Raw genomic sequence first — 48,899 nt, forward strand, 5'->3', positions numbered from 1 at the left:
CCGTGCCGGGGTGCTCGAAACCCGGTTCCGGCGGTACGACGCCCTCGTCCACGACGCGCTGAAGCTGCGTGACCGGATGGTGCTCACGCACGGCGAGCCCCATCCGGGGAACACGATGCGCACCCGCGACGGCCGGCGGCTCATCGACTGGGACACCGCCCTGATCAGCCACCCCGAGCGCGACCTGTGGCCGCTCGACCTCTATCGGCTGCGCTGGCGGCTCAACGACGTCGCGGAGGAGGCGCGCAGGTTCTCGCTGCCCCACATGGGCGACGACGACGCGTTCGGCTGGACGATCCTGTGCGACACCGTGAATGATCTCTGAGATGGAACGAACCTTCGACCTCGACGAGGCCGACGCCCTGATGCCCGAGGTGCTGGCCCGCGCCATCGTTCTCGTGGACCTGCGGGCCGACCTGGCCGAGCTGACCCTCGACCTGCGCGCCTCCGGTCACTCCCGGCTGGGCGGGCTGGCCGAGTCGAAGGCGTTCGAGGCGCGGCTGGCCGAGACGATCGGCTGGTTCACCGAGACCGGCATCGAGGTGAAGGGCCTCGCGCCCTTCCTCATCGACTTCCCGTCGGTCCTCGACGGCGAGTCGGTCCGGCTGTGCTGGCTGGAGGGCGAGTCGTCGTTGTCGTGGTATCACCTGACGGCGCTGGGTTTCGCCGGCCGCCGCCGCCTGCCCTAGCCTCCTTGCGTCCAGATGGTCTTCCACTTCGAGCACTTGTTCACGGGCTTCTTGGCGGTGCCGCGGCAGGCCTGGGCGCGGATCTGGAGCACGCCGCCCAGGTTCTTCCTGAACGTGCCGGTGCCGGTGACGCAGTTGTAGATCCCGTGCGTCCGCCATCTGCCGTTGGTGGCGCTCATGGACTTGACGAGCAGCCAGGAGCAGGTCTTTCCGTAGGAGTCGTCGAGGTTCCCGGAGACGTAGAGGCCCGACTGGCCGACGGTGACCTTGCCCCAGGCGGTCGCCCAGCCGTCGGTGGAGTGGATGCGGCCCCACTTCCAGGTGGTCGGGGCGGCGTGGGCCGGGGTGGCGGTCAGGGTCAGCGCGGCGGCCGCGACGGCCGTGAGGATGCGTCGTTTCACGCCCCCATTGGTAGCCGGGCCGACTTGTGACCGGCTTGCGGGCTAGTGGGGGTCGTCTTCGACGAACTCCTCGTCGTAGTCGGGGTCGAGGCTGCCCCAGACGGTGCCGTAGCGCAGGGTCACCAGGCGGCCGACCGCCTCGTGGGCGCCCAGCGGGGCGGCGCAGTTGAAGTTCTCCGTGAGAGCGCTCACCCGGTCGGCGTCGGCTTCCGGGCCGATGATGAACGGGGCCAGGGCGATGCGGGAGGCGCCGATGTTGCGCAGCCGCTCGGCCGCGTCGGCCACCGTCGGGCGGCCGTCGAAGGCGGCCGGGACGACCGGCAGGGCCAGGCGGGCGGCCAGCAGGACCGCCGTCGCGTCGGCGCCGCGGGCCGACTCGTCGCCGCCGACCGTGGCCACGATGATGCCGTCGACCGGCGAGGTCACGTTGAACAGCCGGATGCGGTCGGCGCGGGCCAGGCCGCGCTCGGCGAGGCGGACGTGCAGCGCCTCGGCCAGCAGCGGGTGGGGGCCCAGCGGGTCGGTGACGACCACGTCGGCCTCGCTCTCGCGGGCGGCCTCGCGGACGGAGCGCATGACGCGCGGGTGGGGCCCGGTGACGAGGGGTACCGTGATGGCGGCGTGGCCGTCGGAGGTGCGGGCGTTGCCGATGGCGGCGAACTCCTTGGCGAGGTCGGCCCCGCCGTCGCTGAGCGAGATCAGGCGCAGGTCCAGGGTCGGGTTGTCGACCCTGATCGTGGTCGCCAGTTCCGTCACGACGTCGTCGACCGCGCCCGGGACCGCGAGCACCAGAACCGGCGCGTCGGCGGGCAGCGTGACGGGCAGCGGGCGCCGGTGGCGGCCGCCTCCACCCGGGCGGGACGAGCGTTCCCGGGTGGGAAGCTTCGCCGGAACGTCATGACCTTCGTTCACACCGGCGGATTCTAGGGCGAATCAGCCGAATTAGTGGAGTCGACGGGCCGAGTCGTTCGCGGAGAGGACGATGGAATCCATGATCACTGTGTTCGGCAGCGCCAATATGGATCTTGTGGCGTACGTGGAAAGGGCCCCTGAGCTGGGCGAGACCGTTTCCGGCCGGGAATTCCGGACGATCTGTGGCGGAAAAGGGGCGAACCAAGCAATTGCCTCGGCACGCGCGGGCGGAGAGGTCCGGTTCGTCGGCGCGGTGGGCTCCGACGGGTTCGGCGCCGAGCTCCGGGAGGCGCTCGACCGGTCAGGTGTGGACACCCGCGCGCTCCGGACCGTCGAGGGGCCGTCGGGCATCGCGCACATCGTCGTCGAGGACGGCGGGGCCAACTCGATCATCGTGGTGCCCGGCGCCAACGGGAAGGTGACGGCCGAGGACGCCGAGCGTCTCGACGGCGACGCGCTGCTGCTGCAGCTCGAACTGCCCCTGCCCGCCGTCGTCGCCGCCGCCCGCGCCTTCCCGGGCCTGGTGGTGCTGACGCCCGCGCCGGTGGTCCCGCTGCCCCGGGAGCTTCTGGACGCGGTGGGGCTTCTGCTGCCCAATGAGCACGAAGCCGCCGCCATCACCGGTCTCACGGCGCCTGAGGAGGCGCTGGAAGCCCTTCTGGCGCTGGTTCCCGAGGCGGTGGTCACTCTTGGTGCCGACGGGGCGATCTACGGCTCACGGGACGGCTCACGCCTCCGGGTGCCCGGCCGCCCCGTCGAGGCCGTCGACACGACCGCCGCCGGCGACACCTTCGCGGGGGCGTTCACGGTCGCGCGGACGGAGGGCCGTACCGCCCAGGAGGCTCTCGAGTTCGCCACCGCGGCCGCCGCGCTCTCGGTCCAGCGGCCCGGCGCGTCGACCTCGATGCCGACCAGAGACGAGATCGACGCCGAAGTAGGGTGAGAACCATGCCCGGCGCGGAGATCGTGGAGGCCGGCGGGCGCGAGGTGAAGATCACCAATCCCGATCGGGTGGTCTTCCCGCGCACCGGCCACACCAAGCTCGACCTGGTCCGTTACTACCTGTCGGTCGGCGGGGGAGCCCTGCGCGGGGTCGCCGACCGGCCGACCGTGCTCAAACGCTTCGTGCACGGCGTCGACGAGGAGCCGTTCTTCCAGAAGCGGGCGCCCGCCAAGCGGCCCGGCTGGATCGACGTCGCCGAGTTCCGCTACCCGAGCGGGCGCAGCGCCGAAGAGGTCGTCGGGCGCGACCTGGCGACCGTGGTGTGGTGCGTCAACCTCGGCTGCGTCGACCTCAACCCGCATTCGGTGCGGTTCCCCGACCTCGACCACCCCGACGAACTGCGCGTCGACCTCGACCCGGTCCCGGGCGTGCCGTGGCCCGACATCATCGAGGTCGCGCTGACCGCCCGCGACGTCCTGGTGGAGCACGACCTGACGCCGTTCCCGAAGACGTCGGGCTCACGCGGCTTCCACGTCTACGCGCCGATCACGCCCGACTGGACCTACCCGCAGGTGCGCAGGGCCGCCGAGGCGGTGGCCCGCGAGGTCGAGCGCCGCGCCCCCGAGATCGCCACCTCCCACTGGTGGAAGGAGGAGCGGCAGGGCGTCTTCGTCGACTTCAACCAGAACGCCCGCGACCGCACCACCGTCAGCGCCTACTCCGTCCGCCCCACGGGCTGGGTGTCGACCCCGCTGACCTGGGATGAAGTGCCGTCATGTGACCCCACGGAGTTCACGATGGAGGCGGTCGCCGCCCGCTTCGAGGAACGCGGCGACCCGTGGGCCGAGATGGACGGCGTGGAGGGCTCGCTCGACTCGCTGCTGGCGCTGGCCAAGGCGCAGGGGCCGCGGCCGAAGAACCCGGAGAAGTTCCCGGTCATCGAGATCGCCCGGTCGGAGAAGAAGGAGCCGGCGCTCCGGGCGTTGGAGAACTGGAAGCGGCGTCACCCGGAAGCGGCCGCGCGGCTCGAACCCGCCGACGTCCTCGTCGACTCCATGCGCGGCCGCTCGTCCACCTGGACCCGCGTCCGGGTCAACCTCCAGCACGTGCCGGAAGACGAGAGGCCCCCGCAGGAGCCCCTCGAAATCGACTTCGACCCGTGGGCCGCCTACCGCCCCGGGCCGTAGATGTCCCAGAGCTCGCCCAGGAAGAAGGTGCCGAACCGGGCCAGCGCCGCCAGCCCGTTCGGCCCCGTCGTCGTGAACGTCGTCAGCATGCGCGCCAGGTCGGACGGCGAGATGTGCATCGTGCCCGAACCGAGCGGCTTCGCCGGGTCGTCTTCCTGCACGTGGCCTTCGAGCAGCCGCGTGTGCAGCGTCGACGTGTCGAGCCAGAGCCGCGTGGGCGGCCCGTGCTCGACGTTCTTGACCCCCGCCAGGGTGCGGGGCCGGCCCTCGCCGTCGCGGAAGTGCAGCAGGTAGCGCATCTCCCGGCGATCGGGCGCCTCTCCGGGTGCGAAGAGGTTGAACCAGCCCCGCTCGATGGGACGCCGGCCCCCGCAGACAGCGGCGTCTATCCATCCCTCGGCCCGCGCCGTGTGGTCGGGCTCGGCGAGGAAGCGGTCGACGTCGTCGGCCGTGATGGTGATCCGGAAGCTGACCGGATCGCTGCCGTCGAGCGAGCCGCGCATCTCCTCGGTGAAGGAGAGCGAGGTGACCGTGCGGATACCCATCAGACGTGCCTTCTTCGTCGTGGTCATTCGGTCGGCCAGCCGGGTGGCCAGCCGGTCGGCCATGGCCGCGATGGTCAGGGCCGGATTGGCCCCGACCGGGCCGGGCATGGCCGCGCCGTCGGCGACGTACAGGCCCTCGTGCCCGAAGACCTGGCCGTCGGCGTCGACGACGCCCTCGCCGACGTGGCGGCCCATCGGCGCGCCGCCGAGCGGGTGGACGGTGACCACCCGCTTCAGCGGCGCGTCGGAGTAGTCGGCGCCCAGCACGTCGCCGATCCGGCGGATCGTGCCGCGCACCCGGTCGAAATATGCGTCGCTGGTCTCGGCCGTCCAGTCGAGAACCAGCCGGTCGCCCGAGAGACGCAGGATGCCGTCGGGCACGTCACGGCCCATGGCCAGCATCGGCAGCGACCGGTCCGAGAGCTCGCCTCTCCCCATGAGGCGGGCGAACTCGGCCGACAGGTTGTGGTCGCGGGTGATCAGTCCCCGTACGCGCTCCAGCGCGAACCTGACCGCCCGCTTGAACTCGTCGCCGACGTCGGCGGCCTCCGCGATCCAGTCGACGAAGGCGGGGAACCCGCCCTCCTGGATGTACGCCGACCCCGGCAACCTGACCACACTCGTGATGACCGGTCCCTTCGACGCCGCGACGGGCCGGTCCTTGGCCCGCAGCAGGAACGCGATCAGATCGCCGTTGCCGGAGAACCGGGTGCCCAGCATGTGGCTCAGGCCGGGCAGCGCGTGCCGGTTCGACAACAGCAGCTTCACCGTGCCGTACGTCCCCGCGGCCAGCACCAGCGCGTCGCAGCTGATCGTGTGGGGGCCGGTCAGGGGGTCGTGCTGGACGTAGCCGATGTCGTAGCCGCCGCCGGTGCGCGGGGTGATCGACTTCACCTCGTGCAGGGTCCGGATGTCGGCGCCCATGTGGCGCGCGGCGGCCAGGTAGTTGTGGTCGAGGCTGTTCTTGGCGCCCTCGTTGCAGCCGATGTTGCACTCGCCGCAGAGCCGGCAGGTCCGGCGCCCGGTGGCGTGCAGGCTGCCGTATCCGGGCTCGACGATCGGCAGGCCCAGGCCCGGCTCGGCGCCCGGCTTGGGGGCGAAGGTGACCGCCAGCGGCGGCAGCGAGAAGTCGAGGCCCAGTTCGGCCGCGGCGTCCTGGACGACCCGCGTCTTCAGCGTGTCGCGGTAGGCCGGGCGGTCGATCGGGTAGGTGGTGGCGCCGAGCATGCGCTCGACCTCGTCGTAGTGGGGGTCGAGGTCGGCCCGGCCGACCGGCCAGTTCTCGTAGCCGCCGCCGGGCAGCGGCGACTCGGTGACGAACGCCTCCTCGTCCTTGCGCAGCAGCACGTTGGCGTAGATGAGCGAGCCGCCGCCGAGGCCGCTGGAGACGATCGAGTCGCACGAGCCGAAGCTCCACACGTCGTACATGCCGTGGAGGCCCTCGGACGGGTCCCAGAACGCGCGGCCCATCTGGGCGGGGCTGCGCGGGAAGCTGCCGGGCGGGTAGGGGCGGCCGCGTTCGAGCACCACGACCGACAGGCCCGCCTCGGCCAGCCGGTAGGCCGCCACGGCCCCGCCGAAGCCGGAGCCGACGACCACCGCGTCAACGTGCTCCACTGCCGCTCCTCTTGATGAAGTCGAGGATGTGCGGGAAGACGTCGATGTGGGCGTTCTTGCCGATGATCGGGTCGACGTGGCCGTAGCCGGGGAGGACCTGGAGTTCGTGCAGGCCCGGGTTGTGCCGCGACATGATCTCGTGGCAGACGATGTTGGAGTCGGTGAAGACGTGGTTGCGGTCGCCGGTGAGGAACAACACCGGCACGTCGAGGTCGGCGGCCGCCTCCAGGTAGTCGGCGGGCAGCTCGCGGAACCGGTCGTCGTGGCGGACGGCGTGCCCGGCGCGGACCATCTTCCGCATGTGCCGGTAGTAGTGGACGCCGTTCGCGCCGAACAGGTCGGCCACCCGCCGATGGGTCTCCTCGGCCAGGTTCTCGTGGCTCCACAGGCCGGGGTTCCCGGCGCCCCACATGAAGCTGATCATGTGGCACGACCGCACGTCGCACTCGCGGTGGAACAGCGACACCATCCGCGAGATCATCCAGCCGCGCGTCATGACCGGCGCGTCGCCGAACCTCGGGTCGAGGAACGGCACCCCGGCGACGTAGTCGAAGAAGCCCGGCCCGAACGCCAGCTTGAGCTTCGACCAGGCCGGCACGTGGGTGACCAGGGCGACGCTGTTGGAGGTGACGCTGGCGATCCCGTCGACCAGGCCGGCGGCCAGGCTCATCATGAACGACACCGACCCGAGGCACTGCGCGATCACGTGGACGCGCTTGTGCGGCCCGATGTGCCGGCGCAGCTCGGCCAGACCGGCCGGGTGGTCGAACAACGCGATGTCGTCGAGGGTGAAGCGGTGGGTCTCGGTGTCGTACGGGTGGCGGCAGCTCATCCGGAAGTCGAGCGACCAGACGTCGGTCAGCCCGTTGTTGAGCAGGAAGGTCACCAGGTTGACGTGTTCCGGCATGATGAACATGTCGGTGGAGGCGGGCAGACCGTGCAGCAGCAGCACGACGTCGTCGGAGTCGGCCCGGAAGAACCTCGTCAGTTCCAGGCCCAGGCCGTCGTCGGTCGGGAACGGGTGCATGGTGATCTCGGCGTCGCTGACGCCGTCGTTGGTGAACCGGGCGATGCGCATGGGTCCGCCTCCTCTCGGGTCCCACAATGCCAAGGCACGGCACACCCCTGCATCGTGGAAAACTCGTACATTCAGCCGAGCTGGCCGAGCGCGGCCGTCATGCCGCCGCGAGAGGTCACCCCGAGCTTCTCGAACGCCCTGGTCAGGTGGGTCTCGACGGTGCGCACCGAGATGTGCAGCCGGGCCGCGATCTGCTGGTTGCTGCACCCCTCGGCGACCAGCCGGGCGATCTCCAGCTCACGCCCGGTCAGCCCGTGGGCCCCGGTGGCCCGCGCCGCCGCCACCCGCTTGCCGGCCCGCCGCTGCTCCCGCACCGCGGCGGCGGCCAGGCCGCGCGCGCCGCAGGCGGTGAAGATCTCGTGGGCCGCCTCCAGGTGCGGCAGCGCGGCCCGTTTGCGGCCCCCGTCGACGCACGCCACGCCCGCCCGCAGCAGCGCGCGGCCGGCGTCGAGCCGGTGGCCGGCCTTGGTGAGGATCTCGGCGGCCGTCAGGGCCAGCTCCTCGGCCTCCGCGCCGATGGTCGCGTGGGCGCGCGCCAGGCGGGCCAGCCCGTCGGTGAGCTCCAGCTCCGGACGGACCATCGTGGCGGCCCGCTCGGCCCAGGCGGCCGACTCCTTCGGCTCGTTCCTGGCGGCGTGCGCGCACGCCATGGTCTCGCAGAAGGCGAGCATGCTGAACTCCTCCAGCCGGTCGCCCGCGAAGTCCTCCTCGACGGCCGCGACGGCCTCGTCGTCGATGCGGCCGGAGTTGGCCAGGGCGGTGGCGTAGGCGAAGCGGGCCTGCGCGCCCGGCCACTCGTTCACGCTGACGCCGGAGGTGGCGGCCTCGTGGCCCAGGCGGATGGCGTCCTCGTCGTCGCCGGCCGCGCCGGCCAGCAGGCTCTGCTGGGCCATGGCGACCACGCGGGCGTAACCGGAGTTGAGCAGCAGGGCGATCTCGGCCGACTCCTCGGCGGCGATCTGGCCCTCCGGGATGCGCCCGAGCACGCCGTTGAGGCGGGCCAGCCCCGCCAGCATGTTGGTCAGGATGAAGGTCTGCCCGGTCGCCTTCACCGCCGCGATGGCCCGTTCGAACCGGGCCAGCGCCGGGCGGTGCCGGCCGAGCCAGATCTCCGACCAGCACATCCAGGCGACCGTGTCCATCCAGGCGAGCTGGTGGATCTCCGGGATGGCGTCGGCCAGCGCCTGCGCGGCGGCGAGGTGGCGCAGCGCCTCCTCGACGCGGTGCCCGGCGTAGGCGGTCATCGGGCGCAGCATCGCGATGGCCAGCCGCAGGCCCGGGTCGTCGCCGTCGTCGGGCATGAAGTCGAGCACCGCCTGGGCGGCGCGGTGGTCGCCGCGCATCAGGCTCTCGGCGACCAGGCGCAATCGCATCGGCAGCGCCGCCGGGAGGCGCGGCTCGGGGATCTCCCGCAGCTCGGACACCAGGACGGCCCGCCCCTCGCCCGGCCGGTCGAGCAGCCGCTCGACGAGGGCGCAGAAGCGGGCGGCCTGCGCCCGGCGGGCGTAGTCGTCGCGGGGAAGCAGCCGCAGCACCTCGTAGGCGGTGTTCCTGGCCTCGATGAGGCGTCCGCTGACGGTCTGGTTGCGGGCCAGCTCCAGCAGCAGGTCGAGCCGGTCGGTGGTGTCGGGCAGCAGCCCGAGCGCGGCCTGCAGCCAGTGGGCCGAGGTCGCCGGGGCGGTGGTGGACACCTGGCGGGCGGCGGCGACCAGGACGTCGACGGCGTCACGGTCGCCGAAGGCCGCCGAACGTTCCACGTGGACCGCGCGCAGCGGGGCCGGCGCGTCGACCTCGGCCAGCCGTTCGGCGATCCGGCGGTGGGCCGACAACCGCCACCCGGCCTTGGCCGACTCGTAGGCCGCCTGGCGCACCAGCGGGTGGCGGAACCGGAACCGGCCCCCGGCGCCGGGCCGCACCAGGTCGCGGTCGACCAGTTCGTCGAGCGCGTCGAGGGCGGTGGACAGCGGCACCTTGGCGGCCACGGCGGCCAGGCCGGCCTCGAACTCGTCGGCGGCCACCGCCGCGCCCTGGGCGACGATCAGCGCGTCGCCCGACAGGTCGCGCAGTTCCAGGGCGAGCGCGTCGTTCTTGGAGCCGGGCAGGTCGCCCGCCTCGATCCGCGCCAGGGCCTGTAAGTAGAAGGGGTAGCCCTCGCTGGCGTCGTACAGGGCCTTCTTGCGGCTCCTGGTCACGTTCGGCCCGAGCAGCTCCCCGGCCTCCTCCTCCGAGAGCGGCCCGATCGCGACCCGCGCCCCGCCGAGCGCCAGCCTCGGCGGCGCCTGCTTCGGCCGGTAGGCCACCACGACCATCAGCGGCGCCTTGGGGGAGTGGCGGCTGACGTGGTCGAGGAACTCGACCGTGGCCTCGTCGGCCCAGTGGACGTCGTCGAGCACCAGCACCAGCCCGTTGGGCCGGGCGATCCGGGCGAGGAGTTGCGCCACGGCGCGGTAGAGGCGGTAGCGGGCCAGCGCCGAGACGTCGTCGGAGGGTTCGGCGGTGGCGCCGAGGGCGGGGAAGACGGAGGCCAGCAACTGCGCGTCGTGGTCGCCCCGGCGAGCGAGGTCGTGGTCGTGGCGGGTGTCGTCGAGGTGGCCGTCGAGGGCGTCGACCAGCGCGGAGAAGGGCATGACCTGCTCGAACTCGGCGGCCCTGCCCCACAGGGTGAGGCAGCCGCGTTCTCCGGCGAGTCGTTCGAGCTCGGCCAGCAGCCGGGTCTTCCCGGCTCCGGGCTCACCGACGAGCGCGAGCAGCCGGAACTCTCCGCTCACGATCGCGTCCAGCGACCCCCGAAGATCATTCAGCACGTCCCGCCGGCCGACCAGGGGGGCAGAATGATCATTCATCGGGGCACCATGATCACTTGCCTGGTATCTCACAGCGACTTTACAGCGACGGCGAAAACGATGCCCGTCTTTAACCCGCATCACCGGTGCATTCCACGCATAGTCATGCAAATCGTGACGGCCGTCTGCCTGATTCTTGCGTGGCGCCGTCACCGTGGGGCGGACCGGCGGTGAGAGAGCTGTCCGTTTCCCGGGTTGGGGATCGCCGAAACGGGCGCGGCCCCTCCGCGCTGATTCGCGCGAAGGGGCCGAGGTCGCGGCTTGGGTCAGACGAGACCCTTGGTCTCCAGGACCGAGCAGCAGGTGTTCACCAGCAGGCGGGTGACCACGTAGGGGTCGGCGTTGGCGTTGGGGCGACGGTCTTCGATGTAGCCCTTCTTGTCGACCTCGACCTGCCACGGGATGCGGACCGAGGCGCCGCGGTTGGAGACGCCGTAGCTGTAGACGTTGTAGGGCGCGGTCTCGTGGTGGCCGGTGAGGCGCTGCTCGATGCCGAAGCCGTAGCCCGCGATGTGCTCCTCGACCTTGCCCTCGCCGCCGAGCGCCTCGCAGGCCGCGATGATCGGGTCGTAGCCCTCGCGCATGGCCTTGGTGGAGAAGTTGGTGTGGGCGCCGGCGCCGTTCCAGTCGCCCTTGGCGGGCTTGGCGTCGAGCGTGGCGGACACGCCATAGTCTTCGGCGATCCGGTAGAGCAGGTAGCGGGCCATCCACATGTGGTCGGAGACCTCGACGGGACCGGCCGGGCCGATCTGGAACTCCCACTGGCCGGGCATGACCTCGGCGTTGATTCCGGAGATCGCCAGGCCCGCCTCGATGCAGGCGTCCAGGTGGGCCTCGACGATGTCACGGCCGACGACCTCGTCGGCGCCGATGCCGCAGTAGTAGGGGCCCTGCGGGCCGGGGAAGCCGCCGACCGGGAAGCCGTAGGGGCGGCCGTCCTTGAAGAAGGTGTACTCCTGCTCGATGCCGAACCACGACTCCTGGCCGGCGTAACGCTCGGCGATCGGGGTCAGCAGCGCGCGGGTGTTGGTCGGGTGGATCGAGCCGTCGACGTTGTAGACCTCGCACAGCACGAGCAGGTTGTCGCCGCCCCGGATGGGGTCGGGACACGAGAAGACCGGCTTGAGCACGCAGTCGGAGGCGTGGCCCTCGGCCTGGTTCGTGCTCGAACCGTCGAAGCCCCAGGTGGGGAGCTCGGCGCCGTCCGCCAGCACCTTGGTCTTGGACCGGAGCTTCGGGGTCGGCTCAGTGCCGTCAATCCAGATGTACTCGGCCTTGAACGCCAACGTCTTTCCCTTCCTCGGAGGCGGACCGCGCTATTTGGCCGCCACGCCGAGATTGCCAAGAAGCCATTTCGGGTCCATTGCCCGTTTGTGAACACGATGTGAAACGGGAGGTCCCCGTGTTAAATCGTCTGGTTCAGCCGCTGGTGATCACGGCGAAGCGGGCGCCGAACTGGTCGGCCAGGACGGCGAACCGGCCCACGGTGTCGACCGAGACGGGCGGGTCGAGGATGGTGCCGCCCTCGGTGACGGTCGCCTCGACCGCCGCGTCGACGTCTCTGACCTCGAAATAGGGCAGCCAGAACGGCTTGGTGCCCGGGTTGAGGGTGATCACACCGCCGATCGTCGGGCGGTCGCCGCCCGGCAGCCGGATCGTGGTGTAACCGACCCCGGCGACGGTGGCCTCGATCGACTGGTGGTCGAGGGTCGCCTCGTAGAAGGGCGCGACGGCGGGCGGGCTGGCGACGTAGAGCTCCGTCCAGCCCAGGCTGCCCGGCTCGGTCACGGTGTCGAGGCCCTTGCGGCCCCGGCCCTGCCAGATCGCGAAGTCGGCGCCGGCCGGGTCGGTCAGCGCGGCGGTGCGGCCCTGGTCGAACACGTCGTAGGGGGCGACCCTGATCGTGCCGCCGGCCTTCTCGGCGCGGGCCACGGCCTCGTCGGCGTCGGGGGTGGCGAAGTAGATCGTCCAGGCCGAGCTGGTGCTCTCTTCGGACAGCGGGCCGATCGCGGCGACGATCTTGCGGTCGTGGAGGAAGAAGCCGTAGCCGTCGGCGTCGGGCCCGGCCGACTGGAAGTCCCAGTCGAGCACGGCGGCGTAGAACGTGGTCGAGGCGTCGGTGTCGGGCGAGCTTAGGTCGATCCAGCAGGGGGCGCCCGGCAGGTAGTCGGTCGTGAGCATGCGAGCTCCTTCGAACAGGTTTTCGGATGACGACACTCTGTCACGTCCTGCCGACAGTTTTTCCAAGATCGCTCCAGAAGCCCCCTGGAAAGGGGAGTGTTTCCGGCGAAATGGGGCGCCCGTGACTCCACTCGATAGGGTCCGCTCATGACGACCCAGATCATCCGCTACCGCGTCGCCGACCAGGAGAAGGCCGAGGAGAACGTGCGCCTCGTCCGGGAGATCTTCGCCGAACTGGCCCGGGAGCGGCCCGGCGGGATCACCTACCAGTCCTACCGGCTCGACGACGGACTGACCTTCGTCCACGTCGTCACGACCGACGACCTCCAGATCATGATGCGCTTCGAGGCCTTCCTCGCCTTCACCCAGACCCTGGGAGGGCGGCTCGACGGCGTCCCGCACCGCGAAGAGGCCACCCCCATCGGGTTCTTCGACGGCCACCTGCGATCATGAGAAATCTCCCCCTCCACAGATGAGGGGGGTGGCCGTGGCCCTGCGGGGGTGGCTCCTGAGCGGGCTCACGGCCGACCGGAGCCACCTGGAGCAGGGCCCGGCGGAGAAGCACGCCTGGTGGCGGGTCATGTGCCTGACCGGCGTCGACTACTTCTCCACCCTGGGCTACCAGCCGGGCATCGCCGCCCTCGCGGCGGGCGCGCTGTCGCCGGTCGCGACGTTGTTCCTGGTCGCGCTGACCCTGCTCGGGGCGCTGCCCGTCTATCGCCACGTCGCGGGGGAGAGCCCGCACGGCGCCGGCTCCATCGCGATGCTGGAGCGGCTCGTCCCGGCGTGGCAGGGCAAGCTCTTCGTGCTCTGCCTGCTCGGCTTCGCCGCCACCGACTTCGTCATCACCATGACCCTGTCGGCGGCCGACGCGACCGCGCACATCCTGGAGAACCCCTTCGCCCCCCACTGGCTCGACGGCCAGCGGATCCCGGTCACGCTCGCGCTGCTGGCCGCCCTCGGGGCGATCTTCCTGGCCGGGTTCACCGAGGCCGTCGGCGTGGCGACGGTGCTCGTGGCGGTCTACCTCGCCCTCAACGCCGTGGTCGTGGCCGTGGCCGTCGAGCACGTCGCGGCGAACCCGGCCGTGCTGGGCCAGTGGGAGCGGCTGCTGGAGGCCCGGCACGCCTCCCCGCTGGCCATGATCGGGCTGGCGCTGCTGGTCATGCCCCGGCTGGCGCTGGGGCTGTCGGGGTTCGAGACCGGGGTCGCGGTGATGCCCGTGATCCGGGGCGACATCCCGCGGCGCATCAGGTCGGCCCGCACGATGCTCACCACGGCCGCCCTGATCATGAGCGTGTTCCTGCTCCTCAGCAGCTTCGTGACGACGCTGCTGATCCCGGCGCGGGAGTTCCAGCCCGGCGGCCGGGCCAACGGCCGGGCGCTCGCCTACCTCGCGCACGCCTACCTGGGCGAGTGGTTCGGCACCCTGTACGACGTCAGCACCATCGCCATCCTCTGGTTCGCCGGAGCCTCGGCCATGGCCGGGCTGATCAACCTGGTGCCCCGGTTCCTGCCGCGCTACGGCATGGCCCCCGAATGGGCCTCGGCGGTCCGGCCGCTGGTGCTGCTCCTCACCCTCATCGCGTTCGTGATCACCTTCATCTTCGACGCCGACGTCGACCAGCAGGCGGGCGCGTACGCCACCGGCGTGCTGGTGCTGATGTTGTCGGCGGCCGTCGCGAGCTGCCTGTCGACCCTGGCGAAGGGACGGCGCGGGGCCGCGCGCGCCTTCGGGGTCATCAGCGCGGTGCTGACGTACACGCTGGTCGACAACGTGATCGAACGGCCCGACGGCGTCAAGATCGCCGGGTTCTTCATCGTGGCCATCGTCGTCACGTCGCTGATCTCGCGGGCGACCCGGTCGACCGAGCTGCGGGTGACGCGGGTGCGGCTCGACCCGCTGGCCGAGCAGTTCGTCAACGAGTGCTGCGCCGGCGAGCTGCACCTCATCGCCAACGAACCGCAACGCCGCGACCAGGCCGAATACCACGACAAGTTGCGCGAGAACTGGTTCATGCACCGGCTGCGCGCCTCGGAGCAGGCGATGTTCGTCGAGGTCACCGTCAGCGACGCCTCGGAGTTCGAGACCGAGCTCTACGTCCGGGGCGAGGAGCGGTTCGGGCACAAGGTGCTGAACGTCGAGAGCTCCACCGTGGCCAACGCGCTGGCCGCGCTGCTGCTCTACCTGCGCGACCGCACCGGCCGGGTACCCGACATCTACTTCCACTGGACCGAGGGCAACCCGATCAACGCGATGCTCCGCTACCTGATCTTCGGCGGCGGCGACGTGCCGCTGCTGACCCGTGAGGTGCTACGGCTCGCCGAGCCCGATCCACTGAGGAGGCCGCACGTCCATGTGGGGTGACCTGATCCTCGTCGTGCTGACGATCGTGTTCTTCGCGCTGTTCGCGCTGCTGGTGAAGGCGGTCGAGCGGCGGTGAGCGCCGTCAACCTCGTCGGGCTCGTCGGCGCGGTCGCGCTGACGGCCTTCCTCGTCGTGGCGCTGCTGTTCCCGGAGCGGTTCTGATGACCGCGCTCACCCTGGTCGCCGTGCTCGCGCTGCTCTACCGGCCGCTGGGCGACCACATGTACCGGGTCTATTCGGGCGATCGGGACACCTGGGCCGAACGCCTGACCTACCGCGCCCTCGGGGTCGCGCCGCGCCAGGAACAGCGGTGGCCGGGCTACGCGCGGTCGGTGCTGGCGTTCTCGCTGGTCTCGATCCTCTTCCTGTACGCCTTCCAGCGCGTCCAGAACCATCTGGTGTTGTCCCTGGGGTTTCCGCCGGTCGTCGACCACGTCGCGTGGAACACCGCCGTCAGCTTCGTGACCAACACCAACTGGCAGTCCTACGCCGGCGAGAACACCATGGGGCACCTCGTCCAGATGAGCGGCCTGGCGGTGCAGAACTTCGCCTCGGCCGCCGTGGGCCTGGCCGTCGCGATGGCCCTGGTGCGCGGGTTCGCCCGCGGTGACAGCGACACGATCGGCAACTTCTGGGCCGACCTGGTCCGGGGGGCGTACCGGATCCTGCTGCCCCTGGCCTTCGCGGGCGCGGTCCTGCTGGTCGCGGGCGGCGTGGTGCAGAACCTCGCCGGCCCCCACGAGGTGCCCGCCGTCCTCGGCGGGACGACCACGCTGACCGGCGGCCCGGTCGCGAGCCAGGAGGCGGTCAAGCAGCTCGGCTCCAACGGCGGCGGCTTCTACGCCGCCAACTCCGCCCACCCGTGGGAGAACCCCAACGGCTGGACCAACTGGCTCCAGAACCTGTTGATGTTGCTCATCCCGGTCGCGCTGCCGCGCACCTTCGGCCGGATGGTGGGCCAGAACCGCCAGGGGTACGCCCTGGCCGCCGTCGTCGCCGTCATCGCGATCGCCTCGATCTGGCTGACGAACGTCTTCGAGGCGGGGGGCGCCGCCACCGTCCCGCAGGCGGCGGGCCTGGCGATGGAGGGCAAGGAGGTCAGGTTCGGCCTGTCCGAGAGCGCCACCTTCGCCGCGTCCACGACCCTGACCTCGACCGGCGCGGTCAACGCGGCGCACGACTCGTTCACCCCGCTGGGCGGCATGATGGCCATGGTCGGCATGATGCTCGGCGAGGTCGCCCCCGGCGGCGTCGGCTCGGGCCTCTACGGCCTGCTGATCCTCGCCGTGATCACCGTCTTCGTGGCCGGTCTCATGGTCGGCCGCACCCCCGAATACCTCGGCAAGAAGATCGCCGCCCGGGAGATCAAGCTCGCCTCGCTCTACTTCCTGGTCACCCCGGTGCTGGTGCTGACCGGCACCGCGCTGGCCCTGGCCAACCGGGCGGGCCTGGCCGGGACGCTCAACACGGGCCCCCACGGCCTGTCCGAGATCCTGTACGCGTTCACCAGCGCCGCCAACAACAACGGTTCCGCGTTCGCCGGGCTGACCGCGAACACCCCGTGGTGGGACGTCGCCCTCGGCGTCGCCATGCTCCTCGGCCGGTTCGCGCCGATGGTGTTCGTGCTGGCGCTGGCCGGATCGCTGGCCCGGCAGACGCCCGTGCCGTCGTCGGCGGGCACGCTGCCCACCCACCGGCCGCAGTTCGTCGGCCTGGTCATCGGCGTGACGGTCGTCGTGGTGGCGCTGACCTACCTGCCCGCGCTGGCCCTCGGGCCGCTGGCCGAGGGGACCGGCGGATGAACGTTCTCCTCGGGGCCCTGGCCAAACTCAGCCCCCTGAGCCTGTGGCGCAACCCGGTGATGTTCGTCGTCGAGGTCGGCGCGCTCGCCGCCACCGTCCTCGCGGTCGTGACGCCGGGCTTCTTCGCGTGGGCGGTCGTCGGCTGGCTCTGGCTGACCGTGCTGTTCGCCAACCTGGCCGAATCGGTCGCGGAGGGCCGGGGCAAGGCGCAGGCCGCGACGTTGCGGGCGGCCCGGCGCGACACCACGGCGAGGCTGGCCGACGGGTCGGTCACGCCCTCGGCCGCGCTGAAGAAGGGCGACCTCGTCGTGGTCGAGGCGGGAGAGGTCATCCCGGGCGACGGCGACGTCGTCGAGGGCATCGCCAGCGTGGACGAGTCGGCGATCACCGGCGAGTCGGCCCCGGTCATCCGCGAGTCGGGCGGCGACCGGAGCGCCGTCACCGGCGGCACCAAGGTGTTGTCCGACCGGATCGTCGTGCGGATCACGCAGCGGCCGGGGGAGAGCTTCGTCGACCGGATGATCTCCCTCGTCGAGGGCGCGAACCGGCAGAAGACCCCGAACGAGATCGCGCTGAACATCCTGCTCGCCGCGCTGACCGTGGTCTTCCTGGTCGCCACGGCCACCATGCAGCCGATGGCGATCTACTCGAAGGCGGTGAATCCCGGCGTACCGGATTCCGCCGCGCTGACCGCCGACGGGGTCACCGGGGTGACGCTCGTGGCGCTGCTGGTCTGCCTGATCCCGACGACCATCGGGGCGCTGCTGTCGGCGATCGGCATCGCCGGGATCGACCGGCTGGTGCGGCGCAACGTGCTGGCCATGAGCGGCCGGGCGGTCGAGGCGGCCGGCGACGTCTCGACCCTGCTGCTCGACAAGACCGGCACCATCACGCTCGGCAACCGGCAGGCCGCCGCGTTCCAGGCCGCCGAGGGCGTCGACCTGCGCGATCTGGCCGAGGCCGCCCAGCTCTCCAGCCTGGCCGACGACACACCCGAGGGCCGCTCGATCGTCGTCTACGCCAAGGAGCACTTCGGCCTGCGCGAACGCCCGGTCGCCGGAGCCCACTGGGTGCCGTTCTCGGCGCGCACCCGGATGAGCGGGGTCGACGTCGGCGACCGGCAGATCCGCAAGGGCGCCGCGACCGCCGTCATGAAGTGGGTGCGCGACGCCGGCGGACGCCCCACCGCCGAGATCGGCCACCTGGTCGACGGCATCGCGGCCAGCGGTGGCACCCCCCTCGTCGTGGCCGAACGGGGCCGGGTGCTCGGCGTGATCCACCTCAAGGACGTCGTCAAACAGGGCATGCGCGAACGCTTCGACGAGATGCGCCGCATGGGCATCCGGACCGTCATGATCACCGGCGACAACCCGCTGACGGCCAGGGCCATCGCCGACGAGGCGGGCGTGGACGACTTCCTCGCCGAGGCCACCCCCGAGGACAAGCTCGGCCTCATCCGCCGCGAGCAGTTCGGCGGCCGGCTGGTCGCGATGACCGGCGACGGCACCAACGACGCCCCCGCCCTGGCCCAGGCCGACGTCGGCGTGGCCATGAACACCGGCACCTCGGCGGCCAAGGAGGCCGGGAACATGGTCGACCTCGACTCCAACCCGACCAAGCTCATCGAGATCGTCGAGATCGGCAAGCAACTGCTGATCACCCGGGGCGCGCTGACGACCTTCTCCATCGCCAACGACATCGCGAAGTACTTCGCGATCATCCCGGCCGTCTTCGCCGCCGTCTATCCGGGCCTGGACGCGCTCAACGTGATGCGCCTCGCCACCCCGCAGTCGGCGATCCTGTCGGCGGTCGTCTTCAACGCCCTGGTCATCGTCGCGCTGATCCCGCTCGCGCTGCGCGGCGTCGCCTACCGCCCGGCGAACGCCTCGGCGATGCTCAGCCGCAACCTCGCCGTCTACGGCCTGGGCGGGGTGGTGGCCCCGTTCGCCGGGATCAAGCTCGTCGACCTCGTGATCCAGCACCTGCCGGGGTTGTCGTGACCCGGCGTCTCGGCGCGGCGATCCGCGCGCTGGTCGTGCTGACCGTGGTCACCGGCGGCCTGTACCCGCTGCTCGTCCTCGGCGTCGCCCAGGTGTTCCTCCGCCACAAGGCCGACGGCTCGCCCGTCGCCAGGGGGAGCCGGCTGATCGCGCAGGACTTCGCCGGGAACCGCCGCTACTTCCAGAGCCGCCCCTCGGCCACCGGCTACGACATGCTCCGCACCGGGGCGAGCAACCTCGGGCCGGAGAGCGTGGTCGACGTACCGGGAAGACCCAGCCTGCTCACCCAGGTCTGCGCCCGCTCCATGCGGGTCGGGGAGCTGGAGGGGGTGAGCGGCGCCCGGCCGTTCTGCACCGCGTCGGGGGTCGGCGCGGTGCTCAAGGTGTTCCCGGGCCGGGTGGTCAGCGTGAACGAGCCGTGCCCGGCGGTGCCCTTCATGACCGAATATCAGGGAGTGAACGTCGAATGCGCCGAAATGGGACAGAGCTATGCGGCGGGCCGGACCGTCCCCATCAGGGGCGGCGCCCGCTGGTCGATCCCGCCGGACGCGGTGACGGCGAGCGGGTCGGGCCTCGATCCGCACATCTCGGTCAGGTACGCCGACCTCCAGGCCGTCCGCGTCGCGAGGGAACGCGGCCGCCCGGTCGAGGAGGTCCGCGCCCTCATCCGCCGCCATACCGACGTCCCCGCTCTCGGCTTCATGGGTGAGCCCGGCGTCAACGTCCTGGCCCTCAACCTGGCCCTCGACCGATGACGGTCCGGGGCCGCCTGCGCGTCTACCTGGGCGCCGCCCCGGGTGTCGGCAAGACCTTCGCCATGCTCGGCGAGGGCCGCCGCGCCGCGGAACGGGGCCGCGACGTCGTGGTCGGCCTGGTCGAGACGTACGGCCGCCCCAAGACGGCCGCGCTGCTGGCCGGCCTGGAGGAGGTGCCGCGCCGGGAGCTGGCGTACCGGGGGACGCGCTTCACCGAGATGGACGTCGACGCCGTGCTCGCCCGCCGCCCCAAGGTCGCCCTGGTCGACGAGCTCGCGCACACCAACGTGCCGGGGTCGCGCAACGCCAAACGCTGGCAGGACGTCGAGGAGCTGCTCGACGCGGGGATCGACGTCATCACCACGGTGAACGTGCAGCATCTGGAGTCGCTCAACGACGTCGTCGAGGAGATCACCGGCGTCCCGCAGCGGGAGACGGTGCCCGACGAGGTGGTCCGCCGGGCCGACCAGATCGAGCTGGTCGACATGTCGCCCGAGGCGCTGCGCCGCCGCATGGCCCACGGCAACGTCTACGCCCCCGAGAAGGTCGACGCGGCGCTGTCGAACTACTTCCGGGTCGGCAACCTGACCGCGCTGCGCGAACTGGCGCTGCTCTGGGTGGCCGGGCGGGTCGACGACCAGCTCGACCGCTACCGCGCCGAACACGGCATCGCCACCACGTGGGAGGCGCGCGAACGCGTCGTCGTGGCGCTGACCGGCGGCCCCGAGGGCGACACCCTGATCCGCCGCGCGGCCCGGGTGACCACGCGGACCAAGGGCGCCGACCTGCTGGCCGTCCACGTCACCCGGGGCGACGGCCTGGTCGCGGGAGACCCCGCCCACCTGGCCCGGCAGCGGGCCCTGGTCGAGGCGCTCGGCGGGACCTACCACCAGGTCGTCGGCGACGACGTGCCCCGGGCGCTGCTCGACTTCGCGCGCGGGGTGAACGCCACCCAGCTCGTTCTGGGCGCGTCGCGGCGGGGGCGGCTGGCCCAGATCCTCTTCCGCGGGGTCGGGGCCGAGACGATCGCGCGGTCGGGCTCGATCGACGTCCACATGATCACCCATCAGCAGGCCCGCCGGGGCCTGCCCCGGCCCGGCTCCCGGGCCGCGCTGACCCGCACCCGCCGCCTCGCCGGATGGGCGGCCGCGCTGGTCGGCATGCCCGCGCTGACCGCCGTGGTCTACCCGCTGCGCGACCTGCTCGCGCTGCCCAGCGAGATCCTGCTGTTCCTGCTGCTGGTCGTGATGGTCGCCCTGGTCGGCGGCATGTCCCCGGCCATCACGGCCGCCGTCGTCGGCTTCCTGCTGCTCAACTACTTCTTCACCCCGCCGGTCGACAAGCTCACCGTCGCCGACCCGCAGAACCTGCTCGCGCTCTTCGTGTACGTCCTGGTCGCCGTCATGGTCAGCCTGGTCGTCGACCTGGCGGCCCGCCGGACCCGCGAGGCCGCCATGGCGGGCGCCGACGCCGAGGTGCTGTCGACCCTGGCGGGCCACGTGCTGCGCGGCGAGGCGGCGCTGCCCTCGCTGCTGGCCCGCCTCCGCGAGACCTACGGCCTGACCTCGGTGACCCTGCTCGAACGCGCCGCCGCCCCGGCCCCCGACGACCGCGCCGACCCCGAGGCGTGGCGCATCGTCGCCACCTCCGGAGGGCTGCCGTGCACGAGCCCCGGCGCCGCCGACACCGACGTGGTGATCGACGACAACCTGGTGCTGGCGGTCAGAGGCCGCCTGCTCGGCGCCTCCGACCGCCGCGTGCTGGAGGCCTTCGCCGCCGAGACCGCCGTCGCGCTGCGCCAGCGGCGGCTGGAGGAGGAGGCCGAACAGGCCAAACCCCTGGCCGAGGCCGACCGCATGCGCACCGCCCTGCTCGCCGCCGTCAGCCACGACCTGCGCACCCCGCTCGCCTCGGCGAAGGCGGCGGTCGAAGGACTGCGCAGCACCGACGTGGCCTGGTCGGCCGCCGACCAGGCCGAACTGCTCGCCACCGCCGACGAGTCACTGGTGACGCTGACCCGGCTGGTGGAGAACCTCCTCGACATGAGCCGGTTGCAGGCCGGAGTGCTCGGGGTGGCCCTCCAGCCGGTCGCGCTGGCGGAGGTGCTGCCCCGGGCCGTCGAGGATGTGCGGGTGCGGATCGACGTGCCCGACGACCTGCCCGAGGTGACGGCCGACCCGGCGCTGCTGGAACGGGTGCTGGCCAACCTGGTGTCGAACGCGCTCCGCTACAGCCCCGGATATGTGCTGGTGACGGCCAGCTCCCACGACAACAAGGTGGAGATCCGGGTGGTCGACCGGGGCCCCGGCATCCCGCCGGAGGCCCACGACCAGGTCTTCCAGCCGTTCCAGCGCCTCGGCGACCGCGACAACCACTCGGGGGTCGGGCTCGGGCTCGCGTTGTCGCGCGGGCTGGCGGAGGCGATGGGCGGCGCGCTCACCCCGGACGAGACGCCGGGCGGCGGGCTGACCATGACGGTCACCCTTCGGTCAGCCGATCCCGGGCCTCCATCAGGGCGAAGCCGAGCAGGTTGAGCCCCTGCCACGTGGCGGGAGAGGCGGCCCGCTCGTCGGCCGCGGTCAGGCCGATGCCCCACACGCGGTCGTGGGGGCTGGCCTCCACGAGCACCCGGTCGCGGGTGCCGAGCAGGTATTCGCGCAGGTCGGGGTGGGCGGCGAACTTGGCGGTGCTGCCCCGGACGACGACGGCGTAGCGGTGTTCGGCCCAGACGGCCTCGTCGAAGCCGCGGACCTCGCGGCCCAGCTTCTTCGCCTCGCCCGGATGGGCCGCCGCGAGGATGCCGGCGGCCGTCTCGGCGTCGCCGAACAACCAGGCCTTGTGGGCCATCATGTAGTGCTCGGCCGAGCGGAACACGTGGCCGTCTTCGGTGAAGTCGGCCTCCCACCACTGGCTCAGGCAGCCCGCGCCCACCCCGCCGTCGCGAGGTGGGCGGTGGCCCCAGAAGAAGAGGTAACGCGGCACCCGGCCGGAGGCCTCGGCGTGGACGGCTTCTTCGACGGAGCGCGGTAACGTCACCGGCTCAATCTAACGGGCCCCGCCGACGTTCTCCGGCTTCGGCGGGGCTGGTCGTCGCGGGGCAGTGGTCGGGCGCGTGGAACACCGGGTCCCGCGATGGATCGGCAAAAGCGATAGCACGGTCGAACGGGAAAAGTCGAGCCCGGTTTCCCGTTCTTGGTCGCCGGTCCGGCCCGTGATTACCCTGGGCCGCATCCACCCGATAATCGAAAAGAAGGGGCGGGTGATGAAAGGAATTGTTCTCGCCGGCGGCAGCGGCACGCGTATGCATCCCCTGACTCTGGCGACGTCCAAGCAACTGCTCGCCATCTATGACAAGCCGATGGTCTATTACCCGCTTTCGGTGCTCATGCTGGCCGGGCTGCGCGAGATCCTGGTCATCTCCACGCCCGACAACCTTCCGCTGCTGCGCCGGCTGCTGCGCGACGGGTCGCATCTCGGGCTGGAGATCACCTATGCCGAGCAGCCGGAGCCGCGCGGCATCGCGGAGGCGTTCGTCATCGGGGCCGACCACGTCGGCGACGACGAGGTGGCGCTCATCCTGGGCGACAACTTCTTCCACGGGGCCGGCTTCCCGCGCATCCTGCGGGCCAGCCGCAGCAGGCTGAACGGCTGCACCATGTTCGGCTACCCGGTGTCCGACCCCGAGCGATACGGGATCGGCGAGGTCGACGCCGAGGGCGTGCTGGTCTCCATCGAGGAGAAGCCGCTCCGCCCGCGCTCCAACGACGCCATCACCGGCCTCTACCTCTACGACAACGACGTCCTGGAGATCGTCCGCGACCTGGTGCCCTCCGACCGCGGGGAACTGGAGATCACCGATGTCAACAAGGCGTACCTGAAGCAGGGGCGGGCCCACCTGGTCCGGCTGGGGCGCGGTTTCACCTGGCTCGACGCCGGCACCCACGATTCGATCCTGGCCGCCGGTCAATATGTGCAGACCATCGAAAAGCGCCAGGGCGTGCGGGTCGCCTGCCTTGAGGAGATCGCCCTGCGCATGGGATACATCGACACCGACGCGTGTCACCGGCTCGGCGCCGAAATGAAGAACTCGGAATACGGCCGCTATTTGATGGAGATCGCGGAGTCGTTCGGTTGAGCCGGGTTCTGTCCCGCTGGCGGGACGGGAATTCATCGGTGAGGAGGGCGTCATGGATTATGCCGAGTTGAGCCCGCGTGAATTGTTGTCCCTCGAATTCGCCGCGCCGGCCGTGACGGAGCGGGCCTGGCACGTGGGATGGGACGCCGGCGACGGCGTGCCCGAGCGGCTCGCGGCGGAACTGCTGCCTCCCGTGATCGACTTCCGCACCTCCGGCAGCACCGGGGAGAGCCGCCTGTGGCGCCGGCTGCGGGAGAACGTCTGGCGGGAGGCGGGCATGCTCGCCGACATGGTCGCGCCGGAGAAGCCGGAGGCCGTCGTCTCCTGCGTCCCGCCCGCGCATCTGTTCGGCGCGCTGGCCAGTGTGCTCGTGCCGGCCCATCTGCGGGTGCCGGTCTGGCACAAGCCCACGTTCTACGGGGCCATGCCGCCGATCGAGCAGCGCAGGGTCGTCGTGGTGGCCACACCGTGGATCTTCACGCTGCTGCTCCAGCACCTGGCGTGGGTGCGGGAGATGGAGCACGTCACGGTGCTCTACGGCGGCGCGATGATCCCCGAGACGGCCGGGGAGTTCCTGGCCGAGGCCGGGCCCGACCGCGCGCTGATCGTCGAGATGCTCGGCTCCACCGAGGCCGGGGGCATCGCGACCCGGCGCTGGCGGGAGGGCGAGCCGCCGCCGTGGACGCTCTTCCCCGACGTGTCCTTCGCCGCCTCCGGCGAGCCCGACGACGACGGCGAGGTGCCCCTGGTGATCAACAGCCCCCGCCTGGCCTTCGCCCCGGGTGAACGGGCGCCCTCGGTCTGGGAGGCCGACGACCGCGTGCGCCCCCTGGACGAGCGGAGGTTCCACTTCGCCGGGCGCCGCTCCCGCCTGGTCAAGGTGAACGGCCGCCGGATCAACCTGGACGAGGTCGAGAACGCCCTGCGCGGCGTGCTCGACTGCGCCGACCTGGCCGTGCTCCCGGTCGCCGACCGGATGATCGGCGAGCACGTCGACCTGCTGGTCGTGCTGAAACCGGGCGGCGCCCTGGCCGACCTCGACCTGGCCGCGGCCTTCGAGCGCATGGGCGTGCGGCCCCGGCGCGTGCACACGGTCCCCCGGATCGAGCGGTCCGCGCTCGGCAAGGTACGGCACCTTTCGACCCCACCCACGAGCGAAGCAGAGGAAGCACAGTGACACTGATCGCCGACACGCCGAGCACCGCGACCGGCGCCGCGAACCTGGCGGACCTCGCCGGGAGCGCCACCTGGGACAGCCGGATCGAGCCGTGTGACGACGCCGCCGTCGCCCGGATGGAGGCCAGCGCGGCGACGATCGCCAAGCACCTGGCCTCCGAGCGTCCCATCTACGGCCTCACCCAGGGGTTCGGCCCGCTCGTCCTCTACTCCGCCGAGTCGGAGATGGAGCAGGGCAGCTCGCTCATCTCCCACCTGGGCACCGGGCAGGGCCGGCCGCTGAGCCCCGAGGTCAGCAGGCTGATCCTCTTCCTGCGCCTCAACAGCATGCGGCGCGGCTACTCCGCCGTCTCGCCGGAGTTCTGGCAGGTCCTGGCCGACCTGTGGAACGCGGGCTTCACGCCGGTCATCCCGCGCGACGGCACGGTCAGCGCCAGCGGCGACCTCCAGCCGCTCGCGCACGCCGCGCTGACGTTCACCGGGACGGGCGAGGCCTGGATGCGCGGGGCCGACGGCGGCTGGACGATCCGGCCCGCCCGGGAGGCACTGGCCGCGCTCGGCGTCGAGCCGTTCGAGTGGCCGGTCAGGGAGGCGCTCGCCTTCGTCAACGGCACCGGCGCGAGCCTGGCGGTGTCGATCCTCAACCACCAGTCGGCGCTGCGGCTGGTGCGGGCCGCCGCGATGCTCGCCGGACGGCTGGCCACCCTGCTGCGCGCCAACCCCGAGCACTACGACGACGGCCACGCCGTCGCCCGGGGTCAGCTCGGCCAGCACACGGTCGCCCGCTGGATCAGGCAGGAGCTGCCGCCCGGCCTGGTCAGGGACGAGCGGCGGCCGCTCCAGGAGCCCTACAGCCTGCGGTGCGCGCCGCAGGTGCTCGGCGCGGTGCTCGACCAGCTCACCATGGCGGGCGACGTGCTGGACCGCGAGGCCAACGGCTGCCAGGACAACCCGATCACCTACGACGACCAGGTCCTGCACGGCGGCAACTTCCACGCCATGCCGGTGGGCCTGGCCTCCGACCAGATCGGGTTGTCCCTGCACATGGCCGCCTACCTGGCCGAACGGCAACTCGGGCTGCTGCTCAACCCGGCCACCAACGGCGACCTGCCGATGATGCTCACCCCCCGGGCCGGACGCGGCTGCGGGCTGGCCGGGGTGCACATCAGCGCCACCTCGTTCGTGTCCAAGATCAGGCAGACGGTCACGCCGGCCTCCCTGACCACGCTGCCCACCAACGGCTGGAACCAGGACCACGTGCCGATGGCGCTCAACGGCGCCAACGCCGTGGCCGACGGCCTCGACCTCGGCTGGCTGACCATCGGCTCGCTGGCGCTGGGGGTGGCCCAGCTCGCCGTCATGGTCGGCGACCGGCCGACCGGGGTGTGGGCGGAACTGGCGGAGATCTCGCCGCCGCTGGACGCCGACCGGCCGATGGCGGCCGAGGTGCGGGCGGCCCGCGACCTGCTCGACCGCCAGGCCGCCGCGGAACTGGCCGCGGAACGGGGTGCCGGCCGGTGAGCGTGGAGCAGTTGCGCCGCAGCGCGCGCTCGTTCGCGACCGGCACCCGGGACTCCCGCCAGGGTCCCACCGCCGACCAGGTCGCCGACTTCTACGACCGGAACGCCCGCGCGCTCGACGAGATCTACGGCGGCCAGATCCACGTGGGCTACTGGACCGGTCCGGACGACGACGCCTCGTTCAGGGAGGCCGCCGCCCGGCTGACGTCCCTCATGACGACGGCGCTCCGGGTCGGGCCCGGCGGCCACGTCCTGGACCTCGGCTGCGGGCCGGGGGCCACGGCGCTCCAGGTGGCGCGCGCGACCGGCGCGCGGGTGACCGGCGTCGCGATCAGCCGGGCCGAGGTCGAGCTGGCCTCGGCGCTGGCCGAGGCGGAGTCCATGACCGACCTGGTGGCGTTCCGGCACGCCGACGCGCTGGACCTGCCCTTCGAGGCGGGCACCTTCGACGCCGTCCTGGCGGCCGAGACGATCCCGCACTTCCCCGACCGGACGGCCGCGCTGCGCGAGTGCGCCCGGGTGCTGCGTCCCGGCGGCCGTCTGGTGCTCACCGACAACATCAGGCGCGGCCCGCTGGAGCTCGACCCGGCGGAGGAGGAGGCGTTCCTCAAGGCGACGGCGGCCTGGCGGATGGCGCCCATGGCCCGGCTGGAGGACTATCCCGGCCTCGTCGAGCGGGCCGGGTTCGAGGTCGACGAGGTCGCCGACCTCACCGAGCACACCAAGCAGTCGTTCCGGTGGTTGTACGTGGCCACCCGCGAGTACGCCGCCAGGCACGGCGACCTGCCCGCCGACCTGCTCGGCATCTTCTGCGTCGGCGACGACGTCGACTGGCTGGAGTACGAGGACGACGAGGAGGAGCACGACGGCGTCGTGCTCGTCGTGGCCCGCAAACCGGAGACGGACGGCGATGAGTGACCGCGAGACCGCGCCGGCCACGCACAGGTACGGCCAGAGCCCGCAGTGGGCGCGCATCAACCGCACGAGCCTGGCGCTGGACGCGCTCGACCTGGCCACCTTCAAGTCCAGCAAGGTCAACTACAAGATCTCGTTGTGGAACCCGGAGGCCAACGGCCTCCGCTATCTCAAGACCCTGACCTACAACCTGGCCGCCGACCTGTCGCCGGAGAACAGGGCCCGCCTGGCCCGCATCCGCAACCGCGACGTCGGCGCCCCGATCACGGTCACCGTGGACGGCGACCGGGTCTGCCTCGACTACCTCCAGGCGGTGCACGAGCTGGAGTTCGTGAGCCGCTCGGTGAAGCTGGACGGGGCCCGGGTGCTGGAGATCGGCGCCGGCTACGGCCGCTCCTGCCACGCCGTGTTGTCCAACCACGACGTCGCCGAGTACGTCATCGTGGACCTGGAGAACTGCCTGACCCTCACGCGCGACTACCTGCGCGCGGTGCTCACGCCCGCGCAGTTCGGCCGGGTCCGCTTCCTCGGCATCGACGAGGTGGACGACCTGGTCGGCGGCCCCGGTTTCGACCTGTGCCTGAACATCGACTCCTTCGCCGAGATGAACGAGGAGACGGCGCGCAACTACCTCACGGTCATCGACACGGTCGCCACGGCGTTCTACACCAAGAACCCCGTCGGGAAGTACCTGGACTACAGCCTCGACCGGCAGTACGACGGGGAGGAGGCGGTGCGGCTGGCGCTCGGGTCCGGGCTGCTGCGCGACATCGTCGACGTCCACGACGCCTCGGCCGTACGCGAGCACGCGGCCCGTTTCGTCTCGGTCTACCGTCCGGGACCCGGGTGGACGCTGGTGGAGGACGGGTGGGCTCGCCCGTGGACGTTCTACTGGCAGGCGCTCTACACCAGAACCGCGTCCTGACAGCGTCCTGACGAGGGAAGAGGGGGCGGGCCCGGCGCGGGCCCGCCCTCTCTCGTGTCCGCGCTCAGCGGGCGCGGTGCCGTTCGGTGAGCGCCTCCAGTTCCGGCACCAGGTCGTTCGGCGTCGGAAGCCGGCGCATCTCGGCGCGCAGCCGCTCGGCTCCCGCCCGCAGGCCCGGGTCGTTCAGCAGGCGCAGCACGCCGGCCCGGATCGCCGGCCCGGTGGCCTCGGCGGGACGCAGCGCCAACGCGCCGCCCTGCGCGGCCAGCTTGCGCGCCATGATCGGCTCGTTGAAGTGGTGGCCGACGGCCAGTTGCGGCACGCCGTACAGGGCGGTCGTGAGCACGGTACCGTCGCCGCCGTGGTCGATGACGGCCGCGCAGGTGGGCACGAGCGCGTCCAGCGGCACGAACGGCACCAGCCGGGCGTTCGCCGGCACCCGGCGGAGCCGCGCCCGCTGCTCGTCGGGGATGGTGGCGACCACCTCGACGTCCAGGTCGGCCAGGTGGTCGAGCACCTCCTCCACGCCGATCGCGAAGCCCCCCGAGAAGCCGTCGGCGGCGAAGCCGAGGGTCAGGGCCACCCGCGGGCGCGCGGGCGGGGTGCGCAACCAGCCGGGCACCGTGGCGGCGCCGACGTGCGGGACGTAGCGCATCCGCACGTAGCGCAGCCCCTCGGCCTGGTCGCTGAGCGAGGCGGGGAGCTGGTGGATGGTGAAGTGCCCGGTGGCCAGTTCCTCTCCGTAGGGGAAGCCGTACTTGCGGGCGTAGCCGCCGAGCCATTCGGCCAGCGGGTCGGCCCGCTCCTGCGGCGGACGCCGGGCCTTGAGCCGCAGGAAGTGCTCGCGGGCGATGCCGAAGACGTCCAGGCACCACAACTGGCGGGCGTGCGCGGCGCCGACGGCCCTGGCCGCGATGGCGCCCGCGTAGCTGAACGGCTCCCAGATCACCAGGTCGGGAAGCCAGCGCCGGGCGAACTCGACCAGGCCGGCGATCATCGGCAGGTTCTCGGCGCGGTAGCCGTCGACGGCGTCGGCGTAACCGCCGAGCATGCCGTCCCAGGTCGCGTGCGCGGGGTCGTCCGCGACGTCGAACGGCGGAGACAGACCGGCCCTCGCCTTCTCCAGTTGCTCGTCGGTCACGCCGTAGCCGCGCAGGAGCCGGACCATGTCGAGGTCGCGGCCCACCGGCACCGCGGTCAGCCCGGCTCGGGTGATCGCGCCGGCGAAGCCGGGCTGGCTGGCCACCCTGACCTCGTGGCCCGCCGTGCGCAGCGCCCACGCCAGCGGCACCAACGGCAGGAACGTGCTCGTCCCCGGCGTGATGGCGAACAGGACCCGCATCAGCGGCTCGCGGTGCGGTACTTGGCGGTGAGCTCCTCCAGTTGCGGGACGAGCTGGTTGGGCGTGGGCATCGCGTGGATCTCGTCGCGCAGGTCCCGGGCGCGCTGGGCGAAGGAGGGCTCGTCGAGCAGCCGCCGCACCTGCGTGCGGATCTCCTCTTCGGACGCCAGGTCGCCGCGGATCGTCAGGCCGGCGCCCTGCGCGCTGTGCAGGCGGGACAACTCGGGCTCGTCGATGTCCCAGGGCAGGGTGAGCTGCGGGATGCCGTAGCCCGCGGTGGTGATCAGGGTGCCGGCGCCCGCGTGGTTGATGACGACGCTGCAGGTGGGGGCCAGCGCGTGCAGCGGAACGAAGGGGACGATCCGCGCGTTGTCCGGCACCCGCAGCTCCTTCTGGGCGGCCTCGGCGATCGTGGCCACCACCTCGACGTCGAGGTCGGCCAGCGCGTCGAGGGCGGTCTGCACGTCGACCGTGTAGGTCGCGAAGCGCTCCCCGGCCGTCCAGCCGAGGGTGAGGGCGACGCGCGGCCGCTCCGGCTCCTGCCACAACCAGTCGGGCACGACCGCCACGCCGTTGTAGGGCACGTACCGGAGTGGCACGTTGTGCAGGTCGGCCTCCCTGCGGAGCGAGGGAGGGAGCTGGTCGATGGTGAAGTGGCCGACGGCCATGTCCTCGGTGTACTCGCCGCCGTACTTGCGGGCGTAGCCGCCGAGCCATTCGGCCAGCGGGTCGGCCCGCTCCTCCGGCGGACGCTGCGCCTTCAGCCGCAGGAAGTGGTCACGGGTGACCCCGAACATGTCGATGGAGATCAGTTGCCGCGCGGACGCCGCACCGCACGCCTTGGCGGCGATGCCGCCCGCGTACGTCGACGGCTCCCAGATCACCAGATCGGGCTCCCAGTGCACGGCGAAGTCGACCAGGTCGGCGATGATCGGGAAGTTCTCCCGCCGGTGCTCCTCCGCGACCGCCTCGGCGTAGCCGGGCAGCATGCGGTCCCAGGTCGCCTTGGCCGGGTCGTCGACGACGTCGAACGGGCGGTGCAGGCCGTGCCCGATGTCGTCGTGGACGTCCATCGCCACCTCGACGAGGCGGTACATGTCCATGTCGCGCCCGACGGGCACGGCGGTCAGCCCGGCCTGGTTGATCTCCTTGGCGAAGCCCGGCTGGCTGGCGACCCGGACGTCGTGCCCGGCCGTGCGGAGCGCCCAGGCCATGGGCACCATGGGCAGCAGCGTGGTGGTCTCGGGGTTGATCACGAACAGTACGCGCATGGTCAGCGGTTCCTCTCGGTCAGTTCCTCAAGCCGGGCGACCAGTTGCCCGGGGCTCGGCAGGGCGGCCAGCTCCGCCCGCAGGTCGTCGGCCCGCTTGGCGAAGGCGGGTTCCTCCAGCAGCCGCAGGACGGCGGCGCGCACGGTCTCGCCCGACACGCGGTCGGCGTCGACGGCCAGCGCGGCGCCCTGCGCGGCCAACCGGCGGGCGAAGAGCGGGCCGTCGAAGTCCCACGGCATCGCGAGTTGCGGCACGCCGTGCCCGGCCGTGGTGAGCACGGTGCCGAAGCCCCCGTGGCTGAGCACGGCGGAGCAGGTGGCGGCCAGCGCCTGGAGCGGCACGTAGGGCACCACGCGGGCGTTGCCCGGCACCGTGGCCAACCCGTGCCGCTCGGCGTCGGCGATGGTGGCGACGACCTCGACGTCCAGGTCGGCCAGCGCCTCCAGCAGGTCGCGCACGCTGACCGAGTAGCCGGCCGCGTGGTCGGTGAGGCTGACGCCCATCGTCAGCGCGACGCGGGGACGCCGGGGCGGTTCGCGCAACCAGCCGGGCACGACGGAGGGCCCGCCGTGGGGGAGGTAGCGGACGGGGACGTGGTGCAGGCCCGGCGCCCGCACCGCGATGGAGTCGGGCACCTGGTCGATGGTGAACTGGCCGGTCACCATGTCCTCGGCGAAGTCGCCGCCGTGCCTGCGGGCGTAGCCGTCGAGCCACTCGGCCAGGGGGTCGGCGCGGTCGTGCTCCGGCCGGCCGGCCTTCAGGTCCAGGAACCGGGCGCGGGTCAGGCCGAAGACGTCCAGGCTCCAGAGGAGGCGCGCGTGGGCGGCCCCGCAGGCGCGGGCGGCGATGGGGCCGGCGAAGGCGAGCGGCTCCCAGACGACCAGGTCGGGCCGCCAGTGGCGGGCGAACTCCGTCAGCGCGGCGATCATGGGCAGGCAGCCGGGCCGGTGCCAGTGCCGCAGCACCTCGGCGTATCCCTCGGTGAGGTGCTCCCAGGTGCCCCGGCCGGGGAACTGGGCCACGTCGTAGGGGGCGGGCAGGCCGTAGGCGGGTCGCCACGTCCAGCCGGGCAGCCGGGGATCGCGGGCGAGCAGCCGCCACAGGTCGCCGTCGCGGCCGACCGGCACGGCGGTGAGCCCGGCCTGCGTGATCACGTCGGCGAAGGCGGGCTGCCCGGCGACCCGCACCTCGTGGCCGGCCGCGCGCAGCGCCCAGGCCAGCGGCACCATGGCCAGCAGGTGGGCCTTCTCGGGGTTGGCGACGAAGAGCACGCGCATCCCGGTCACCGCCCGGCCAGCTCGGCCAGGTCCCCGGCCAGCTCGTTGGGGGAGGGCATGTCCAGCATCTCCTGGCGGAGCCGGGCCGCCGCGACGCCGAAGGCCGGCTCGCGCAGCAGCCGCAGCAACCGGTCGCGGATGGTCGGGCCGCTGACCTGGGCGGCCAGGAGCGCCAGCCCGGCGCCCTGCGCGGCGATCCGCCTGGCCAGCGCCGGGCCGTCCCCGTCGAACGGCATCGCGAGCTGGGGCACCCCCTGGAGCGCCGTGGTCGCCAGGGTCCCGAACCCGGCGTGGTGGATGACGACCGAGCAGGTCGCCACCAGCGCCTGCATCGGCACGAACCGCACCAGCCGCACGTTGCCCGGCAGCACCCCGCCGAGGCGCTCCCGTTCGGCGTCGCCGACCGTGGCCACCAGCTCGACGTCGAGCCCGGCCAGTGTGCCGAGCACGTCGCGGAGGCTCACCGCGCTGCCCGCGCCGTGCTCGGCGAAGCTGATGCCCGTGGTGAAGGCGACCCTCGGCCGCTCCGGCGCGGCCCGCAACCAGCCGGGCACGACGGCCGGGCCGCCGTAGGGCACGTAGCGCAGCGGGACGTACCGCAGGCCGTCGGCCTCCAGGCGCATCGAGGGGGGCACCAGCGTGATCGTGAAGTCGCCGGTCGTGAGGTCCTCGCCGTACGGGAAACCGTAGGCGCGGGCGTAGCCGTCGAGCCATTCGGCCAGGGGGTCGTCACCGGATTCCGCGGGCTTGAGGCGGAGGTAGTGCTCCCGGGTCACGCCGAAGCCGTCGACGCTGAACAGCAGGCGGGCGTGGGCCGCGCCGCAGGCCCGCGCCGCGATCGCGCCCGCGTAGGTCGTGGGCTCCCAGATCACCAGGTCGGGTTTCCAGTGCCGGGCGAAGTCGACCAGGGCGGGCACCATGGGGACGTTGCTCATCTTGTGCCAGCGCGGCACCTGGACGGCGTATCCGTCCCGCAGGTAGGTCCACGTGACGTCCCGGGGCCGCCACTCGGCGGCGTCGTAGGGGACCGGCAGGCCGTTCGTCCCTGCCGCGATCCAGTTCAGGTCGCGGTTCATGAGCTGCCAGAGGTCCCGGTCGCCACCGATCGGCACGGCGGTGAGCCCGGCCTGGGTGACCACCGGGCAGAAGGAGGGCTGCACGGCGAACACCACCTCGTGGCCCGCCGTGCGCAGCGCCCACGCGAGCGGAGCCATGGCCAGGAAGTGCGCCTTCTCCGGATACGTGGTGAACAGCACGCGCATGCCGGCCCTCACCCTCGGCCGTGCCGGGCGGCCAGCTCCTCCAGGCGGGGCACGACCTGGTTCGGCGCGGGCACGGACAGCGCCTCGGCCCGCAGCCGCGCCGCCCCCTCGGCGAAGGACGGCTCGGTCAGCAGCCGTCGCACCGCGTCGCGGACGGCCGGGCCGGTGGCCGTGGTGGAGTGCATGGTGAGGCCCGCGCCGGCGGCGGCCAGCAGGGTGGAGAGGGCGGGCTGGTCGACGTCCCACGGCAGGGAGAGTTGCGGGACGCCGAACTGGGCGGTGGTGACCATGGTGCCGACGCCGCCGTGGTGGATGACGGCCGAGCAGGTCGGCACCAGGTCGGGCAGCGGCACGTACGGCACCAGGCGCGCGTTGGCCGGGACACGTTCCAGCTTCTCCCGCTCCGCGTCCGGGATGGTGGCGACCAGCTCGATGTCCAGGTCGGCCAGGCTGTCGAGGAGCCCCTGCATGTCCACCGGGTAGCCCACGTCGTGCTCGGTGATGGTCAGCCCCATCGTGAGGGCGACCCGGGGCCGCTCGGGCGGGGTGCGCAACCAGGCGGGCACCGACGCGGGGCCGCCGTACTGGGTGTAGCGGACCGGCACGTAGGTGAGGTCGCGGGCCTGGACGCGCAGCGGGGCCGGCAGCACGTCGAGGGTGAAGTCGCCGGTGACGAGGTCCTCTCCGGGGGTGAAGCCGTACTTGCGGGCGTAGGAGCCGAGCCATTCGGCGAGGGGGTCGGCCCGGCCGTCCTTGAGGCGCAGGAAGTGCTCCCTGGCGATGCCGTAGACGTCCGCGCCGATGAGCAGCCGGGCGTGGGCGGCTCCGCAGGCGCGGGCCGCGACGGCGCCGGCGAAGGTCGTCGGCTCCCAGATCACCAGGTCGGGTTTCCAGCGCCGGGCGAAGTCGACCAGCCCGGCGACCATGGGGACGTTGCTCACCTTGTGCCAGCCGGAGATCTGCCGCTCGTAGCCGTCGCGCAGGTCCTCCCAGGTGAGGTCGGCGGGGTCCCGCTCGAAGGCGTCGTAGGGCGAGGGGTATCCCGGCTCCCGATCGCCCGAGAACGAACGGTCCTGCCGGGGCAGGTTCCGCACCCGGCCGATGACCTGCCACAGGTCGCGGTCGCCGCCCACCGGCACGGCCGTCAGCCCGGCCTGGGTGACCACGTCGGCGAACTTCGGCTGCACCGCCACCCGCACCTCGTGACCCGCCGTGCGCAGCGCCCATGCGAGCGGCACCATCAGCAGGAAATGGGTCCTTTCTGGATATGTCGTAATCAGGACGCGCATCCGGGTCTCTTTCCTGGTCAGCGGTGCTTGGCGGTGAGTTCTTCGAGGTGCGGGACGAGCTCGGCGGCGCTGGGGAGGGCGTGCATCTCGTCACGGAGGTCATGGGCGCGCCGGGTGAACGACGGCTCGGTGAGGAGCCGGTCGACGGCCCCGGCGACGGCCGGGCCGGTGGCCCTGGTGGTGTGGATCTCCAGCCCGGCGCCGTGGGCGGCCAGCTTCCTGGCCAGGGTGGGCTGGTCGAAGTGGTAGTGCAGCGAGAGCTGCGGGACCGGGTGCAGCGCGGTGGTGGCCAGGGTGGCGGCGCCGGCGTGGTGGACGACGGCGGCGCAGGTGGGGGCCAGGGCGTGCCAGGGGACGTAGGACACGACCCGGGTGTTGGGCGGGACCCGGCGGAGTTTCGGCTGCTCGGCGGCGGCGATGGTGGCGACGACTTCGACGTCGAGCTCGCCCAGGTGGTCGAGGATGTCCTGGACGTCGACGTTGTAGCCGCTGTAGGTCTCCGTCGCGCTGAGCCCCATGGTGAACCCGACGCGGGGGCGGCGGGGCGGCTCGCGCAACCAGCCCGGGACGACCGCGGGGCCGCCGTAGGGGACGTACCGCATCCGGACGTAGGAGAGGCCGTCGGCCTCGACCTGGAGGCTCCGGGGGAGCTGGTCGACGGTGAAGTCGCCGGTGAGCAGGTCCTCGGTGAAGTCGAAGCCGTATTTGCGGGCGTAGCCGGCCAGCCAGTCGGCCATCGGGTCCGACCGCAGTTCCGGCGGCTGCCGCTCGTTGAGCCGCCGGTACAGGGTGCGCACCCCGCCGTAGACGTCGACGCTGAACAGCAGGCGGGCGTGCGCGGCGCCGGCGGCCCGCGCGGCGACCGGACCGGCGAAGGTGAGGGGCTCCCAGACGACCAGGTCGGGTTTCCAGTGCCGGGCGAACTCCACCAGGTCGGCGATGATCGGGAAGTTGCCGTAGCGGTGCCACAGGTTCGCCGCCCGGGCCATGCCCGGTTTCAGGTACTCCCACGTGGCCTTCTCCGGATCGTCGAAGGCGTCGTACGGCGGCGGGATGCCGACCCGCTCCGCCTCCAGTTCCTCGGCCGAGCGCACCATCCGCAACTCGCGGTCGCGCCCGACGGGCACGGCGGTCAGCCCGGCCGAGGTGATCACGTCGGCGAAGCCCGGCTGGCTGGCGAACACCACCTCGTGCCCGGCCGCGCGCAGCGCCCACGCCAGCGGCACCATGTACTGGAAGATCGTCTTCGCCGGCACGGCGGTGAACATCACCCGCATGGTCGTCCTCCCCTGCTTCAGCGGTGTTTGGCGGTCAGCTCTTCGAGGCGGGGCACCAGCTCGGCCGGGCTCGGCATCGCGACCATCTCCCGGCGCAGGGCCTCGGCCCGGTCGGCGAAGCCCGGCTCGTCGATCAGGCGCAACATGGCGTCGCGGACCTCCCTCCCGGTGACCCGGTCGGGGCGCAGCGTGAGCGTCCCGCCCTGCGCCGCCGCCCGCCTGGCCAGCTCCGGCTCGTCGAAGTCCCACGGCAGCGTCACCTGCGGGACGCCGTACAGGGCGGTGGTGAGGAACGTTCCGGGGCCCGCGTGGTTGATGACGACCGCGCAGGTCGGCGCGAGGGCGTGCAGCGGGACGAAGGTCTCCAGCCGGGTGCGGGCCGGGCGGGCGCCGACCGTGCCCTGCACGGCCTTGGGCAGCGTCGCCACGAGTTCGAGGTCGAGATCGGCCAGCGCGGCCACGATGTCGGGCACGTTGGCGGCGAAACCGGCGTAGCGCTCGGTCGCCGTGGTGCCCAGCGTGAGCGCCACCCGGGGCAGTTCCGGCGGCGCGTGCAACCAGCCCGGCACGACGGCCGGGCCGCCGTAGGGGACGGGCCGCATCGGGAGCCGGTCCAGCGTGGTCGGCACGGCCAGCGAGCCGGGCACCTGGTCGATGGTGAACTGGCCGGTGACCAGGTCCTCGCCGAAGTCGAAGCCGTACTTGCGGGCGTAGCCGCCGAGCCATTCGGCCAGGGGGTCCGCCGGCCGCCCGGCCGCGAGGCGCAGGTAGTGCTCGCGGGCGGCGCCGAAGACGTCGATGCTCCAGAGCAGCCGCGCGTGCGCCGCGCCGCAGGCCCGGGCCGCGATCGGCCCCGCGTACGTGGTGGGCTCCCAGATCACCAGGTCCGGCTCCCAGTGCCGGGCGTACGCCACCAGGTCGGCGATCATCGGGAAGTTGTCCAGCTTGTGCCAGCGGTTCAGCATCTCGGCGTAGCCGTCCCGCATGCGCTCCCAGTCGGGCTCGGCCCCTTCTGCGACCGTGTCGTAGGGCGCGGGCAGCCCGTTCCGTTCCGCCTCGACCTGCTCCGGGTGCAGCTCGCCGACCCGCCAGGTCGTGTGGTTCCGGCCGACCGGCACGGCCGTCAGCCCGGCCTGGGTGATGACGCCGGTGAAGCCCGGCTGGCTGGCGACGCGGACGTCGTGGCCCGCCGTGCGCAGCGCCCACGCGAGCGGCACCATCGCGGTGAAGATGGTCGTGCTCTGGTACGTGACCAGCAGGACGCGCATCGTGTCGTCTCCTCAGCGGTGCTTGGCGGTGAGTTCTTCGAGGTGCGGGACCAGGTCGTTGGGGGAGGGCGAGGCGTGCACCTCGTCGCGCAGGTCGTGGGCGCGGCGGGCGAAGGCGGGCTCGGTGAGCAGGCGGTGCACGGCGTGGGCGACGGCGGGCCCGGTGGCCTCGCCGGTGTGCAGTTCGAGCCCCGCGCCGTGGGCGGCCAGCTTCCGGGCGAGGGTCGGCTGGTCGAAGTGGTAGTGCAGCGAGAGCTGCGGGATCGGGTGGAGGGCGGCGGTCGCCAGGGTGGCCGCCCCGGCGTGGTGGACGACGGCCGCGCAGGTGGACACCAGCGCCTGCCAGGGCACGAAAGGCACGACCCGGGCGTTGGGCGGTATCCTCCGCAGCTTGGGCCGCTCGCTCGCCGCGATGGTGGCGACGACCTCGATGTCGAGCTCGCCCAGGTGGTCGAGGATGTCCTGGACGTCGACGTTGTAGCCGTTGTAGATCTCGGTCGCGTGCAGGCCCATGGTGAAGCCGACGCGGGGACGTTCCGGCGCGGCGCGCAGCCAGTCGGGCACGACCGAGGGGCCGCCGTAGGGCACGTGCCGCATGCGGACGTAGGGCAGGTCGGCTTCGACCTGGAGGCTCCGGGGGAGCTGGTCGATGGTGAAGTGGCCGGTCACCATGTCCTCGCCGAAGTCGAAACCGTACTTGCGGGCGTAGCCGGTCAGCCACTCGGCCATCGGGTCGGCACGCTCACCGGCCGGTCGCCGGGCGTCGAGCCGCCGGAAGAGGGCGCGCACCCCGCCGTACACGTCCACGCCGAACAGCAGCCGCGCGTGCGCGGCGCCGCAGGCCCTGGCGGCGATGCCCCCGGCGAACGTGAGGGGCTCCCAGACGACCAGGTCGGGCCGCCAGTGCCGGGCGAACTCCACCAGCTCCGCGATGATCGGGAAGTTGGCCACCCGGTGCCAGCCCCGGACCGCCTCGGCCAGCCCCGGCCGCAGGTACTCCCACGTCGCCTTCTCCGGTTCCTCGAAGGCGTCGTACGGCTTCATGATGCCGACCCGCATCGCCTCACGCAGGTCGGGCCGGTTCGCGGTGATGCGCCACGGGTCGCGGTCCTCGCCCACCGGCACGGCCGTCAGCCCCGCCTGCGTGATCACCGTGGCGAACGCCGGCTGGCTCGCCACCCTGACCTCGTGCCCCGCCGTGCGCAGCGCCCACGCGAGCGGGACCAGGTACTGGAAGATCGACTTCTCGGGGTTGACGACGAACAGGACCCGCATCACGCCGACTCGCGCGCGATCGCGTCCGCCGCCGATTCGAGGCCCTCCATCAGCGGGACCCGCGCCGACCATCCGGAGACCTTCTGGAAGGCGGCCGGATCGAGCACGAAGTCGAGCTGGTCGGTGGGCATCGAGTGCTCGGGCGGCGGCACCGAGGCCACCGGGACCGGCGGCCGGCCGGTGCGCCGCGCCACCACCTTGGAGATCATCGTGAAGAGCTCCGCCACGCTGGTGGCCTGGCCCGTGCCGACCAGCCAGCGCCCGCCCGCCACCGCGTCGGCCCGGTTCAGCGCGGCCACGAAGGCGCGTGCCGTGTCGTCCACGCACAGCAGGTCCCGCTTGACGGTGCCGTCGTGCCACATCGTCAGCGGCTCGCCGGCGAAGGCGCGGCGCATCATCGTCGCCACCACCCCCCGGTCGAGCGAGGTGGGGTCGACACCCTGGCTGTAGAGGGTCGCCAGGCGCAGGGTGCTGCCGCGCACCAGACCCTCGGCGGTGGCCGCCTCGATGATCCGCTCGGCCGCGAGTTTCTGCTGGTCGTAGGCGGTCAGCGGCTCGTCCTGCTCGCTGCCGTCCACCAGGGGCGACGACGAGCGGCCGACCTGCGAGGCCGACCCGGCGAACAGCAGCACCGGCGGCCGGGCCGGGCGGCTCGCCCGCACCGCGTCGAGCAGCCGGTGCACCAGGCCGAGGTTGACCTGCTCGGCGACGGGGTCGACGGCGGCCACCCGCCAGGTGCTCGCCCGGCCCATGTGGGCGACCAGGTGGATCACCGCGTCGGCGCCCTCGACGGCGGAGGCGAGCGCGCCCTCCGCCGTCAGGTCCAGCGCGCGCACCTCCACCTCGGCACGCGGGTCCGGGGGGACGGACGTGGGGCGGCGACCGACGAGCCGCAACCGGACCGGCCGGTCCGCCAGCTCACGGGTGATGGCCGTGCCGAGCAGCCCGGAGGCGCCGAGTACGGTGATCAGTGGTTGGGCGGCTGTGGTCGCCACGTCATCTCCTTCACGTCCGATGCGGTCAAGGGGTCAGGACACGTCGAACGGCCGGGCCGGCGCGGTGCGCCAGTCCAGGGACGGAGGGAGGACGCCGTTGGAGCTCTTGCCCATGAACTCCTCCCAGTCGGTCCTGCGGTCGATGTACTCCTCCCAGTCGGAGCGTTCGACCTGGAAGTTGTGCAGGTCCCAGTAACGGCCGCGGAAGTAGAGGTGACCGGGCAGCGCCCCGGTCCGCTCGTCGCGGTCCGAGATGCCGAACGAGCTGAAGCTGGCCTGCGTGGTCTGGCCGATCACCCGCTCGATGTCGAGGGTGGCGAAGGCGTAGTTGACCACCAGGAGGATCGCCTCCGAGCCGACGCCCAGCCGGGCCGTGTCGGGGTTCATGTAGACCGCGCACCGCACGTGCCCGGCCGGGTCGAGGTTGTGCAGCCCGCCGAACCCCACCTGCTCGCCGGTGCCGAGCCGGGTCACCCGGAAGGCCGCGTACGCGCGCATGGCGCCCCCCTGCGCGGGCCGGACGGCCGGACGCACCGTCTCGACCCCCGTGCGGACGAACAACTGCGCGAAGTCGCGCTGGTCGGTGCCGCCGGCCGGATGGAGGGCCAGCCGGCGCGAGACCGTGTGCGGGAAGATCGTCGTCTTCTGGGTGACGGGGGCCGGGGAGAGGGCGAAGCGGGTGACCCTCGGCTTGGCCCCCGGGTTCGGGGAATCGGTCACGGTCGTTGTCCCGTCGTCGTCTGGATGCGGATCTGGTCCCAGCTCATCTCGCCCACCGCACGCGGCAGCGCGCCGATGTCGCGCAGGTCGTCGGGGGTCAGCACCAGGTCCACGGCGGTCGCGTTCTCCCGGAGCCAGCGGCGGTTGCGCGTCCCGGGGATGGGGGCCACGTTGTCGCCCTGGGCCAGCACCCAGGCGATCGCGACCTGCGCCGGGGTCGCGCCGTGCCGTTCGCTGATCTCGCGCAGGCCCTGGACGATCCACCGGTTCGCGGTCATCGCGTCGGGGCTGAACCGGGGGTCCCGGTTGCGCGAGTCGCCCTCCGAGAGGGCGGTGTGGTCGACGTGGCCCGACAGGAAGCCCCGGCCGAGCGGGGCGAAGGCGAGGAATCCCACGCCGTGCCGGCGCGTCCAGGGCAGCACGTCGCCGAGGCAGGCCGTGGCCCACACCGACAGCTCGTACTGCACGGCGGTGACCGGGAACAACGTGTGCACCAGGTCCAGTTCCTCGACGGTCGCGTGGGAGATGCCCAGCGCCCTGACCTTGCCCTCCGTCACCAGCTCGCCGAGCGCGCCCCAGGTCTCCGCCAGGGGGACCGCCGGGTCGACCCGGTGGAGCTGGTAGAGGTCGATGGCCTCCACGCCGAGCCGGCGCAGCGATCCCTCGCACGCGGCCCGCAGATGGTCGGGCCGGCCGTTGCGGCGGAACCTGCCGTCGGGCCCCGCGATCAGGCCGCACTTGGTGGCGATCGTCACCTTGCCGCCGTGCGTGGCCAGCGCTCTCTTGAGCAGCAGCTCGTTGGTGTACGGCCCGTAGACGTCGGCGGTGTCGAACAGGTCGATGCCGAGCTCGACGGCCTGCCGGATGACCGCGACGGACTCCTCGTCGTCCCGGTTCGCCGGCCCGTAGCCGTGGGACATCGAGCTGCAGCCCAGGCCGATGGCGCTGACGGACAGGTCATCCGTGAGCTGGGTCGTGCGCAATTTGTGCCTCCTGCCCATCAGGTTGGGGATCTGTAACGGCCTCCGCCGCCCCCTCGGCAAGGATCGGAGCCAGGATCACGGGGGTCGCGGCGTGCGCGAAGGCCGCCGCCTCGCCGGCCGCGATGTCGGGCACTTCGTAGTGGCGGTTGCCGGCCGCGGTCTGCACCCGCAGGGTGGCGAGGCCGAGCCGCCGTTGCAGCAGCGACTGCCGCACCCCCCAGCCGATCACGCCCCGGCTCTGCAGCACGACCGTCGTGCGCCGGATCAGCCCGGACCGCATCACCAGGTAGGGCCCGGCGACGGCGTGCCCCAGCGAGTGGTAGGCCACCACGGCCAGCAGGCAGGCCACGGGCACCAGCCCGGCGGGCACCGCCCAGACCCAGCCGGGAACGGCGCCCGTCGCGCCCAGCCAGGCCAGCAGCGCCGCCGGCACACCCGGCACGTAACACGCCCACACCAGCCGCCGGCGCAGCGCCGACCGGGGATGCCGCCGCAGCGGGGCGTCCAGCGGCCGGTGCTCGTCGCCGAGCACGAGCGCCGCCACGCGCCGCGCCTCGGCGACGGACGTGCGCGGCAGGATGGCGGCGGCGGCGTCGCTCCCCGGCGTCCAGCTCAGGCCGGTCGACACGACCTCGGTCTCGGCCAGCCGCAGCCACCTCGACAGCAGCGGTTCGCTGATGGCGACGCCGCGCAGCCGCCGGTCGTCGCGGTAGACCTCGCGGATGCGGAACATCCCCTGGCGCGTCAGCAGGGCCGTGCCGCCCTCGGTCCTGGTGCGGACGAGGCGGAAGTTCGCCTTCTCCCGCAGGTAGTTGAGCGCCATCCCGAAGGTGCCCAGGACGAAGCAGCCGGCCGTGGCCACCACGATCGTCCAGCCGAGCCCCAGCGACCGCCAGTCGACCGCCCGCTCGATGACCTCCCGGAGGTCGACCCCGAACGTCTGCATGGTCAGGTACGCGCTCAGCAGCAGCAGCCCCGAGACCAGGAACGCCCAGACGCTGACGATGTTGTAGACGAACCACGACGCGCGCAGCCGGGCGAGGACCGTCTCCTCGGCCTCGGGCGTCTCCGCCGTCTCCGCGGCGCGGCCGACGCCCAGGAGGTCCGCGCGCAGCCGCTCGGCCGCCCGGGACTCCAGCGCGTCCAGCTTGAACGACGTGCGGGCCTCGCCCGAGGAGATGTGCACCACCCGCAGCCCCGCGAGACGGTGCCGCAGCTTGGCGCTGGTGTCCACGGTGCGGATGCGGTCGCGCGGCACCGACCGGTACCTCCGGACCAGCCAGCCCTTGCGGATCTCCATCCGGTCGGCGCCGACCCGGTAGCGGGTGTGCATCCAGCGCTTGAGGTCCAGCACGCTGGAGACGACCCCGAGGCCGGTCACGATGAACACCGGCCAGGCCTGGAGACCCTGGTCGAAGACGACCGCGGCCACCACGCTGGGGATGAACGTGACCACCATCTTGGCGAGGTCCACCCAGGCCACCCGGCTGTTCAGCCGCTGCCATCCGGCGTCGTCGACGGCGACCGCGGTCACGTGGCGTCCCCGGGCACCATCTGGGTCAGGTCGGTGAGCCGGTCCGAGCACCGCTCGGCCACGTCCGCGTCCAGCCCGATGATGCTGATCCCGCCCTCGCTCGCCGCCGCCGTCGAGATCTTCAGCGTGGCCAGGCGCAGCCGGCTCTGCAGCGGCCCCTTCTTGACGTCGATCGACTGGATGCGCGAGATGGGCACGATCCGCCACTCGCGGACGATCCAGCCGCTCAGGGCGTACACGGCCTCGTCGGTGATCTCCCAGCGGTGCACCCGATAACGCCAGTACGGCACCCGCGTCAAATAAAGCAGATAAATCGGCGGCAGAATCCACAGGAACGGATGGATCCACGGCCTGGTCGCCGGCAGAAATACGTAGAGCGCCACCAGCGCGCCGACGACGGATATTCCCCAGATCAGGGCGTACAGCGTCCACAAGAGAATCGCACGCCGTTCGACCCGATGGCTCGGAGGCTTCAATGCGGGCAATGTGTCGGACATGTCGTCATCCTGGGTCCCGGAACTCCGAGAGACAAATGAAAGGAATTTTCGCGGCGAATGTCGGCGCCCGCTGCGCTGTCTCGCCAGCGGGACAGCGCAGCAGGTCCGGCGCTAGACGCGCGTCGGCTCGCCCTCGCCCGCCCCGGCCTGCGCGGCCTCCTCTTCCGCGGTGGTCTGGACGATGAACTCCGCCAGGTCGCGGAAGGTCTCGCCCTGGAAGCCCTCCAGCTTCTCCAGGAGCTTGAGCTGCGTGGTGTTCTCCAGCTCCAGCAGGACCTGGACCATCGAGAAGGAGTCGAGATCGCGCAGCGAGTCGGGCTGCGGCACGTCCGGCTGCTCGGCGCAGATCATCTCGGCCGTGCCCCGCACCATGCGCTCCACCTCGTCGACCAGGGTCAGGTCGACGGCGGTCGCGTGGTCATTGTCCGGCATGTACTTCGTCCTTTCGTGCGGTCGCGGCGACGTTCAAAGGCGAAACGCCGACGACGGTAGTCAGCTGGCCACAATGGGGACAATAGCCCGCACTCGGCGAATGTCATCGGCATTCCTGCGGTTGCCGCCGATGTGGTACACCTGGCCTAAACCCGGGCGTCCGCGCCGCCTTCCATTCGTGAATCCCTAATGCATTTCGAGTGAAACGAGGGTGACCAAGAAATGCTGTTTCCGCACACCGAGTCCGGGCAGATCGAGTTGCGCCCGGCGGGGGCCAAGGACGCCGCCCGGGTCTACGAGATCCTCTTCCGCCTGGGACACGGCGGCCTGCCGCTGCTGGACCGGTACGCCGACTCCTTCGGCCAGGGCCTGTCGGCCTGTTTCCTGGTGCACCGGAAGGACACCGGCGAGGTCGCCGGATTCAGCACGTTGTCCGAGCCGTCCGTGGCCGGCCACGTGACCGCCGAGGTCCACCTGGGCGGCCAGCCCGACGAGATCAGGCGCGACGCCGCGGTGCTCACGGTCAACTTCGCGTTCGCGATGTGGCGCATCAAGAAGGTCTACTTCCACGCCATCGACCCGTCCCCGGCCGGCATCGGCTTCGCCGGGCCGGACGCGGCCGTGGTCGAGGCCGAGGCGGTCCTGCCCAGGCACACGTACTTCCACGGCCGGACCTGGGACGTCCACGTGTTCGCGGTCTACCGCGAGCGCTGGGACGACCACGGCGTGGACCTTGTCAAGAACATCGTCTGAGAGGTGGCGTGCCGATGACCCTCTACGTCTGGGGTTACCTGCCCGAGTACGAGAAAGAGCGCGACGACATCCTCGACGCCGTCGACACCGTGTTCCGTTCGGGCCGTCTCGTGCTCGGGCCGTCGGTGGAGGGCTTCGAGCGGGAGTTCGCCGCCTACAACGGGGTCGCCCACTGTGTCGGCGTCGACAACGGGACCAACGCCATCGTGCTCGGCCTGCGCGCCCTCGGGATCGGGGCCGGTGACGAGGTCATCACCGTCTCCAACACGGCCGCGCCCACGGTGGTGGCGATCGACGCGGTCGGCGCCGTCCCGGTGTTCGTGGACGTCGACCCCGAGACCTACCTGATGGACGTGTCGCAGGTGGCCGCCGCGATCACCGAGCGCACCCGCTGCATCCTGCCCGTCCACCTGTACGGCCAGTGTGTGGACATGGCGCCGCTGGAGGCGCTCGCCGAGGAGCACGGCCTGCCGATCCTGGAGGACTGCGCGCAGGCCCACGGCGCCCGCCACCACGGCCGGATCGCCGGCTCGATGGGCCGCGCCGCCGCCTTCTCCTTCTACCCGACGAAGGTGCTGGGCGCCTACGGCGACGGCGGCTGCACCGTCACCGGCGACGAGGGGGTGGCCGCCGCCCTACGCCGGCTGCGCTACTACGGCATGGAGGAGCGCTACTACGTCGTCGGCACGCCCGGCTACAACAGCCGCCTCGACGAGGTGCAGGCCGAGATCCTGCGCCGCAAGCTCACCCGGCTGGACGACTACATCGCCCGGCGGCAGGCCATCGCCGACCGCTATGCCGAGGCGTTCGCCGGCACGGGGCTCCTCACCCCGAAGACGGCGCCGGGCAACACCCACGTCTACTACGTGTACGTGGTCCGCCACCCCGAACGCGACCGGATCATGGAGGCGCTCAAGGGCCACGGCGTCTCGCTGAACATCAGCTACCCGTGGCCGGTGCACACCCAGTCGGGCTTCGCCCACCTCGGCTACCGCGAGGGGTCCCTGCCGGTGACCGAGGCGGCGGCGAAGGAGATCTTCTCGCTGCCGATGTACCCCTCGCTCGGCGACGCCGAGCAGGAACGGGTCATCGCCGCCGTGCACGACGTGCTGGCCGGGCTCTGACCATGACCGCACTCGCCTCATCGGCGGAGGGCACCGACGACGGCGCGCTCATGACCACCGCCGAGATCCACGGCTGGTGGGCCGAGCGGCTCGCCGCCGGCCGCTTCGACGTGCGCAGGATCCCCTTCTCCGCCCTCGACGACTGGTCGTTCCACCCCGACACCGGCAACCTCGGCCACGCGAGCGGCCGCTTCTTCACCATCGAGGGCCTGCGGGTGCGGGACGGCGGGGCCGACACCTGGGCCCAGCCGATCATCAACCAGCCCGAGATCGGCGTGCTCGGCATCGTCGTCAAACGGTTCGACGGGGTCCTGCACTGCCTCATGCAGGCCAAGATGGAGCCGGGCAACGTCAACACCCTGCAGATCTCGCCGACGGTGCAGGCCACGCGGAGCAACTACACACGGGTGCACCGCGGCGCGCTGCCCCCCTACCTCGACCTGTTCATGGGGGAGCGGCGCGGCAAGGTCCTGGTCGACGTGCTCCAGTCGGAGCAGGGCGCCTGGTTCTGGCGCAAGCGCAACCGCAACATGGTCGTGGAGGTCACCGGAGACCTGCCGGTGCTGGAGGACTTCGCCTGGCTCACCCTGGCCCAGATCCGCGAGCTGACCAGGATCGAGAACCTCGTCAACATGGACGCCAGGACGGTGTTGTCCTGTCTTCCGTTCGAGATGCCCGAACGGCCCGGCCGGCCGCGCGACGCGTTCGGGGAGGCGCTGCTGCGCTCGTACCGGCGGCCGCAGGACACGCTGCACACGGCGGGCGAGGCGCTGAGCTGGTTCACCGAGGCCAAGACCCGCTGCGACTGGACGGCCCGGCTGGTGCCGCTCGACTCGGTGAAGGGCTGGGAACGCGGCGAGTACGAGTTGTCCGAGCGGGACGGCCGGCTCTTCGAGATCATCGCGGTCGAGGTGGAGGCCAGGACCCGGGAGGTGACCCGCTGGACGCAGCCGCTGCTGCACCCGTGCGGGCAGGGCCGCGCGGTCTTCCTGGCCCGGCCGATCGACGGCGTCCTGCACCTGCTCGTCCAGGCCCGGCCCGAATACGGTCTGGTGGACATGGTGGAGATGGCGCCGACGGTGCACCTGCCGCCCGGCGTGGAACCCCATGACGTGGAGGACGCGTTCCTGCGCGACGTCCTGCTCTCCCGGACCGGCGTGACCCGCTACGACACGGTGCTCTCCGAGGAGGGAGGGCGGTTCTACCGGGCGCTGACGCGCTACCAGATCGTCGAGGTGGGCGACGAGATCCCCATCGATGTTCCGCCGAACTTCCGCTGGATGACGGTCCGGCAACTCCTGGACCTGCTCCACCACGGCCATTATCTGAACATCGAGGCCCGTAGCCTGCTCGCCTGCCTGCACAGCCTGTGCTGACGTCCCGGAGTCCCTGATGCGCCTGCTGTTCACGACCGCGCCGCTGCGCGGCCACCTCCATCCCCTGGTGCCGCTGGCCTGGGCCGCGCGTGCCTGCGGGCACGAGGTCCTGGTGGGGACGGCGGAGGCGTTCTGCGCCGCCGTCGCCGCCTCCGGGCTGCCGGTCGCCTCGCTCGGCCCCGCCGGCGGGTTCGTCGAACTGGCCGGCGCGGAGCGGGCCACGCCCGATCCGGCCGGCCGCAGGCGGGCGCACGGCCGGGCGTTCGCCCTCATCGCGGCCGACGTCCTGCCGGGCGCCCGCAGGGTCGTCGCCGACTGGCGTCCCGACCTGATCGTGAGCGAACGGGCCGAGTTCGCCGGGCCGCTCGCCGCGGCCGCCGCGGGGGTGCCCCAGGTGGAGTACCGGTGGGGCATCGCGCCCCTGGAGGAGTACCCCGAGGCCGCGGCGGAGGAGTTCGGGGTCCGGCCGCCGCCGCCCGTCCGGGTGCTCGACCCCTGGCCGGCCCGGCTACGACAGGCGCACGCCGCGCACCACCAGAGCATCCGCGACATGCCCTACAGCGGGGAGGCCCGGGTGCCCGAATGGGCGCTGCGGCCCCGCGTGCGCCCCCGGGTGTGCGTGACGTTCGGCACCGTCGTGCCGCGTCTCGGCGGCGGACAGGTGGACGACCTGCTCCTGCCCATGCTCCGATCGTTGTCCGGGCTCGGCGCCGAGATCGTGGTGGCCGCCGAAGAACAGGTCCTGGCCGCCCGGCCGGAGCTCGCCGAGGCCGCCGACCACGTCGGCCGCCTGCCGCTCGCGCAGGTGCTGCCGGTCTGCGACGTGCTGGTCAGCCACGGCGGGCACAACACCGTGCTGACGGCGCTGGCGGCCGGTGTCCCGCAACTCGTCATTCCGCAGTTCGACGACCAGTTCGACAACGCCGACGCGGTGGCCGGAGCCGGGGCCGGGCTGCGGCTGGACCCCGGCGCGGCCACCCCGGAGGCGGTGGCCGCGCGGTGCCGGGAGCTCCTCGGCGACCGGCGGCACGCCGAGGCCGCGGCCGGCCTGGCCGCCGAGATCGCCGCGCAGCCGAGCCCGGCCGACGTGGTGACCCTGTTGGAGAAGCCGGCGAGCTGATCGCCGGACCGAAGCGAGGAGCCCCGATGTTCCAGGCGCATCTGATGACCGAGTTGTCGATCCCGGGCGCGTTCCGGCTGACCCCGCAGCGGTACGACGACGTGCGCGGCTACTTCATGGAGGGCTTCCGCGGCGACGTCGTCTCCGAGGCCATCGGCTACCCGTTCGTGACCGGGCAGGTGAACTGGTCGTCCAGCCGCCGCGGCACCCTGCGCGGCATCCACGGCACCACGTTGCCGCCCGGCCAGGCCAAGCTCGTCACCTGCGTGCGCGGGGCGGTGCTCGACGTGGTCGTGGACCTGAGGGTGGGCTCGCCGACCTACGGCAAGTACGAGCTGACCCGCCAGGAGGCCGACTCCGGCACCGCCGTCTACCTGTCCGACGGGCTCGGCCACGCCTTCCTGGCGCTGACCGACGACGCCTGCATGAACTACGTGTGCTCGGCGGCGTACGTGCCGGGCACCATGATCGAGATCGACCCGCTGGACCCGAGGATCGGCATCCCGTGGCCGCTCACCGGACCTCCGATCATGTCGGAGAAGGACGCGGGCGCCCCCACCCTGGACGAGGCCGAGGCGAAGGGGATTCTCCCCACCTACGAGGACTGCCTGGCCCACTACGCCGCGCTGAAGGCGGACCCCTGGCGGCGCTGATGCCCCCTGCCCGATCACCCCTGTTGTTGAGCGGAGTTCATGTGATGAGTGCCAGGACCCCCGACGGGCTGCGGATGGCGGTCATGGGCTGCGCCGACATCGCGTGGCGGCGGACGCTGCCGGCGATGGCCGGCGATCCCCGCGTACACGTCGCGGCGATCGCCAGCCGCGACCTCAAGCGGGCCGAGCGGTTCGCCGACCGGTTCGGCGGCGTGGCCGTCGAAGGGTACGCGGCGCTGCTGGAGCGCACCGACCTCGACGCCGTCTACATCCCGCTGCCCGCGCTGCTGCACGCCGAGTGGGTCGAACGCGCGCTGCGCGCGGGACTGCACGTCCTGGTCGAGAAGCCCATGACGGGCAGTCACGCCGAGACCGCCCGGCTGGTGGCGCTGGCCCGCTCGCGCGGGCTGGTCCTGCTGGAGAACTACATGTTCCTGCACCACTCGCAGCACGGCGCGG

Annotated in this window: 44 protein-coding genes (1 of these 44 running past the window's edge); 22 read left to right on the forward strand and 22 right to left on the reverse strand. The window is 72.2% G+C overall.

Going from position 1 to position 48,899, the window contains the following annotated elements:
* Both AW273_RS05865 and AW273_RS05870 read left to right on the forward strand, forming a co-directional pair.
* Positions 1-325 carry the 3' portion of a phosphotransferase family protein gene (locus AW273_RS05865; RefSeq protein WP_232327098.1) on the forward strand. 158 nt of this gene lie to the left of the window's left edge, so 325 of the gene's 483 nt are visible here — the last part of the coding sequence; its start codon lies off the left edge, out of view; the stop codon is at positions 323-325.
* A 1-nt stretch (position 326) separates the two neighbouring features.
* A complete protein-coding gene (locus AW273_RS05870) occupies positions 327-689 on the forward strand; it encodes a DUF2203 domain-containing protein (RefSeq protein WP_083949531.1) in 363 nt (120 codons plus the stop codon).
* On the opposite strand, the gene AW273_RS05875 is transcribed toward AW273_RS05870, so the two are convergent.
* Together AW273_RS05875 and AW273_RS05880 are read right to left on the reverse strand one after the other, a co-directional pair.
* Positions 686-1,090 carry a hypothetical protein gene (locus AW273_RS05875; RefSeq protein ID WP_062345967.1) on the reverse strand — a complete coding sequence of 135 codons (405 nt, stop codon included), beginning with the start codon at positions 1,088-1,090 and terminating at the stop codon, positions 686-688. The genes AW273_RS05870 and AW273_RS05875 overlap by 4 nt on opposite strands.
* A 42-nt stretch (positions 1,091-1,132) precedes the next feature.
* A complete protein-coding gene (locus tag AW273_RS05880) occupies positions 1,133-2,002 on the reverse strand; it encodes a sirohydrochlorin chelatase (protein WP_062345969.1) in 870 nt (289 codons plus the stop codon).
* Positions 2,003-2,072: 70 nt separating this feature from the next.
* Here AW273_RS05880 and AW273_RS05885 point away from each other — a divergent pair, with 70 nt between their 5' ends.
* Positions 2,073-2,945, forward strand: coding sequence for a ribokinase (locus AW273_RS05885; RefSeq protein ID WP_198168019.1), 873 nt, complete (start codon positions 2,073-2,075; stop codon positions 2,943-2,945).
* 5 nt (positions 2,946-2,950) lie between these two features.
* A complete protein-coding gene (locus AW273_RS05890; RefSeq protein WP_062345973.1) occupies positions 2,951-4,132 on the forward strand; it encodes a DNA polymerase domain-containing protein in 1,182 nt (393 codons plus the stop codon).
* On the opposite strand, the gene AW273_RS05895 is transcribed toward AW273_RS05890, so the two are convergent.
* The 5 genes from AW273_RS05895 to AW273_RS05915 all read right to left on the reverse strand — a co-directional run bounded on the left by AW273_RS05895 (position 4,114) and on the right by AW273_RS05915 (position 12,396).
* Positions 4,114-6,294, reverse strand: a complete 2,181-nt coding sequence (locus AW273_RS05895; RefSeq protein ID WP_062345975.1) for an FAD-dependent oxidoreductase — start codon at positions 6,292-6,294, stop codon at positions 4,114-4,116. The two genes, AW273_RS05890 and AW273_RS05895, sit on opposite strands and share 19 nt — an antisense overlap.
* Positions 6,281-7,372, reverse strand: a complete 1,092-nt coding sequence (locus AW273_RS05900) for an alpha/beta hydrolase (RefSeq protein WP_062345978.1) — start codon at positions 7,370-7,372, stop codon at positions 6,281-6,283. Before AW273_RS05900 ends, AW273_RS05895 begins: the two co-directional genes overlap by 14 nt.
* Positions 7,373-7,443: 71 nt before the next feature.
* Entirely contained in the window at positions 7,444-10,215 is a 2,772-nt protein-coding gene (locus tag AW273_RS05905; RefSeq protein ID WP_062345980.1) for a helix-turn-helix transcriptional regulator, read from the reverse strand.
* Positions 10,216-10,481: 266 nt separating this feature from the next.
* Positions 10,482-11,501, reverse strand: coding sequence for a glutamine synthetase GlnII (gene glnII / locus AW273_RS05910; protein ID WP_062345982.1), 1,020 nt, complete (start codon positions 11,499-11,501; stop codon positions 10,482-10,484).
* A gap of 133 nt (positions 11,502-11,634) precedes the next feature.
* Positions 11,635-12,396, reverse strand: coding sequence for a VOC family protein (locus tag AW273_RS05915; RefSeq protein ID WP_062345984.1), 762 nt, complete (start codon positions 12,394-12,396; stop codon positions 11,635-11,637).
* A 147-nt stretch (positions 12,397-12,543) separates the two neighbouring features.
* Between AW273_RS05915 and AW273_RS05920 the strand changes: the two genes are divergently transcribed.
* The 7 genes from AW273_RS05920 to AW273_RS05950 all read left to right on the forward strand — a co-directional run bounded on the left by AW273_RS05920 (position 12,544) and on the right by AW273_RS05950 (position 21,855).
* The gene (locus AW273_RS05920; RefSeq protein ID WP_062345986.1) at positions 12,544-12,849 is read left to right on the forward strand and encodes a hypothetical protein; all 306 of its coding nucleotides are present in this window, start codon (positions 12,544-12,546) and stop codon (positions 12,847-12,849) included.
* Positions 12,850-12,868: 19 nt separating this feature from the next.
* A complete protein-coding gene (locus AW273_RS05925; RefSeq protein ID WP_062345988.1) occupies positions 12,869-14,764 on the forward strand; it encodes an APC family permease in 1,896 nt (631 codons plus the stop codon).
* A 72-nt stretch (positions 14,765-14,836) separates the two neighbouring features.
* Positions 14,837-14,926, forward strand: coding sequence for a K(+)-transporting ATPase subunit F (gene kdpF, locus AW273_RS36995; protein ID WP_062345990.1), 90 nt, complete (start codon positions 14,837-14,839; stop codon positions 14,924-14,926).
* Positions 14,926-16,566 carry a potassium-transporting ATPase subunit KdpA gene (gene kdpA / locus AW273_RS05935; protein WP_062345992.1) on the forward strand — a complete coding sequence of 547 codons (1,641 nt, stop codon included), beginning with the start codon at positions 14,926-14,928 and terminating at the stop codon, positions 16,564-16,566. The genes kdpF and kdpA overlap by 1 nt, the downstream gene beginning before the upstream one ends.
* Positions 16,563-18,566 carry a potassium-transporting ATPase subunit KdpB gene (gene kdpB / locus AW273_RS05940; protein ID WP_062345994.1) on the forward strand — a complete coding sequence of 668 codons (2,004 nt, stop codon included), beginning with the start codon at positions 16,563-16,565 and terminating at the stop codon, positions 18,564-18,566. Before kdpA ends, kdpB begins: the two co-directional genes overlap by 4 nt.
* Entirely contained in the window at positions 18,563-19,321 is a 759-nt protein-coding gene (locus AW273_RS05945) for a potassium-transporting ATPase subunit C (RefSeq protein WP_062345996.1), read from the forward strand. Before kdpB ends, AW273_RS05945 begins: the two co-directional genes overlap by 4 nt.
* Positions 19,318-21,855: a DUF4118 domain-containing protein gene (locus AW273_RS05950; protein ID WP_062345998.1), complete on the forward strand. Its 2,538-nt coding sequence runs from the start codon at positions 19,318-19,320 to the stop codon at positions 21,853-21,855. The genes AW273_RS05945 and AW273_RS05950 overlap by 4 nt, the downstream gene beginning before the upstream one ends.
* Here AW273_RS05950 and ybiA read toward each other — a convergent pair.
* Positions 21,800-22,357, reverse strand: coding sequence for a riboflavin biosynthesis intermediates N-glycosidase (gene ybiA / locus AW273_RS05955; protein WP_232327100.1), 558 nt, complete (start codon positions 22,355-22,357; stop codon positions 21,800-21,802). The genes AW273_RS05950 and ybiA overlap by 56 nt on opposite strands.
* Positions 22,358-22,583: 226 nt before the next feature.
* On the opposite strand from ybiA, the gene rfbA reads away from it, so the two are divergent.
* From rfbA to AW273_RS05980, 5 genes are read left to right on the forward strand one after another with little or no spacing between them, the layout of a single operon-like run.
* On the forward strand, positions 22,584-23,456 hold the full coding sequence (gene rfbA / locus AW273_RS05960) for a glucose-1-phosphate thymidylyltransferase RfbA (RefSeq protein WP_062333330.1): 873 nt from the start codon (positions 22,584-22,586) through the stop codon (positions 23,454-23,456).
* 52 nt (positions 23,457-23,508) lie between these two features.
* The gene (locus AW273_RS05965; RefSeq protein ID WP_062346002.1) at positions 23,509-24,633 is read left to right on the forward strand and encodes an AMP-binding protein; all 1,125 of its coding nucleotides are present in this window, start codon (positions 23,509-23,511) and stop codon (positions 24,631-24,633) included.
* Positions 24,630-26,153: an aromatic amino acid ammonia-lyase gene (locus AW273_RS05970; RefSeq protein ID WP_083949533.1), complete on the forward strand. Its 1,524-nt coding sequence runs from the start codon at positions 24,630-24,632 to the stop codon at positions 26,151-26,153. Before AW273_RS05965 ends, AW273_RS05970 begins: the two co-directional genes overlap by 4 nt.
* The gene (locus tag AW273_RS05975; RefSeq protein ID WP_063909847.1) at positions 26,150-27,070 is read left to right on the forward strand and encodes an SAM-dependent methyltransferase; all 921 of its coding nucleotides are present in this window, start codon (positions 26,150-26,152) and stop codon (positions 27,068-27,070) included. The genes AW273_RS05970 and AW273_RS05975 overlap by 4 nt, the downstream gene beginning before the upstream one ends.
* Entirely contained in the window at positions 27,063-27,992 is a 930-nt protein-coding gene (locus AW273_RS05980; RefSeq protein WP_062346004.1) for a putative sugar O-methyltransferase, read from the forward strand. Before AW273_RS05975 ends, AW273_RS05980 begins: the two co-directional genes overlap by 8 nt.
* A gap of 64 nt (positions 27,993-28,056) precedes the next feature.
* Here AW273_RS05980 and AW273_RS05985 read toward each other — a convergent pair whose 3' ends face one another.
* From AW273_RS05985 to AW273_RS06050, 14 genes are all read right to left on the reverse strand, one after another.
* Entirely contained in the window at positions 28,057-29,334 is a 1,278-nt protein-coding gene (locus tag AW273_RS05985) for an activator-dependent family glycosyltransferase (protein ID WP_062346007.1), read from the reverse strand.
* Positions 29,334-30,605: an activator-dependent family glycosyltransferase gene (locus tag AW273_RS05990; RefSeq protein ID WP_062346009.1), complete on the reverse strand. Its 1,272-nt coding sequence runs from the start codon at positions 30,603-30,605 to the stop codon at positions 29,334-29,336. The genes AW273_RS05985 and AW273_RS05990 overlap by 1 nt, the downstream gene beginning before the upstream one ends.
* Positions 30,606-30,607: 2 nt before the next feature.
* Positions 30,608-31,882, reverse strand: a complete 1,275-nt coding sequence (locus tag AW273_RS05995) for an activator-dependent family glycosyltransferase (protein ID WP_062346170.1) — start codon at positions 31,880-31,882, stop codon at positions 30,608-30,610.
* Positions 31,883-31,887: 5 nt separating this feature from the next.
* A complete protein-coding gene (locus tag AW273_RS06000) occupies positions 31,888-33,144 on the reverse strand; it encodes an activator-dependent family glycosyltransferase (protein WP_062346010.1) in 1,257 nt (418 codons plus the stop codon).
* A gap of 8 nt (positions 33,145-33,152) precedes the next feature.
* Positions 33,153-34,433, reverse strand: a complete 1,281-nt coding sequence (locus tag AW273_RS06005; protein WP_062346012.1) for an activator-dependent family glycosyltransferase — start codon at positions 34,431-34,433, stop codon at positions 33,153-33,155.
* A 17-nt stretch (positions 34,434-34,450) separates the two neighbouring features.
* The gene (locus AW273_RS06010; protein WP_062346014.1) at positions 34,451-35,710 is read right to left on the reverse strand and encodes an activator-dependent family glycosyltransferase; all 1,260 of its coding nucleotides are present in this window, start codon (positions 35,708-35,710) and stop codon (positions 34,451-34,453) included.
* Between the two features lie 17 nt (positions 35,711-35,727).
* Entirely contained in the window at positions 35,728-36,978 is a 1,251-nt protein-coding gene (locus tag AW273_RS06015; RefSeq protein WP_062346016.1) for an activator-dependent family glycosyltransferase, read from the reverse strand.
* A 12-nt stretch (positions 36,979-36,990) separates the two neighbouring features.
* Positions 36,991-38,253: an activator-dependent family glycosyltransferase gene (locus AW273_RS06020; protein ID WP_062346171.1), complete on the reverse strand. Its 1,263-nt coding sequence runs from the start codon at positions 38,251-38,253 to the stop codon at positions 36,991-36,993.
* Positions 38,253-39,248: an NAD-dependent epimerase/dehydratase family protein gene (locus tag AW273_RS06025; RefSeq protein ID WP_062346017.1), complete on the reverse strand. Its 996-nt coding sequence runs from the start codon at positions 39,246-39,248 to the stop codon at positions 38,253-38,255. Before AW273_RS06025 ends, AW273_RS06020 begins: the two co-directional genes overlap by 1 nt.
* Positions 39,249-39,281: 33 nt before the next feature.
* Positions 39,282-39,968 carry a GNAT family N-acetyltransferase gene (locus AW273_RS06030; RefSeq protein ID WP_062346020.1) on the reverse strand — a complete coding sequence of 229 codons (687 nt, stop codon included), beginning with the start codon at positions 39,966-39,968 and terminating at the stop codon, positions 39,282-39,284.
* Complete coding sequence (locus AW273_RS06035) at positions 39,965-40,951, reverse strand: aldo/keto reductase (protein ID WP_269750216.1); 987 nt, start codon at positions 40,949-40,951, stop codon at positions 39,965-39,967. Before AW273_RS06035 ends, AW273_RS06030 begins: the two co-directional genes overlap by 4 nt.
* Entirely contained in the window at positions 40,926-42,485 is a 1,560-nt protein-coding gene (locus AW273_RS06040; protein ID WP_062346024.1) for a PH domain-containing protein, read from the reverse strand. The genes AW273_RS06035 and AW273_RS06040 overlap by 26 nt, the downstream gene beginning before the upstream one ends.
* Positions 42,482-42,982, reverse strand: a complete 501-nt coding sequence (locus AW273_RS06045) for a PH domain-containing protein (protein WP_062346026.1) — start codon at positions 42,980-42,982, stop codon at positions 42,482-42,484. Before AW273_RS06045 ends, AW273_RS06040 begins: the two co-directional genes overlap by 4 nt.
* Positions 42,983-43,093: 111 nt before the next feature.
* Positions 43,094-43,414, reverse strand: a complete 321-nt coding sequence (locus tag AW273_RS06050; RefSeq protein WP_062346029.1) for a hypothetical protein — start codon at positions 43,412-43,414, stop codon at positions 43,094-43,096.
* 222 nt (positions 43,415-43,636) lie between these two features.
* Between AW273_RS06050 and AW273_RS06055 the strand changes: the two genes are divergently transcribed.
* The 6 genes from AW273_RS06055 to AW273_RS38420 all read left to right on the forward strand — a co-directional run.
* The gene (locus AW273_RS06055; RefSeq protein WP_062346031.1) at positions 43,637-44,167 is read left to right on the forward strand and encodes a GNAT family N-acetyltransferase; all 531 of its coding nucleotides are present in this window, start codon (positions 43,637-43,639) and stop codon (positions 44,165-44,167) included.
* A 14-nt stretch (positions 44,168-44,181) separates the two neighbouring features.
* Positions 44,182-45,291, forward strand: coding sequence for a DegT/DnrJ/EryC1/StrS family aminotransferase (locus AW273_RS06060; RefSeq protein ID WP_062346173.1), 1,110 nt, complete (start codon positions 44,182-44,184; stop codon positions 45,289-45,291).
* A 2-nt stretch (positions 45,292-45,293) separates the two neighbouring features.
* Positions 45,294-46,667, forward strand: a complete 1,374-nt coding sequence (locus AW273_RS06065) for an NDP-hexose 2,3-dehydratase family protein (protein WP_062346033.1) — start codon at positions 45,294-45,296, stop codon at positions 46,665-46,667.
* Positions 46,668-46,683: 16 nt separating this feature from the next.
* Positions 46,684-47,787 carry a glycosyltransferase gene (locus AW273_RS06070; protein ID WP_062346035.1) on the forward strand — a complete coding sequence of 368 codons (1,104 nt, stop codon included), beginning with the start codon at positions 46,684-46,686 and terminating at the stop codon, positions 47,785-47,787.
* 26 nt (positions 47,788-47,813) lie between these two features.
* Positions 47,814-48,440, forward strand: coding sequence for a dTDP-4-dehydrorhamnose 3,5-epimerase family protein (locus tag AW273_RS06075; protein WP_062346042.1), 627 nt, complete (start codon positions 47,814-47,816; stop codon positions 48,438-48,440).
* Positions 48,441-48,484: 44 nt separating this feature from the next.
* The coding region (locus tag AW273_RS38420; RefSeq protein WP_232327101.1) for a Gfo/Idh/MocA family protein at positions 48,485-48,899 on the forward strand (415 nt) is incomplete at its 3' end.

It is taken from the genome of Herbidospora yilanensis, assembly GCF_001570565.1.
Taxonomy (GTDB): domain Bacteria; phylum Actinomycetota; class Actinomycetes; order Streptosporangiales; family Streptosporangiaceae; genus Herbidospora; species Herbidospora yilanensis.

Excerpts from the sequence above, each read along its gene's own strand:
- AW273_RS05870 (WP_083949531.1), top strand. The coding sequence starts at position 327 with ATGGAACGAACCTTCGACCTCGACGAGGCCGACGCCCTGATGCCCGAG.
- AW273_RS05885 (WP_198168019.1), top strand. The coding sequence starts at position 2,073 with ATGGAATCCATGATCACTGTGTTCGGCAGCGCCAATATGGATCTTGTG.
- AW273_RS05890 (WP_062345973.1), top strand. The coding sequence starts at position 2,951 with ATGCCCGGCGCGGAGATCGTGGAGGCCGGCGGGCGCGAGGTGAAGATC.
- AW273_RS05900 (WP_062345978.1), bottom strand. The coding sequence starts at position 7,372 with ATGCGCATCGCCCGGTTCACCAACGACGGCGTCAGCGACGCCGAGATC.
- AW273_RS05905 (WP_062345980.1), bottom strand. The coding sequence starts at position 10,215 with ATGAATGATCATTCTGCCCCCCTGGTCGGCCGGCGGGACGTGCTGAAT.
- AW273_RS05915 (WP_062345984.1), bottom strand. The coding sequence starts at position 12,396 with ATGCTCACGACCGACTACCTGCCGGGCGCCCCCTGCTGGATCGACCTA.
- AW273_RS05920 (WP_062345986.1), top strand. The coding sequence starts at position 12,544 with ATGACGACCCAGATCATCCGCTACCGCGTCGCCGACCAGGAGAAGGCC.
- AW273_RS05925 (WP_062345988.1), top strand. The coding sequence starts at position 12,869 with ATGAGGGGGGTGGCCGTGGCCCTGCGGGGGTGGCTCCTGAGCGGGCTC.
- kdpA (WP_062345992.1), top strand. The coding sequence starts at position 14,926 with ATGACCGCGCTCACCCTGGTCGCCGTGCTCGCGCTGCTCTACCGGCCG.
- kdpB (WP_062345994.1), top strand. The coding sequence starts at position 16,563 with ATGAACGTTCTCCTCGGGGCCCTGGCCAAACTCAGCCCCCTGAGCCTG.
- AW273_RS05950 (WP_062345998.1), top strand. The coding sequence starts at position 19,318 with ATGACGGTCCGGGGCCGCCTGCGCGTCTACCTGGGCGCCGCCCCGGGT.
- rfbA (WP_062333330.1), top strand. The coding sequence starts at position 22,584 with ATGAAAGGAATTGTTCTCGCCGGCGGCAGCGGCACGCGTATGCATCCC.
- AW273_RS05965 (WP_062346002.1), top strand. The coding sequence starts at position 23,509 with ATGGATTATGCCGAGTTGAGCCCGCGTGAATTGTTGTCCCTCGAATTC.
- AW273_RS05980 (WP_062346004.1), top strand. The coding sequence starts at position 27,063 with ATGAGTGACCGCGAGACCGCGCCGGCCACGCACAGGTACGGCCAGAGC.
- AW273_RS05985 (WP_062346007.1), bottom strand. The coding sequence starts at position 29,334 with ATGCGGGTCCTGTTCGCCATCACGCCGGGGACGAGCACGTTCCTGCCG.
- AW273_RS05990 (WP_062346009.1), bottom strand. The coding sequence starts at position 30,605 with ATGCGCGTACTGTTCGTGATCAACCCCGAGACCACCACGCTGCTGCCC.
- AW273_RS05995 (WP_062346170.1), bottom strand. The coding sequence starts at position 31,882 with ATGCGCGTGCTCTTCGTCGCCAACCCCGAGAAGGCCCACCTGCTGGCC.
- AW273_RS06000 (WP_062346010.1), bottom strand. The coding sequence starts at position 33,144 with ATGCGCGTGCTGTTCACCACGTATCCGGAGAAGGCGCACTTCCTGGCC.
- AW273_RS06005 (WP_062346012.1), bottom strand. The coding sequence starts at position 34,433 with ATGCGCGTCCTGATTACGACATATCCAGAAAGGACCCATTTCCTGCTG.
- AW273_RS06010 (WP_062346014.1), bottom strand. The coding sequence starts at position 35,710 with ATGCGGGTGATGTTCACCGCCGTGCCGGCGAAGACGATCTTCCAGTAC.
- AW273_RS06015 (WP_062346016.1), bottom strand. The coding sequence starts at position 36,978 with ATGCGCGTCCTGCTGGTCACGTACCAGAGCACGACCATCTTCACCGCG.
- AW273_RS06020 (WP_062346171.1), bottom strand. The coding sequence starts at position 38,253 with ATGCGGGTCCTGTTCGTCGTCAACCCCGAGAAGTCGATCTTCCAGTAC.
- AW273_RS06045 (WP_062346026.1), bottom strand. The coding sequence starts at position 42,982 with ATGTCCGACACATTGCCCGCATTGAAGCCTCCGAGCCATCGGGTCGAA.
- AW273_RS06050 (WP_062346029.1), bottom strand. The coding sequence starts at position 43,414 with ATGCCGGACAATGACCACGCGACCGCCGTCGACCTGACCCTGGTCGAC.
- AW273_RS06055 (WP_062346031.1), top strand. The coding sequence starts at position 43,637 with ATGCTGTTTCCGCACACCGAGTCCGGGCAGATCGAGTTGCGCCCGGCG.
- AW273_RS06060 (WP_062346173.1), top strand. The coding sequence starts at position 44,182 with ATGACCCTCTACGTCTGGGGTTACCTGCCCGAGTACGAGAAAGAGCGC.
- AW273_RS06065 (WP_062346033.1), top strand. The coding sequence starts at position 45,294 with ATGACCGCACTCGCCTCATCGGCGGAGGGCACCGACGACGGCGCGCTC.
- AW273_RS06070 (WP_062346035.1), top strand. The coding sequence starts at position 46,684 with ATGCGCCTGCTGTTCACGACCGCGCCGCTGCGCGGCCACCTCCATCCC.
- AW273_RS06075 (WP_062346042.1), top strand. The coding sequence starts at position 47,814 with ATGTTCCAGGCGCATCTGATGACCGAGTTGTCGATCCCGGGCGCGTTC.